Raw genomic sequence first — 57671 nt, 5'->3', positions numbered from 1 at the left:
AAAAGCTAAAAAGCTTATTGAGCAAAATAAAGTAATGGAAGCATTGCCGATACTCCAACACTTAGAACAAACACAACCGAATTATCTTGTTGAGATTAGTTTAGGTGATATCCATGCACAATTAGGTAATTCCGCTCAAGCCCTCAGCTATTTCGAGAGGGCCTTTCAAAATGCAAAAAACAATAATGAGACTATAGAGAGAGTCGCCTTATTCAAAATTGCGCGCACCCAAATCAATCTAAACAATTATCAGGAGGCAATAGATAGTTACCGCATTTTATTAACCATGAATTTATCCGATGAAGATAAAAAAATAGCGACGGTTGGCTTAGAAGAAGCCCAAAATAAACAGGCGCAGCTAATGGACAATTCAAGCCTGGAAATTTCGACAGGTGATGCAGCAGCCTTAAAAAACAATCCTGCCGAAGCATTAAATCACTACCAGGTGGCATATAACAAGGCCGTTGCAGCTAATAACCTCGTTAATCGTCGCGTGGCTTTATTTAAAATGGCTCGTACTCAGGCATGGCTCGAAAAATACCAGGATGTAATAAATACCTACCGGCTCTTATTAACCATGAATTTATCGGATGAAGATAAAAATATAGCGTTGTCCGGCTTAAAAAATGCAGAAGACAAGCAAAAGCAAGTACTGAATGACCCCGCATTGGAGGTGGCTAAAGGTGACGAGGCTGCATCAAAAAATGACCCTGCCAAGGCATTGGCTCATTACACAACCTCTTACATGAGGGCTGCAGACCAGGGTAACACTTTTATTCAAAGGGTCGCTTTATTTAAGATAGCTCGCACTCAAATATGGCTTGAAAAATATCAAGACGCTCAAGATTCCTATAAAAAATTACTGGCCATGGATTTGTCCTTCGAGGACAGGGCAAGGGCAGAAGTAGGATTAAAAGCAGCACAAGGACAAATCAAAGCGATGGATGCTGGCATTTCTTCAAAAGAAATTGCATTAGGCGATAAAGCTGCAAGTGAAGAAAAACCAGTAGAGGCTTTGGGGTATTACGAATTAGCTTATAAAAGGGCCCTGAGTAATCAAGATCCAGTAATGAGACGAATCTCTCTTTTTAAAATTGCCCGCATGCAATTATGGCTAAAGCAATATCAGAAAGCTTCCAACACCTACAAAAAATTAAACTCTATGGACCTATCTTCGGAAGATAAAAAGATTGTAAAAGAAGGTTTGAACAAGGCATTTGAACTTCAGTTGGGCGAGGACATAAACCAAGCTATTGTTTTTATTAATCAAAATAATGGACAAGCCGCTTTCAAGGTAATCAAATCTTATCTGGGAAAAGTAAAAAGCTTTAAGTTGTATCTGGTTGCAGCACAAAGTATGGCTATTAAAGAGAACCCACAAGAGTCTCTTAAATATTTTAACGAAGCATATCAGCTCAGTAGCAATAATAAAGAAAAACTACTTTCCCTTTTTGGTGTAATCAAAATGCAGCTATGGTTAAGGGAACCAAATTCTGCTGCAAAAACCTTATCCCTTCTCAAACAATACCATTTAGGTAAGCAAGAAAAACTGCAATTGCATGAACATGAACATCAATTAGCGCAATTAATTGCAAAGCTTCGGTTTGAGAGTACTGTTGCTCGCGCCCAACAATTCCTTAATATGAATGCCGGCAGACAAGCTTTTGAAGTTATTCGGGTTTACCTTGAGTCTGGAAAATTCGAAATTTACATGATTGCAAGTGAAAGTATGGCCATTTTGGGCAACCCAGAAAGAGCTTTGCATTTCTATAAATTAGCTTTCAAAGCAAGCACTAACCCTTCCCAGAAAAAGGCTGCCCTATTTGGTATTGCCAAAATGCAATTTTGGATGGCTTGGTATGTCAGAGCAAAGCAAACCTACCGATTATTATTGCAACACTACAAGTTATCTCCGAATGAGTATCAATTGGCCCTGGCCGGTCTGGTGAAGAGTTTCGCATACTATGATCGACCCCAATTAGCTTACAAAATGATTCCGGGTGGATTGATTTTAGAAAAACCAGAACTGGTAATCGCTGCGGCTCAAGCGTCGCTCTGGGCGGATTGGGCAGATATCACCAAAAATATTTTAGATACCTACCAGCCAATCACTTCTACAATTGAGCCAAACTCAGGGCTTGGGCGGGATTTAAGAGACTTGGAGTGGCAAACTAGATTAGCCACTTGGCCGAATGTTGTAACCCCTAGTCATTTTTTTTCCAGGGACTCAGAGACCTTCACAAAAAAAAGGGAGCTGTTAAATTACAAACGCTATTGGAATCAGCAAGCTGAGACCTTTGTGGAATTAGACTATCGCAAGTATTCCCAATATCAAACCTTTGGACTCAACGCCACAGGATTTAATGTAGGACAGATCCTACGCCCTACGCGCCATATTACTTTAAGGGGACAGATAGAACCGATAGAGTTTAATGATACCACCGCATTTCAACGCAATCACTGGACACCGCTTCTTTGGAGTGCAGACAGCAATTACAAACCCAATGATTTTGTATCTCTACAATTGCTTACACAAAAAGATGTTCTGGAAACATTCCCTGCATTCGCTAATGAAATCACCACCACTCAATACGCCACGTCATTATTGGTAAATCCTTTGCCTTATGTGAAACTGAATGGTTCATTATATAAATTAAATATGAGTGACACCAACTCCAGAAATGGCTACTTTACTTCTGCTTCGCTGTTAATTTTACCTGACTTAGGCTTAACCGCTACGGGCGTTTTAAGAGAGTATTCCAATAAATTCAGGTCGCCTAATTACTTCAGCCCACATCGCTATAAAGAACAAAAAGTCCTTTTGAAATTGGGTAGGCGTTTGGGAGCAACCTGGCATTATTACCTTGATGGAGGCTTGGGAAGACAATATATTACTCCTGAGCCCAATGATCAGACCGTATCAAGCCCAACCATTCAGTGGGGAATGGGAATTAATGGCCCTATCAGCAAATGCTTATTTTTTACAGCTTATTACGCCCACCTGCGACAAGCATCGGCATTTATAAACTCGCCTGATTACACTTATCAATATGGCGGTATCAGTTTGAATTTATTGATATAGGATATTTTCAATAAACAATATGAGCAATGCATGCAAAATAATGATGAATCTTATTGCAAAGAACAATATCAGCCTTGTATTCAGGGATGCAGCAATACTCGGGATAATTTCTTATCCCAGTTACAATGACCGGCTTTTAGGGGGATGAAATGATGAAAACATCACATGCTGTGGTTTTATTTTTCCTCAGTATCGGATTTAATCTGCAGGCCTTTGCAGCAATAAAAAATTCCATGAACTCTGTAACGCCCTCCCAATTGCAAGTCCTTGCAAATAATTGTCCTAAGGATTGCACATCGTGCTGGGACCAATGTACTAAAGATGATGATTGTGGCAGTGGTCATAAATGCATTTCTACAGCATGTGGCAATCGATGCGTTAAAGAAACTGCCGATTAGTTCACAGTATAATCTGGAAATTAAACTCCAGCCTTATAATACCAACGATAACAAATATTCCAGAAAGACCTTTGTTACTTTTGTATTCGCCAGTTATTACTATGAAGCCAATTGAAATCCACCCGCCGGTTAGTGTCGTCAACTGAAAAGCCTTAAGGCTAATCAAGTGCACGTAAATGATGGATAGGCAGGACAATCCAGGTGAGAACGACTTAGATCTTCATGGACTCCCATGCCAGAGCAATGAATTGCCTGCCTCTATCAGAGCATTTATGACGAATATTTTAAACCCATTCCTCTTTCTGAAGTAGGGCTATCACTGTCTTCACACGTATATGGCGAGGATTTCAAAGTAGGACTATTACCGTCTTCACCTGTATCAAAAAATCTTAGCCCCGCTCGTTTGGAGTGATAGGGTTTGAACGATTCTTCTGATGCTGGCAATGGCGAATTTTGCAATCCATCGCGAGTATGGCTTTGATTGCTTTTTTCTATCAACGGCTTTGCCATCTCTGAAGAATCTTCAGTCGATTTTTTTCTGTGAAAAACAGAAGGCCAGGTAAAAGCTATCGATACAAATACTAATATGACTGGGGACAAGATTGCCATGGTAATGGTCAATGCAAGTTTTGCCCCTATTGCCTCCCCCAGCGTCCCACCAACATGAATTCCGCTTCGGATCCCGCCAGCAACCGAATAAGCAAGAGAATCACCTATCAAAGCACATAATTTAAGGATATTGATGGCCCCATACTTTATCTTTTGTGCTCTTGTTTGGCAGTCTTTTGGAGGTTGATGTATGGATGCAAATTTTTCTTTTAAATCGACGTAAGTTTTCGGGTTAAAGACTTTATATACTTGTGAAAAAGTATTAACAACCATGGTTGTCGTAGTACATATCATAGAAATAACATGTGCCAAAAAGGTATCAGAATTCGCACCTAAAGCATTGAACAGCTTATTAACCCCTGATACAGAGGTGAACCAGGTTAGCGTCGCATAAACAGCTAAAAAGACAGTGCTTACTACTCCTAATAAGACACATCGCAAAAGACCATAGGGTTTTTTATAATCTTCAATGAAAAGACTTTTGAATTTTGCGTAATTTTCTCGTATCCCTACCGCTTGAAACGAATAAAAAGAAATGGCTGTAATCACAGATAACCCTATCGTGACTATCAACACCAGAGGGTTAGAGGCGAGCATACCAATTCCTAAGAAGGTGAGAAGCCCTACGAGACCCGAATATCCAGAAATGCCCGCAGAAATGCATGCCAACAAGGTCACAATACCAAAAAATAGTTTCTCCCCCCTATCAAGCACCGTTTTTGGTTGTATGTTTTCTTCAAGGGTTTTAAACGTTTTCTGTTTTTTGGGTTGAAAGCCAGCACTATCCAGCATGGCTTTCCCACGGCTTAATAAACAAACGATCCCGTTACACAAGGACAGTATGATCGCTAAGGCGAGACAAAATGCAAAAGGCGCTCCTAAAGTACTTAGTAAACCAAGGCAAAATACCATGCAAAGCGCCATGGAGGTGACGACTTTGCCAATGACTAAGGGCACGCCTTTTATCAGCCTATTTCTATTTTGGATGGGGGTTCTTGAAAATTCCTGACCATTACTGGAGCAGGTAGCGATTTGTAAAACCTCTTGCTTGGATAATCTTTTTCCTCCGGAGATGATCTCTCCCCACTTAAAGGTAAGGAAACTCCATACATAATGGGAAAACGGACGTTTTAGAAGATCGGTTATTCGAAGATCCCCATTTAGAATCGCCTGTTGGACTATTTGCGATTCAAATTCAGTAAATTGGTATTGGTTGAAAGAAGCAATAATCCAGTTTTTTTGGGTACGAAATTTTCTTCTTAAAACCATTAAGACATCACGGCGTTTATGAATATCAGTATCGATTTGATCTTGTTCTAACAAACTAACAATTTCTTTCATTACAACAAATCCCTTTTTAATACAAATTGTGTAGCTTATTTATAATTACAAAAGATTTCCATTTAAATTTTTAATAAATTTTCAATAGGCGTGATTCCGTTAAATTTTGAATAGAAAGATTTGACATACTCTGCGCGTTACATTCTAATCTTGTTTTTTTATCATGATGATGATGGACAATCATGGCATTTTTGAATTTTCTAAAACCTGCCCCCTATCTTAATGAAATTCAGGATAAAACCATTGTTAAGCGGCAATATCGTTATTGGCGTATCCGCACCTTTTATGCAATGTACATTGGGTATGCTTTGTTTTATTTCACGCGAAAAAGTTTTACCTTCGTGATGCCTGCACTGCAAAGCACCTTAGGGATGACTAAAACAGAACTGGGGATGATCGCCAGCATTTTGAGCTTAAGTTATGGCATTAGCAAATTTCTGAGTGGAATTCTTGGCGATAAGTCCAATCCCCGATATTTAATGGCCATTGGGCTTATTTTGACAGGTGTGGCTAATATTTTGTTTGGATTGTCTTCCACCTGGTGGCTATTTGCTATTTTTTGGGGCTTAAATGGCTGGTTTCAAGGCTGGGGATGGCCTGGGTGTACTAAATTATTAACGCATTGGTATTCTCAATCCGAACGGGGCCGCTGGTGGAGTATTTGGAATACATCCCATAACGTTGGTGGTGCATTAATTCCATTGATCGTTGCCATGTGCGCGCAGTATTTCGGCTGGCGTTCAGCCATGTTCGTACCTGGGATCATCTGCATTTTAGGCGGTATTTTTTTAATCAACCGCTTAAGAGATACACCACAGTCGCTTGGTTTACCTGCGATAGAGCAATATCGGGAAGATTTTTCCGGTGCAGCACATCACCACCAGGAAAAAACAGAGCTCTCAATCAAAGAAATTCTTTGGAATTATGTTTTAAGTAATCAATATATTTGGATCCTGTCTGTTTCTTATTTATTTATTTATATTGTCCGCACAGCCATTAATGATTGGAGCATGCTGTATCTAACCGAAGCGAAGGAATATTCCTTAATTACAGCAGGCAGTTGCGTCATATGGTTTGAAGTGGGTGGTTTTTTTGGGAATCTGGTTGCCGGCTGGTCTTCTGATAAAATATTTCAAGGTAAACGCAATCCCATCAACATTCTCTTTACTGCAGGTGTATTGGCCACTTTGTTACTGTTTACCTTGACTAAGGGATACACACCATTCCTCGATTCTTTATTTCTCTTTTTCTTTGGCTTTTTCATCTTTGGGCCACAAATGATGATTGGTATGGCGTGTGCGGAGTTAACACATAAAAAAGCAGCGGCAACCGCAACTGGCTTTGCTGGATTTTTTGCTTATTGCTTAGGTGCTGTTCTGGCTGGGGCTCCTTTAGGCGCAATAATCAAAAATTACGGCTGGGATAATTTCTTTCTCACCTTGTTCATTTGCTGTTTAATTCCACTGATTATGATGCTGCCACTCTGGCATGTGAAAGTCCATCCGAAGTATCGTAAATCAGAATTTTCAGGCAATTCTGAATTAGTTAGTGAAACTTAATATCTTAAGGTGGATGTAAATGGGCGATTTCTTAACAGCAGACATTGAAGAAATTGTTTTAAACCATTATTGCCTTAAGGTATCCGTCACAAAGCTACCTGGAGGTCATGATGTTAATTTCCATTTAACAGGTGATGATAAGAGACAGTTTCTCTTTAAAATCTCTCATCCAGACGAACCCAAATTAACTCTTGAGATGCAAAATACCGCACTCCTGCAGCTGAATTCTAATAGATACTTTAAAGTGCCAGAACCCCAGAAAACCACATCCGGTGATTTTATTCTTTTATTGAATTCGGATAACGCAGAATACCGTTACGCTAGATTGTTCACTTATATAGAAGATCAATTATTGGCTGAGGAACTCGGAGAATCTCTTGATTTGCTTTCCGACTTTGGAGAAAAGCTGGGCCAGCTAAGCTTAGCTCTCGATAAATTCCAGCATGCCTCAGCCAAACGTACATTTTCATGGGATTTATTACAAGCAAACCTAATCGGTGGGCACCTATCTAAGATTGGAAATGAAACGGATAAAACGCTTATAGAAAATGTATATAATCACTTTATAGATGCAGTGCAACCCAAATTAGCAAAGTTACGCTCAAGCATTATTCATAATGATGCAAACCCCTGGAATGTTCTGGTTTCACGCTCCTCAGGTCTGCCGCGAATTTCAGGATTTATCGATTTTGGGGATATGATTGAGAGTGCCACCATTTGCGAACTAGCCATTGCGGTCACCCACGCTGTCATGGGAAAAAAGGATCCCTTGCAGGCGGCTGCTGCTATTATTGAACATTATCATGCTATTTACCCGTTGCAAGAAGATGAAGTTGAAGTGTTATTTGATTTGATGCTTATTCGCTTATGTGTCACCGTGGTGCACTCGCTGGTTCGTAACCATGATGGTCACGACACTAATGATACGCTGTCAATGGTTGAAGAGCCTTCCTGGAAATTATTAAGAAAATTAAGTCAGATTGATGCATCAGATGCAACAAGAATGTTCAAAGAAGCATGCCAAATGGAAGAATATAGAAACCATTTTTCCTTTTAGTTAGCGACAATCGGTTTTATTGTTAACGAGAAACTCCTAGGCCTTACTGCAACCTCGTTTATCGAGGAAAATAAAGTACTATTCACCCTCTTATTATTTTTTCAATTTATTTGAACGAAGTTCTGCTTCTACGTCTGATAGTTTTGTTCTCGCCTGGTTTCAGCAAAAAATAAAGTATTATTAAGGGCCCAATGTATCTTGACAATAACAGTTATAACCACTTGCACCTGTCAGTGCAATGGAAATATTCGCTACAATTGGCTCTTCCATCTCGGTGTTTTTGCATTAATTGGGCTATTGAGGATTCCTGCGGAATAATTTTTACCAGTAAGTGTTAATGAAGGCATAACATCTAATAATACCTTAATCTATTTAGTCTATTATTATATTTTATTGGGATTTAGTGGTGAAACTATGCCTTTACCTTTTTTAAAACAAGGGCAGATAAAAATTGCTCCTTTTAAATATACAGATATTGAACCCTACGGTGCTTTTGCAAACACTACAGGCCCTGGTCATAAGCCTATCAGGCAAACGCTTATGGTGGATGGTGCCCAGCGAGTTTTTCAGTGGCCTTCGTCTGAACATGCTTTTCATGCGCAAAAAATTCTTTATTTAAAAAATAAACTGCACTCTTCCCATGCTGCGCAACCCTTGCTAACCGAGATGTTAAATCAAATTGAAGCACATCAAGGGGTCTATAAGCCCCGCGAACATTACGATGCAATGGTGAATACATTTCTTACACCTCTAAGTGATGCCGGGCTTCGTCAGCCGAACGGAGATAAACTCAACCATAAACATCAATTCGATGCGCTTTGCGATGCTGATTTTCATGTAATACATAACCCTACAGGTAAAAAAGCCACTATCAATTTTATGCGTACGGTGGTTGCACTTAAATTACGGCAACATGAGGATTTAAGAAGAACTGCCATGACTTGTGCTGAAGAAGGGATTTTTCCAGTAGAAATTAGCCAATGGGATGATAATTGGGGTGCAGGCGTCAATGGAACTGGCGAAAATATGTTGGGAATTATTATTTTGGAAGAGGCAAATCGCCTGTTACGTCTCCAAGGAAAAACCGTAGCTTTTGAAGATCCCTGGGAAGCTTATAAGAACTTAAGAGGGGCTGTAAACTTATCGCATGCTACGATGGAGCCTAAATTGAAACCCGGTAACGGTTGGGAGTTTCCCCATGGCTCAACTACGACGAATAACAGCTCGCTTCCTTCTCATCCACAGCGCCCCAATTTGATTGATAAAGGCATCAATCCGCGAACCAGAGATCATTACTATTTAGACAGCAATACAGGGGTGACCTTGGTAGTAAGACCCGATGGCGGCCATCATTTTAGTCAAAATAGGCGAACAATAAACGTTTCACCTGATTATGCAGACGCAATGACAAGGGAATTCAATACAATATACAAGGGAAACGGAACCTATCCCGTACAACGTCCTAATTTAATGGATAATGGAGTCAATTCTCGTAATCGTGATCATTACTATTTAGACAAAAATACCGGGGTGACCTTGGTTGTGAGGCCAGATGGCGGCCATCATTTTAGTCAAAATAGGCAAACAATAACTGTTCCACATGATTATGCAGAGGCAATGACCAGGGAATATAAAGCCACATTCAAGGCGGTCAATGTTTCAAGCCATCAAGCTACATCCGCAGTAAAAATCAACTATAAAGGGACCAATGGTACAGACCACTATTTTTTAGATGAAGTTACAGGGATTACTCTTGTCCAAAGACCGAATGGCATCCACTTTTCTCAAAACAAACAAAAGGTTGATGTTAATTCCTCTTACCAAAATCTAATGATTAAAAAAGTTACCGAATTAAAAAACGAGCTAAAAAATCTTTACCGACATAGTTCTTTAGATGGTAATAGCCGCAAACATGCTTCCCCTGTATCGCTTGATAATTTGGAGGTTAAAGGAGATTTCCATAAGGTTCATGACTTAAAAGCAAAATACAAAGGTGTCATGGGGGATGCCTTAAAGACAAGTATCCTGTTAGATTTTAAAACCCAATTAGAAAACTGCAATACTAGAGAGGATTTGGAAAAGAAAATCACTGAGATTGAGGCCAGTCCTGCTTATCATGTATTAAAAAAAGGGCAAGGCATTACAACACAACTTTTACGTCTAAAAACAAGCTCGATTGACGCTCTTGAAAAACTCATTAAAACTCGTCGTGACGAACTGCCCGATACAGGAACCAACTGCACTCCATAAGGATGAGTTTATATTAGGAGTTAACTGGAAGCATCCTTGACCTTCTTAAACATGCGAACTGAACCATAGTTCGCATGAAGTAATCTGTGAATAATTACCTAAATGCCCCATAATAGCCGACCAAATTGGCAATAATAATTGTATTAGCATAATTACTACAGGTACTGTCTTTAGTCATGTTCCAGTTAAAAAGCCCAGCAAAGCCAATATAAGGTGGGAAATCCGGATCACAGTTACTCTCTTGCACATCAATTCCATGAGCGATTTGCGTTTTAGGATACCCAATAGCTAAAAGCTGATTAGCAAAGGCAATACCCCAATCGCCACCATTAAAATAAGTTTGTACATTGATTAAATCAAAATTTTTGGCATTCACTGCATCTATTTGTGTATCTCCGATACCGCCTGGCTCATCATTATTTCCTGCAGGAGTAATGGTTAAATAATAAGGTCTACCATCTTGCAGTGAAGCATAGTTTAAGGCATTTCTTAAATTGGCAATCACACCATCAAAGTTGGCTTGGGGAATAGAACCACTGGTCCCACCTACGCTTTCATCATCTATATCAAAGCCGTCGAGATTATTGGCACGAATAAATTGAATCACACTGGGAACAAAAATGTTCGCGTGATTTACGTAATCCTTATTAATAGCCGTCCAATCATCCTGGTTCCAACCTAAAGAGATCAAAATTTTTATGTTGGGGTTTGCCGCGCGGGCTGTTTTTACTAATAAAGATTGGCGTGCTGGTTCCTCAGGTTGTCCTCGTTCATAAGTCAATATCGCTCCATTTTGCTGCGCATAGGCATGGGCAAAAGCTATAAAAATAGCGCTAACACGATTAAAGGGAGGAATCGGGGGCTGATTGGGCGGCAGCCATTGGCCTGGCCCTGAATTGTAGATTGGGTAAAACGTACCCGCGTAAGGAAGCGGGAATTTACTGCTTGGCAGCGTTCTGCTTGCAACAACCAGAACGCGATTGCCCAATACAGGTACAGAGCAGGTTGCACCTTTAAACGCACAAATTCGTGGCGTTAGCATTGATTGTGAGTTTTGCCCTGTCCCTTGTAAGGACACTATAAATGAGCAACTTGCACCCGCAGCTAAAATGGAACAGGTATTGCTGATTAATGAGGCTTGCAGTGCATTGCCTGTAATTCCATAACCAGGTTCTATAGTAATTCCATTTAACACTTTTGAAGTGTTATTTCTCGCATTATACGTTAGATAAGTAGACCCTGTAGCCGAGATGGCAATGGGGCTAGAACTGCTTGGAGTAATCTCAATAATGGATGCCGCTTGCATTGTTGTCGTCAACGAGAGTAGGCAACAGTAGACTGGCAATAAAATATATCTTTTCATGAATGGATTCATCCTTATTGGCCAAAGGAAACAGCTAGAGTAAATATAACTGCCTGTGTATAGAGATTTTTTACCTTGAGGCGAGCTGATGATGTTTGTGCCGCTGATGGACCTAAGGTCGCTGTATCTAAATTGAAATATTGATACCCCGCAGAGGCATGATATTGAACCTGTCGCTGTTGATCATCCCAGAGCAAGTATTGAAGTCCTGCGCCTAATTCATAGGAAACAGTTTGTTTGGTGCGATCAGTAAAGGGCATTGCTGGAGATGCACTCAAAGAAGAATCGTTTGGTTCCTCATGATAATCATAAAATTTATTCCAGCTTGGGCCAACCCCAATCAGGGCATAAGGTTTTAATGCAAAAGCAGAGTAAATTGCTTTGGCTTCGACCATCAATGAATTGCTTCTTGCATGAAATCCATAACGAAGGGTATCGAAGAGGCCTTCATTAACAAATGGGTATTCTGTTCCCTTAACATCACCCAATCGAAAAAAATAACCGGCTACACCCAGGGATAATTTAAAAGAAGAAAAGACAGTATTTTCAAAAGTATGACTTGCTCCTACAGCCCCAAAAAACTCCGTGTTGGTTTGGTTTTGGCTGTAATAGGCATTGGTAAGCACCTCATCGATTGCAACCAATCGGTTATTTTTGAGATTTGAAAAATTAGGACCGCCAGAAGCAAAAAAACTGATTTGGTTGGCAAATCCAAAATTCGAGAGAGTCAAAACAATGAATGCGGAAACCAGAAATTTTTTAAAACTAACATCCATATTAATTTGTTATCCTTTTTTAATTATGAAGAGGATTCACATCATCACTCAGAGAATCACGACTAAGGACTGTCTGAGGTGGCATGATGCTATCCCTAGTCTTGCCTCCTTCAGCAAGCAAAACGGATGGACGCAAAGCAACAACCGGGTTCAAATTCTATGTGGACAAGCCTATTAAAGCAACTAAGATTTAGTGCTTAAATACTACTTAATATTACAGAGATAGGTCTTGGCTGTTTATAAGGAGTGATATAATTTAAGTAACATGTCACACCAGTAGGCTATAGGAATTGGCGATGAGTAAGGCTTTTACCAAAGAAGATGATGACTATATTGAACCAGAGCGCCCTGAATTAGAGTTGCCAAGTATAAAAAATTATATGACTCCTACTGGTTTTGCAATGCTGCAGACGGAATTACGCAATTTAGTTAATACTGAAAGACCTGAGGTTGTAAAAGTAGTCAGCTGGGCAGCAAGTAATGGTGATCGCTCTGAAAATGGGGATTACATTTATGGAAAAAAACGTCTACGTGAAATTGATAGACGCATTCGCTATTTGATAAAACGATTGGAAACTGCTGAAGTAGTCGACCCTAAACTTCAAATTGGCCTGACTCAAGTATTTTTTGGGGCCACAGTCCAATACATCAATGAAAATGGCGAATGTCATTCCGTCAAAATTGTCGGCCTGGATGAAGCAGACATTAAAGCCGGGAAAATAAGTTGGGTCTCCCCTTTGGCAAAAAAATTATTGAAAGCTCGAGTTGGTGACTGCATATCCTTAAAAATCAGCAACATAGAAAGTCTTTTAACGATAACCAATATTTCCTATGAATAATTCTTTAATTCAATTCCAGACAACAAGGTCATTTATAAAAAAACCGGTTTGCATCAAACATTCTCTCCTACCACGATGCAATCAAATCCTAAACTCTATCAGCTGCAAGGAGGAGGAGATACTTTAAGAGCCTTTCATCACACATTTTGAAAATAAGTGGGTCTTGCGAGAAATAAATCTTAAGCCTATACGTAACAGCAAGCAACACCGTACTTGTCGCAAACTCTTGCTGGCTTTTGATTAAAGCAATCCAGCCTTCTAGATTTTCCGAGGATTGATATCAGGCGGAGTCTCTGTGATAACGGGTGGTTTTAATGGATCACTAAGACGGCCCCCAGAAATATGTTTTAAATCCTCTTTATTTACAGCATTTTTCCATTTTTTATTATTTGCGGGGAAGTTAACAGACTTTTTCATGATTTATCCTTTACCAAGGAAGTACTATAAGCATAGCTCAATGGACTAAAGATTTTCTCATGTGCAGACGCCTTAGACCATACTGACTGAAAAATCTGGTCTTGTACAATAGTATCCCAGGATAGGCATTCAGGTGCCTAGGTATTATCACTCTTAATGGTTTAACGACGCTCATCAAGTATACGGCGAATCTCATCCGGCTCAGCTGGGCTCTCGGGAAAACGAACCCTGCCTCCGGAAATATTCTTTAGATCCTCATTTTTAATGGATTTCTTATTTTTATTTTTAGAAAGTCCCTTGGGTGACTTGTTCATGGTTTTATCCTATAAAAAAGCTTCAATTTAAGAATAGTCCAATTTAGGCATTGATTTTATTTGGAATTATTCTTGACCCGAGCTCATTTGTGGTACATCTTATCCTCACGTTGTCCTCTCGGCTCAAAAGATGATCATTGGCGACCTATTTAACTGGTTTCATGAAGATGAACAATCATTTAATTTTACTAATCAGCGCTTATCGAAAGACCTTCTCGAAGCAGAACACGCGCAAGCAAAAACAATAAACCGTATCCTTTTAAGTGAAGTCCGGCTAGCCAAATTTAATGGCCTTGAAGTACGCGATGCTCAAAATCAGCTGGAAAAACATATTGAATTTATAGATTATCTTGATTTTTGCGGCAAACAATTCCTTGAGGATCCTGAAAGCTCATTATTTTTAGTCACATTAAAATACATGTTGGCCAACACGCAAAAAGGATTGGTCCATCTCAATGTTAAATTAAATGATTTATTTACTGCTTTGTTAAAAGAAGACAGGGGAAGTGCACTTTCTTTTTATCATGAAAATGAGAGCTTATTTCAAAATCATCCTGAAATTCAAATTCGTGTAAAGCTTGAGGTATGCGAGCAAAGTCGTGATGAAGCCGTTAGGCGAGTTGAAAAGCATTTGGCTCACTTAAGCAAACAGTTAAGCAATCAACAAAATCCCCTAGGGATCATTGCCTTATGCCGAGAGTGGCTTAGCGACACAGAACAGATTGCTGCGTTGATACTCTGGCTATTACAGCGTCAAGTCAGTACAAAACAAATTCTTCAAACCTACTTACTTCATGATTTTCTTAAATACCACTTATTTACCCTGCACTCAGAAGACAGTGAAGTGTTTCATTTATATGCTCTGCTTAACCGTTTCCCAGAAGCCAAAGAACTTATAGAAGCAGCCCAGCAAACAGGTAGTGATGAACGAGGATTCCAGCACTATGCACTGAATGGCTTTTTGAGCGAGAATGAACTTGATAGTGTTCCGGCTAAACGGTGTCCTTTAGAGTTTTCATTGACCACAGCGAATTTTTTGGCCTTGCATGAACTGTTTGGCCTGCCTTTCTTATCTTCAGCTGTAATCACTTCAGTAGAACACAAAAATTTAACCTGGATAGAAACCTTAAAGCACACATTAAATCAACCGGAAATTGTAACTCAGGAAATTCCTGCTCTTATCAATACAATCGCCCATATATCCTCTCCCCAGATCCTAGAGAGTTTAGCGGCGTTGATCGATGAAGCTACGGCACAACAACTGCTGTCTAAGAATGAAGGTGCGGTATTTTATCTATTACCTTACAAACCCAAACTTTCTGAATACATCAATGAAAAAAACATTACCGGATTTATACATCAAATCACTGAAAAGTATACTTCTGAGTCAGAAATTCTTTTTCAACTAATGGCATTATTCTCAATTCTCCCGAAGAAAAACAATCCTCTCGCACAACTCGTATTCCAAGCAATCATTGATAATCTCGTGCACCATCCACTTCTGCTGGAAGATGACAGATTAGTGCGTCATTTAAGAAAATTCCCAGCTTGCAAGAGGATGCTTTTCGAGCAAAGTGAGAAAATAAAAAAGCAAGTACATGAATGTATAATTGAACAAGCCTACAAAACGCCGTTCAACAGCCACAACTATCATATTATTGAAGACCTGTGGGTAGATGCAACGCGAAAACTGGCCGTACTTGATCTCATTTCACCTCAAGAGAAATTCAATCTCAATCACAAATATGCCTTGCAGGCAAGGATTGCTGAAATGAATCTTTCTTATTGTGGAGAAAATTTTGATTTGGATGCCTTTATCGAATCGTTATCCTTTCCTCCTGTAGTGACAGAACATGGAGTCAGTGAATACGAACGTTTTCTTATTGAACTTCTTGCGGTTATCGACAATGACCCGATAAGAAAACAAATCATTAGAAAGCTGGAAAATTACCCAGTCCTCCGGCTTAATTGGGCAGAAAAAGAATATGAAGGCAAAACACTTTTTCTTAAAGCCGCAAAACATGGAAACCTAGGTTTGCTTGATTTTTTGAACGATCAGGTTGCACCAGAAACTGTGGTGGAAGCAATGAGTAAAGCCGCAGAATATAACCAATGGAAATTTGTGGATAGGATCATCTGCCAGACTAAAGTTCAATTGAGTGAAGTAGACATTGAAGCACTTATATTGAAAGCAACGGAACATGGCCAGGTCAATATCATAAAAAGCCTTTCGGATACCTATGGTTATGAACCAACCACTGGTGAAGTGGTCAAAATTCTTAAACAAGCAATTAAAAATAACAAGCTTAATGTGGTTGAATATTTCTATAATTTTTCCGGCAAAATTCCAAGTCAATCGGTTATAAATAAATTGTTTGATTCGGCAGTCAAGCTGGAATTTTGGGATATTGCCCTATTTCTTGCGGATTCGGAAAACCATTCTCCCTCACGCGTCACTATTGAAAAAGCTTTTAGCCGTGCAGCCGAGACCATGCAAGTGGTCGCAACAAAACGATTTTGCACTTTATCAACACATATCCCTGTCTCCAGTGCGTTCCATCGGGCTTTTGTAAAGGCATGTAAGTCAGGCCATTTACCAATGGTTGAATGCCTCCACGATGCAGCTGAACAATTGCCTCGGCCAATTATTGAAAAAGCCGTGGTGCAGGCAATTAGTAATGGGCATCAGGAAATTATTAGCTATTTATACTCATCCATTTATCCGCCTGATCAATCCTTAGTGAATCAAGGTTTTATGACTGCTGTAAAAACAGGACAGCTAACCCTAGTTGAGTTTTTTTCTGCCATAGCCAATAAAAATACTCCTTCTCAGCATGTGATTAGACAAGCCATGTATCTGACTGCCAAGAACGGGCAAGTAGAACTCTTTAATACCCTCTGTCGTTTTGAACAAAATCCACCAGCCAAATCGGTTATAAAGCAAGCTTATCTTCTCAGTGTAAAAAGTGGAAAATTAGGGATTGTTGATTACTTATGCATTAATAAAATGCATGTATTCAATCAAAGAGACATTGAGCAAGGGCTTATCCTGGCAGTGAAATTTAAAAAACCCCTAATTGCACAATATTTATGTGGGCTTCCTGCAAATGGCCACCATAAAAAAATCCTAAGGATTGCCTATAATAAAGCAGTTTCGACTGGTCAAAATGAACTGGCTGACTTTTTAAGGGAACAATTACACTGTAAAAAAAGGCAACAGAAAACAAGCAATTCCGAAATCGCTAATCGTTCAGCGAGGAAGAATGAGCTTGAAGTGGAGGATAAGAGTAACCCAGGAAGTGAGCCTATGCCCACGAAACAGCCTGCTAATGTTGGAATATCATTAACAAGCCAAGGATTTTTTAAAGCAAAATTGCAACGCAACAGTCCTACTTCAGAGAATTTAGTTGGATCCATGCTTGTTGATTATAAAACACGAGATTTTTAATGTTTCTTTTTGATAGAAGAATAGAGCACTTAGACTACTCAATAGGCGCCTTCCTATGAGCTTAGGAAGACGCCTTCAGAAAGACACCCCTACTTGCGCAAAGTACGAAAACCCACCCTTTTCAAACCCAATTTAAGAAACAAAGTAGATTCATTCCAAGATTAATCAGGCATTCAGTGCTCTTTTAGCTTCTTCATCCATTCCATTCGCAATTAACTGCTGGGTGGAATGCCTAAACAAGGCAAGATGGACGCAGGACTTCAGCAACGAGTACAGCCTCCATTGAACTAACATTCTCAAGCGAATGGGATGGGTAGTGAAGCTTATTCCTGCTGCATGACCAAGTAATTATCGAGGCCCAATCCGATCAATTTCCATTGCAACTATTGCTTCGTCATCTTGGCTTTGTTGCGCATCAAATTTCTCAAGTCCTTCCCGTACATAGTCTTCAACAAGTTTTTTTCTTGTCTTATCAAAAAACCCAGGTGCGGCAGGGGCGAAAATTCCATTAGTTTCCCGTCTTAATCTTTGTTCTTCTAATGTTCTCGGCGATGAAGGAGGAGTAGTATATTCAAATTTTTCTTGCATTTTTTTTCTCCGAGGTGAAGGTAAAAACCACAACTATAAACAAAGAACCGGTCTAAATCAAACAGAGTCAGCACCAAGGCTCATGAAACAAGATCCTATACTTCTTATGAGCTGTATAGAGGTTTTACATTCAGAAGTTGTAATCTATTGTTAGATGTATCGTTTTATATTTTCCATTGACCAGGCACCAGTTAAAAAGTCCTTCAGAGTGTCTGGTGATATTCGATGGCCTTGTTGCCCCGGCCTCATCGAATTAATTGGTGTTGAAATCAACGTTAGTAAATGAGCTAAATGCTCTGTATGAGTATCCCCGCTAACAACAATCAATGTGGTATTGCCAGGCTTTTCATGTTGGAGGATTTGCCATACATCCATCACTAATGTCGCATCAAAATGATAAATTTCATACAAGTAATAAATTTCCAGCCATTTGACTATTATTTCAAATGATCTCGCCTGCCCCATTTTTTCAATGCAAATATCTAGTATTGAACCCGATGGTTTATGTTCTCCATCAGTGATAGGCATACAGCATTCCTTTTCCAAATCCTTCGCGAGAGCCAGTGCTTTAACGAGATTGTTAATACATGATTGTATGTAAGAACCTAAGTGTAAATGACTTGGGTCAATTTCTTTCCCTAACTGACTTAATCTGCCTATTTCTGAATTTAATAAATTAAATAAATCTGGGAAAGTAAACGTTCTATTATAATCTTCAGCTATATCCAGGAGAAAATCTGTGAACTTGGGGTTGTCAAAATAGGAAGAATTAGAAGGCGGTAACTCCGATAGGGTTCTAAGAAAAAGAAACACATCAGTAAACGCCTCATTATATTGACGCTTATCTGCGGGTATCACGGTTAGATTGGGAGAATTAAGGAATAAAATACTATCTATAAAGCTTAAATGGTCTGAATTATTCTTTTCCTCGCCCTCTATGCTTTCCAGGAAAATTTTAACGTTTGGGGAATTGTTTATGTATTCATTTAAAAGTTGGATATATTCCTCAGCCAATTCTTTACTCATGGTGTCATGAATTTCACCGAACAACAAAATTCTAATGTCCTGGTACATAAATTGATAAAAACTGCATAAACCACCTAAAGTAAAACTCTTTACAATGGCCTCTTCAGCAAAAAATTTTATAGTGTTCATTGAGATGAATATTTCCGCGATCTACTTGGTAGACAATTATACTATTTATTTAAATTGAAAACAAAATGTCATGCAATCTGAAAGATGTATCAAGGAAAAATATTTAAAAGGCAGGCAATCTGGACAAGGGGAGATAGCAATCAGGCTTTCAGTACTTCCTTTAATTTCAGCAATAGCAGGCGTTAAACCCGAGTGTCCACAAAATCTGTTATGCATTCAGTACTGGCCTTACAGATAAAAAAGGAACAATGTTCATGCAAATGAATCTCTATGAATTGATTTATCACTCGCACGCCATTAATAATCATTTGAACCCAAGGCATTTCTGCGTTATGTTTTATGGTTCTGTTGACAAATTAATATGGAAATAGTTTCAACAATACTTGTTATTAATCCGATTATCTTTTAGAAAATATTTATCCTGCACTAATTCAAGAATAGATTTATTCGTTAAATCTCTTCTACTGCGTCGGTTCACTCGATGGTTTTTTAGTCTTCACATTTTTAAAATAACAAGGAAAGGAGTTCTAATGAAAAAATACTTGCTTCTTAGTGCCTGTTCTATTTTGGCATGGGTATCAATGGATACCTCTGCTGCACCCGCCGTAGCTCAACCTACAACATGTATAGCTAGTCAATTTTCTGCTACAGGAAATGAACATTGGAAAGACATAAGCCTAAAATTAACCAATAATTGTGGCCAGGCCGTCGATTTTCAAAATGCTACCATTACCTTTGATAATACAAGCAATATAAATACTTCATTTTGGGGTAATTTTGATCCGCTTCCTTATCCTGATAATGCATTAGCAATCAGTTCACAACCCTCTGGGAGCAATTTTTTAGCCACCCTGAATTTACACTTTCCCAGTTGGGACGGATCCACAACGATGCTTCCCTCAGGAAAATCCATTACCCTTATGTATGGTGCTCCTGCCGATGATCACGTCGACGGCAGTACGAAAGTTTATTTAGGTTCAACCCCTAGTACAGGCATTCTTAACTTAAAAAACAACAGTTCAAAACCAGCAAATGTAACTCAAAATTATGCACTCATCCATCTTGCAATGAATGGACAACCCATTCAGGATGTGCAATTAGGCTGGGGGGCGACTTTAAATGTTAATGGGCTTGCAACAGGCACGTACACCATTTCTCCAGAAAGTATCACTGATACTGTAGGAACGACATTTCAAGGTTCTGCTGTCCCACAAACAGTGCAAATATTGGAAAATCAAACGGCGAACTCGGTTATTGTTTATACCGCGATTCCCAATACCGGAAAAATCAATATTCAAACGCAAGCATTACCAAATGAGCTTGCAGGATACACTGGCAATCCAACAGTAGTGTTGACTCAAAGCGGCACAGGCTCGAGTACGTCTAAAGCCGTTACCTGGGATAGTACGACGACCGTTTCTAATTTAAAAGACGGTAGTACTTATGGTCTGACAACAGCAGTCATCAATCATAATAACGTTAAATGTAATCCCACCTTGATACCCGCTAACGTGGTTGCGAGTGCCACAAACACACCTGTAGTTAATTTAACCTACAGTTGTCAGCAAGTCGCACAAACAGCCGCAACGTTTAATTTACAAGGTGCACCTGCGACGTTGGCTTCATTAACGGTCACTCTAACACCGAATGATAATACTGCACCTGTGGTACAAACCATTAATTTAAGTAATGGTTCTGGTTCAGCGGTTATCAATTTAACTGAAGGCGTCATTTATACGATTTCAGCTGAAAATGTTCCAGGTTATAGCGTTGGTTTCTCACCTCAACCATTAACTGCTACAGCAAATGCGGTGGAAACAATCACCTTAACTCAAATTGCAGAAGCCAAAGGACGAATCATTACGTATGTTCCAGGATGGAAAACACCTCCTTCTGCACAATCTTTAGCGAATGCAGGATACACTCATGTGATGGTTGCTTTTGCTGTGTTCAGCACCACCACACCGGGTGTATTAGTTTCTGCATTTGACACAGTGACCAAAGAATACATTCAATCCCTACACAATGCCGGTATCAAAGTCATACTGTCATTAGGCGGCGCCTTAACCAGTATTCCTGAGACTACTGTGGATTTTCATCAAGTCTTAAGTGCTGCCAGTTCTCCAGCAGCCTTCCAGCAAACCTTCATTAATTCACTCAATGGATTGATCGCTCAGTATGGTTTTGATGGATTTGACATTGATATTGAGCATGGAATCAATGGCGGTGGTACCTTCTCTCAGCCTCAAGGTGATATTGCTGTTTTAGCAAATATCATCAATAGCATGCATCAACAAAATCCTAATTTATTAATTACCCTCACCCCTCAAGTAGCCAATATTGCTGCCACCTCTGGATTTGATCAAACTTGGGGGAATTATGCGTCATTAATTCTGCAAACCCATGACTCTTTAGCTTGGGTGGGAATCCAGTTATACAATACCGGATGTGCGTTTGGCATTGATTTGCTGTGTCATGCTGATACAAGCAACACGCCGAATTTCAGTGTAGCCATGGCGACTGATTTATTAGAAAACTGGCCTGCAACGGTTAATGGTCAAGCAACCGGTTTTCAACCCTACATCAGCCATTTGCAACCAAGCCAAGTCGTATTAGGGTACCCAGCTCCCAACGCGAACGGCAACAGCGATGGATTACCTGTAAAACCAACTGCCATCATTAAACGAGCAATTCAATGTTTAAGAACTGCTACAAAAAGCAGCACAAGCTGTGATACCTATGTTCCCCCACGTGCTTATGGGGCAATTGGTGGTGTGTTTAACTGGGAAGTAACTTATGATCAAAACAATAACTTTAAGTTTGCTACTGATCTTAAAAATTGTGTGTTAAATGGAATCTGTAACTAACCTTCAATGCGCCATTTAATGGCGCATTCTTCCTCTAATTGAAATCAACAAGGAATTCTTCTATTTTATCATTCACAGGATCGTATTGATGTCGCCTCGTGTAATTTAAATTTTTCCCATATACATGCAGAGAAATTGCGACTGAATTAGAAACATTGATGACACTATGAATATCATCCTCTGCCAAAGTAATGATGTCTCCAGGACGACACCGAAGCGGAGCACCTCCCCGTTTGATCTTTGCATAGCCTGGTTTTGTACCATCATCCAAACGAGTCCAAAAATAATTCTCTTCAATCCCTCTGACGCAACCAACAACTCCCCACGTTTTGTGATCATGTGGTGTGATTTCTCGACTGGGCTGCCAAGCGAGTAAATTCACGGCTAAGGAATGGTCTGCTTCTTCATGCAGTAACCATGAAGTATAGCCTTTGTCCAAATCCACGCTCAGATACTGTTCCTCTAACCATTCATCTGTGCTCACCCAAGGCTTCAAAATCTTTGAAACTTGCGCAACATTAGAGGCGCTATCCTGTTCAAAAATTTTTAATGCTCTCAGTTCGGTAATTAAAGGAACTAATTGCTTAGGAATTGCTGGGTTCATTTCAGGCCTTGTTGATGAGAAATAGTATTTACTATGTTATAAATTTAGCAGATGAATTGCTGATAAACCCTTCGACGGTGAATGGTCGACCTATAGTCATGAGGACTTTTTTGTACTTTTATAAATACAATGAAGAGCGCAAATAGAGGCTTAATTTCTATCATTAAACTGTAAATTAACAAAGCTCGGATTATCAAAGTAATTAAGGGATCCTTGCAAATCCAGTGGGGCACTTCCTCATCCACATCATATGTTCATTAGTTATCCAAACTAACTATACTTAAAGAAAGTTGCAGACCCTGCCCCAGGGATAAAACAGCACTGAAAATAGGCGCACGGGTGTGTCAACTATAAGAACGGTGAGCTTTGTTAGAATCTGGAGGTAGGAACGATGAGCAAGCAAGACAAGAAAGAAAAGCAACCTAGAACCCCAAATAAAGAGGATAAGGTTAATCCTAAAGACCTGGAAAAGGTAAGCGGCGGTCGTTTGGGAGGCCCAATCCCCGGTTGGATTGATGGCAGGCCCAGAAAACCAAGACCCGGATAAAAGGCGGCAAGTCTCCTTGCAATTTGAATTAGGCAAATTAAGCGCCTTCAGCTTCTTTTAAATTAATGGGATTTGGCTGGCTGGAAATCTTGATCTTTTCATGAAGAACTCCTCGGTCCAACTGGCATGATAAAACTTAGGTAAAAATACCCTAATCAGAGTGGATTATAAGAAACTCTCAGCTAAATTTAATTAATATTTTGTTAATGGTTTTTCTTTATAATCATATTTCATCAAAACCTTCATATTTCTTTAAATTATGCCAAATAAATCCAAAGAAAAAGTATGGGTCTATGCAGAAACTGGAGTTTCCTTTAAGCATTTTTTTGATCCAAAAGAATTAATTAATCCTAAATTTAAAAACGGGGCAATTTATAAAGGTGAGTTACTATTAGATAATAATGAAATTGTTCCCTTAAATTAATCAGCAAAAGCGCAAAGAAATTGCGAAAGAAAAAAGTTTGGGTTTATGCAGGTACTGGAGTTGCTTACGACCAACCTATTGAACTCAATAAATTAGTTAATCCATTAAGCAAGAATGGCTTTATTTTTAAAGGTGACTTGCCGCTAAATAATGGTCAGATGGTTTCATTAGAATTAATCAACATTTCAGCACAAGTAAAACGTAAAAACTTGGTTTGGGTATACGCTAACACGGGGATTATTTTTGAAAACCCGGTCGATGCATTAAGCTTAATAAATCCCAAAAGAAACCCTAAAAATGGTTTAATTTGTGAAGGCCAATTACAACTTGATGATAATCAATTTGTTGATTTAGAGCTAATCAGCCTGCAAGCGCAAAAGCTGCGCGAAAGCCAAGTTTGGGTCTATGCTGGAACCGGTATTATTTTTGAACATCCAGTAGATCCATTTAACTTAATAAATCCCAAGAAAAGCACCAAGAATGGCTTCATTTGCGAAGGTCAACTACAACTCGATGACAATCGTATTATAGATTTGGAGTTAATTAGCAGCAAAGCACAGAAAGAACGGCAAAAACAGGTTTGGGTTTATGCCGCTACAGGAGTGATTTATGAAGGTCCTGTAGAATACTCCAAATTAATTGCCCCCCAAAGAGTTCAAACAAAAAATGGATTTATTATTAAAGCCTCTTTAGGGATAGAAGGCAATCGAACAATCAATCTAGAGTTAATTAGCTCACTTGCACAAAAAGAACGTACAAAGCAGGTTTGGGTATATGCTAAAACGGGAATTGCATATGAAAATGCAGTAGACGCATCTAGTTTGCTAAATCCTAAAGTTTGTCCCGATAACGGCTTCATTTCCCAAGGGGATTTGCAACTTGAAAATGGTACGATAGTAGCCTTGGAACTAATCACAGTCTCAGCGCAAAAAAAGCGTGTAAATCAAGTATGGGTATATGCTGGGACAGGAATTGCTTATGCACATCCAGTAGATGTATTTAGCTTAATCAACCCCAAGAAAAACCCCGAAAATGGCTTCATTTGTGGAGGCCAATTACAACTTGATGATAATCAAGTTATTGATTTAGAGTTAATCAGCCTGCAAGCGAAAAAGCGCCGAGAAAAGCAAGTTTGGGTCTATGAAGGAACCGGTACACTATATGAAAACTCCGTCGATCCTACTTGCTTGATTAAGCCTGAATATCATCCAAAATATAATTATCTTTATAAAGGACAATTGGTGGATTCTCAAAATCAGTCTATTTCTCTTGAATTGGTTGCCTCGCAAACGCAAAAAAGACGATTTGAGCAACAACAACTAAACCAACAAGGCCTCCCAAGAGTCACTGCACCCAATAGGCATAAAAGAAAAGTATCATCAATTGAAGGGAAAGACCTCTCCGATCCACAAGCAAAACAAAGCAGGGAAAACCAAAATTCAGGTAATTTTTTTGTATTCTTTAATCCAAACAGATCTCAATCAGTATCAACAGAAACAGGTAAATCACGTATTTTATACAAACTTTGAACGCTGTTGCGAGCTTTAAAATCAATGTGAAACTTGCTTAAATAACGAGCCCTCGAACTAGGATTCGAGATGCACTGGCGTCTCACTACGCGATCACCTTGGCTTGACACTCATTTAAAAGTTAGAGTGCATCATTAGGGATAGAAATTACTCAGCCAGCGCAAATAACGTATGCGTTATGGCTGTCATCCTACTTACAAAGAAAGGATCTCAAGGCATAAATTTTCATTGCGAGAAATCAGGTTTAAATACTTGGAATTCAAATATTTAAATTTTTTCGGAAAATTCTTCCGTACTTTGGATAACGATACGAAGGAATACCCCTGCCAAGCAGCGAAACTATAATAAATGTCGTCAGACTTTAATCAATATGCTATGTTTCCAAGCCTCATTCGATTTTTGAGAATTAACATGAGATTAGGCATAAAAATTATACAATATTTTGTCATTACAGGATTATTATTTAGCTTAACCGCCTGTATGAAAACAAAGTCTGCAGAACATGAATTAGCTTCTTATAAAGTTAAGGGTAAGGTATATACTCCTCTTAGATCTTCAAGAGGGTATAAAGCACGAGGATTAGCTTCGATTTATCATAAACGCCTCCATCATCATAAGACTTCTAATGGAGAGCGCTACAATATGTATTCTATGACAGCTGCACATCCTACGCTTCCATTTAATACCAGGGTACGAGTTAAAAATGTAAAAAATGGACGAACAGTCGTCGTTCGCATTAATGATCGAGGGCCTTTTTTTAGTACGCGAATAATCGATCTTTCTTATGCGGCTGCAAGACGCCTGGGAATCACCGGCTCTTCTATGGTAGAAATACAGGCTATTAATTAGAAATAAAATTGAAATTCAAATATTGTATGCCACATCGGTCAAACTTACTAATACATTATGGCTCCATCAAAAGTAAGTTATTGATTTACAATAAAATGACATTGAGTCAGACAAAAGGCAGATAGATAAACATAGTATTTAAAATAATTTAATCTGATTAATCAGATTTAGTAAAGTCCTCTATTACTTAATCAATTATCTCTGTTGCTCGGAATTTAGATTTTGACTTTCATTGAAATTTCAAACCCGAAAGCATGAGTATATTTTGCAATGTTTTCCTACCTGGGTTTACTGCATCTAATCTAGAGATGTTACTCTTCTGAGCTACCATTTTGTGAGCGATTTCATCCTGAGACAAACCTGACCTTTTTCACATACTCAGTAATGTATCAATTAATGCAAATTCTTCATTAAGACTCTCATATTCAGCTTTCACTTCAGGCTAAACTAAAGGTTTCAGGCTGTTTGTTAGTCGATAATGAAATTGGTTGATTTGTATCAGTTTAATTTTTCTCCATTAGGAGTCACTGCTCATCAGCAATGACTCTATTATTCCAACTACTATCTTATAATTTTGATTTTTTTGACGGATGGCTGGATGTGTCTTCTAATAAAAAATCCTCAATATCCTCTGGCGCCAATCCCCCTATAGCGGGTGGTAACTCATTGAAGTAGGACAAAATAGGATCCACGCTGACTAACTTTTCAAAGGGATTCTGGTCTGAATTAACTTCTATTGAAGCCACCACAGGATTGGGATTTGTTGTAACTGAATTAGTAAAAGGTGCAAAAAAGGCGTACCTTGAGGATGCATTATTAACAAATCCCCCTGAATTATGGCCGACGCTTATTGAATTGGTTGTCTCTTCTAATAATTCCAGATGCTCATTCACTCCTGATCTTTGTTCAAGGGGTTCTGAAACCATAGGTTCAATGGGGAACTGTTCACCATTGGATGCAAGCTTTGATCTTTTAGTGGCGGTTCGCTTCCTCTGGTATAATGCGTTTGCTTTAAACACCTGAATTACTTCATTATTAGCCATCGTAACATACCAATTCTGACCCTTTTTAAAATAAGGTAGATTATCTGGTACAGGGTCACCATTTTTAAACTTCAGACGATTTCCTGGCAATTGCGACGCCGTATAAATCTGTTCCTTTGTATCTCCATTTAGGATATAAAATTTCTTACCCTCTGTTTTGATTTCGGCTTCCACGGGAACAGCATGACCATTGGCATATCTTAACCCGCTAGAAGGTTGTGTATTAGCACTAACTGGGGGAATTTTTTGAGGATCTTCCCTTAAAGAATCTGTAAGACCTTCGAGTTCTGTGAAATCCAAGAAAGGGAAAGGCGCATCAAGAGTTTCCATGAAGGATATGTCTGAAGACTCATAGGATGAATCAGTTAGTCTATTTAACTCTTGCCCTAAGGTAAGTGTGGCTAAGTTGCCTTCGCTTTCGTGGTTTGAGTGGGTAGAAATAACGGCCAAACTAGACTTTGACTGTTTTTGCTTTTTTGTTATTCCTTTAGCGTAACGCTGATTTGATAAAGTATTTGACCTGAATACCTGAACTCTTTCTCCAGTTGGCATCAGGACATACCTTTTCTTTCCCTCTTTTATGTGGGGCAAATTTTCAGGTACTAAGTCACCATTTTGAAACTTTAGACGGCTGCCTGATATTTGTACACTGGTATATACTCTCACCTTTTCGTCACCATGTAAGGCAAAAAAATGCTTTTTCTCTTTTATTATTGCGATATCACCCGGAACTAAGGTCCCGTCACTATATTTTAATCCGCTAATCCCTTGGGGCTTAACTGGCTTCTCAGGGATTTTCAATTTGTTTTTTTTACGTTGGTTAGCCTGGTTCAAAGCATGAGCAGTAAATACAGGTACATCTGATCCATCGGCGGTGGTAACAGACCTTTTCTTCCCCTCAGTCGAAAGAGGCAAATTATCTGGAACCGGTGTTCCGTCTTTAAATTTAGGATTCAACCAGTAAGAAGTGAATACTTCTTCTTTAATGCCATCATTAAGTAGAACAAATTTCTTATCTCCTTCCTCTATAATTTCAGTATCATCAGGAACCCCCTCGCCGTTCTTAAATTTTAACTGTGATTTGCTTCTTTGTTCCACAGTGATAACTTCTTTTTCAGTACCATCGGGCATAACACAAAATTTTGTTTCATTTCTTTCCCATAACAAAGCAGTTGGAGGCACTCTTTCGCCTTGTTTGGTACGTAATTGGTGGGTTGGTAGCTGATTAGGAGTAAAAACTTGAATATGGTTACCATTATCATCTACGTGGTAATTTTTTCTCTTTATTTTGACTATTTTTTTTCCATTCGGTACTTGGGTACCATCTAAATAAAAATAGATTGGGCCTTTGGTCGCTAACATATGAATCTCTAAAGTAAAATGAACACTTATCCATTTAAATGTATTATTTTTGGTCTAAATTTAACATTTTTTTATTAGGGTAAGATTAAGGAGGAAAAAATTTCTGCGTTAATGAGTATCAGGCTGGTATTTTTTTCTTGTTCAAAGCGCGTTAATTCTTAGATAACGTTCTATTTTATAATTTCAAAAATTTCTAAGGTTTTAAACTGTTTAATCTGCTTTATTTTACATTTACTGTACCATCAACGTTGTCCAAAGCATTTTTGGAGTAGTTGTTTACCCTATAATAGGATCGTTAAGGCAAAGCAAAATATAAACCCAGTAGTTCGAAGAGCTCATAAGGATTTAAGATCGCATACCTGTAATAGATGTAAAAAATCTATTAAGTTTATTATCGGTAGAGCATTGACATTTGTCTAAGTTTTGGATTTTTTTAATATCATGTCATAGTAGTTTCATAGAAAAGCATAAAAATGGAGTTACAATGCGAAAGAAACTGATAATTACTTTTTTGCTCTTAGGCTGGAGTACTTCCCAAAGCTGTACGACAGTATTTTGGAATAATAATCCTCAAGCCAAAGTAGTTGCCCGCTCAGTAGATCTATTTACACCCGATCTACCAAAAATAAAAGTGTTCCCCAGAGGAGTTGAACGGCATGGCGAGGCAGGCAAAAATTCGCTTGGATGGAAATCTAAATATGGAAGTGTGGTGGTCACAGAATTTAATTCTTCTGCCGTTTCTGATGGTATCAATGAGCATGGTTTAGCAGCGCACCTTTTATATTTAACTGGTTCAACATATGAAAAAAGAAATGTATCTGTTCCTGCTTTATCCAATACTCTATGGGCTCAATACATACTTGATAACTTTAAAACGGTTAATGAAGCCGTTTCTGCCATTGATCAGTTTCAAATTGTTGAGACTGTAGTTTTTAATCAAAAATGGCCACTCCATTTGAATATACAAGATCCTACGGGTGACGCTGCGGTCATAGAATTTATCGATGGAAAAAAGAAAATTTATCATGGACCTCAGTACACCATAATGACTAATGAGCCTGCTTACGCTATTCAATTAGAAAATTTGAAACGTTATAAGGCATTTGGTGGAGCACTATCGTTACCTGGCGACAGCGATCCTTTAAGTCGCTTTGTTCGAGTTGCAACTTATTTAAAAACCTTACCAACACCTAAAAATATAAAAGATACAGTAGCCGGCGTTTTGTCTGTTATAAGAACAGCTATGGTGCCATTTGGGGCTATTGATACTTCGGGGAATAAGACGGAAGATGCATGGCCTACACGTTGGGTGTCAGTCGCTGATTTGACTAAAAAAACTTATTATTTCAGCTCAACTACAACACCAAGTGTTATTTGGCTGGATTTGAAATCATTGGATTTCGAAGGGAAAACTATTTTATCGCTCGATCCAAATGATACTCGTCTCGTAGGTGATGTAAAACAGCAGCTTCATGTTGATAAGGCATAAAGAACCGCAGAAAATACGAATGGGTATCTAAATCAGATGGATTTGTGGAGTCCAAATGATTCATCCCAATGTAGGATAATGGTTGACAAGAATGATACTCATCAATAAAAAGATGGTAAGGTTTATAAAGTTATAGAAGGCTCAGTGCCTATAGTCCATAAAAATCATACGCCAAAGATAATTAAACAATTGTGCAATTTGAAAAGCATGTGCCAGTTTCTTCTTTATTCTCCTCATTCCTAGAAACACTAGGGATGCAATCCAATTTTTCTTGTAAATCTATCGGAAGTATTTCTCTCGGTAGCTCATATTTTTTAACTGCAAATAGGGATAAATTTAATAAAGAAGAAGAATCTATGCTATTAAAACTGTGAAACTGATCATGATTCCATTGAGCAAAGGTGTTGCCAGTAGGAATCTGTGGAGGGATAAAATTACAATCTAATTTTTGTAGATAGCTAAAATATAAGTTTAAAGTATGAGGGACACAAGGGGTGAGATATAAGCAGCTTTGAGATGCTCGTTTAATAACTGGAATTGCAATGTCCAAGGCATCTTTTTCTGACAGTGGGCCTATTGCCTTTAAAGCTTCATTATAACCAACGAACCAATGTCTCCTTTCCTGGTTATATTTTTCATAAACTGTTTCCCCAACGCTTTCAGCTGAAATATTTCCATATTTAGAAATTTGCAAACTTATTGCCATGTTCATGGTTCCTTTCATGAGCTGCCCTAAAGAAAGCCCAGGATATCTTTTTTCCTCGTTCAATAGCGATATAACGGGCCTTAATACTTGAAAGCTGATCGCTTCGCCATGCTTACTTGAACGCATGTCCTCACGAAGGGCATTAATTAGTTTTGGAATAAACGTATTTTCTAATTGATATAAATCACTTAATGTCATAGTTATCGAAGAAACTGAATTTATTTAAAGCAATCATATATTATGAGGATTATTTGTCAATAATTAAATCAATTTGAATTATTGGAATTCATTTTCTTGATCTCACATGTTCTTGTAATATTTTTAAGTGTATCTAAAATTAACATCCGAAAAAGCTAAGCAGAATCAGTTCTGATGGTCTTATGTAAAGTTCGTAAAACCCTACTGCCAAGTGCGGTTTTGCAACATCAACGCTTTTTTATAAAGCTCATTTTTATTTCCCTTTGTCAATAAAACTGCCAGTTTAACTGGCTTGTTTTAATGGCAATTCGTTTAGCAAAATATTCAAAGTTTTTCTTGCAATGAGGTGGTTTCTTGTAATTTGGGTGGTAGTAAGAGAACGAACTCTCCTTTGCAGTGTGCTACCTCTTCTTGCAAACAAGCCCCGAGAGGAACTACTTCCCCTTATTATTTCGAATTACTTAAATATATAGGACTTAACTAGCAAGAAGATCATTCATGTTCAATATGTAATCATTTAGAGGAATAAAAATAAGTTTGAGTTTACGATTAATCAGACTTAATTTTATATTTCATTTGCTGTTGAAAATAAGGTACTCTTCAAAATTACGAATCTTCATTGAATAAAAATTTCTTGTTATTCTAAATAATGATGTCGAGAAAACTATGAGTCTCAAAAATCCATATATTAGAACTTGCAGACAATTTACAGATGGTAGTTATTCCCATAACGGAAAGGCTCGGTATATTGCACTCTCATCCTTTGCTCAAGATGCTTCATATTACGTGAGAGCCTTTATTTTAATCCAAAAAGACTTACTGAATTTATTTGATTACATAGAACCATCCGATGTAAATCTAAATACGTATTCTTATAGAGTGCACGAGCTTTTATTAAGAACCTGTGTCGAGGTGGAAGCTAATTTCAAGGCGATTTTGAGAGAAAATAAATATAGTAAGAAAGGAAATTGGAACATTACCGATTATAAAAAAATAGATGCCAGTCATTTTCTTTCTGATTATGAAGTATTTATTCCGAATTGGGATGGATCACAAAACAGAACCAAACCATTTGAAGCTTTTAAAATTGGTAATACATGCTACTAAACATGATAGACATGAAGAGTTTAAAGAGGCGAACTTTGAAAATCTTATTAAAGCGGTGACCGGTTTATTAGTTCTTCTTTCATCTCAGTTTTATACTTATGATTTTTCCTCTGGTCCTACTTTTTTAGCCTTAGAAAATGACCCAAATGACGATACGGAATCCGGAATAGGTGGTTATTTTAGAGTAAAATTTCCTAAACTACTTTCTAATGAGTGTTATGATTTTGAGTATACAGATATTCAAAACTCTAGCTCTTTTTTCGTACACTACCCCTATCCTACATAGGTTTAATAACTTAAATTATCGAGTGGGCCCCTAGAAATCTATTAATGTAGGGTTACATTGGTGTATTTCTTAAAAAACCTATGTTGCCTTAATTTATAATTAATTCTATAATACATTTAACACGGCCTGCTCCTCTACATTGAAAAATGCACGAGCGGGTTTTCTTTTTTTTAAACCACAATGTCTCTTTATAATAAACCCTATCTCACATTTGATCAGCAGCTAAATCTGTTAAAATCCAGAGGTATGGAAGTAACAAACGAAAAAATTGCATTAGAATACTTACGTAGACTTGGCTATTACCGCCTTAGTGGGTATTGGTATCCTTGTCGTCAATTATGTAAACCCTCCAATATTCAACATAAACAATCTCGACTAATGAGATTGGATAATTTCATGACAGGTACTAAATTCGAAGACATAGTGAATTTATATGTTTTTGACAAAAAATTACGCTTAATAGTTTTAGATGCGATTGAACGAATAGAAGTGGCCGTAAGAGTAGAAATAGCTTACTTATTAGGTAAAACAGACCCTTTTGCTTATAATAATCAAACACTTCTCCATGGTAATTTCACAAAAAAATTTAATAAATTATCTGGGAAGTCTAAGCATCAAGAGTGGCTTTCAAAACACGATGAATTAATTAACCGTTCTAAAGAAGATTTCGCAATTCATTATAAAAGCCAGTATGGTTTGCCTTTACCTATTTGGGTAGCTATTGAACTTTGGGACTTCGGTCTCCTTTCTACATTTTATCAAGGAATGAGGGTCCATGATAAAGATTTTATTTCTAAAAAATATGGTATTAATAATTGGCAAATAATGGAGAGCTGGTTGCGTACTTTGAATTACGTTAGGAATGTTGTAGCTCATCACAGTAGATTATGGAATAGAAATTTAATTGATCAACCCAAATTACCTAAATTAGGGGACATGGGCGCCTTTGATCACTTAATAGGTAATACTCATATGACTTCGAGAGTATATGTTGTTTTATGCATTTTATCTTATCTTTTGAAAAGTATTTGTCCTAAATCTTCTTGGTATATACGTGTATCTTCGCTTGTTGATTCTTTTCCAAATACACCACATTTTAGGATTAAAGACATGGGATTTCCTATTGATTGGAAAAATGAAGAGCTATGGAGGGCCGTTAAATAATTAGCTAAAATTAATTCAGCTTTTAGGGTTTTTTATATGTTATACATAGGGAGATCACTGATATGACTAGCGCAATAAATGCTATCACATTAGCCCACATGGAATGTTTTTTTTGATTTCTTGGATATTATATTTGCTTCTCTAGCACATTCTAAAATTTCTTGATTATATTCTTCTTGATTGGATTTCTCGCGATCTATAATTTCAGCCGTTAAAATTTGTTGTTTATCTTTGCTATATGCTTCCAGATTTTCTTTTTTTTTATACAACTCTTCTAGAGTAAGACTTTTTAATTCCTTTCTAAACTTGAGTTGTCCATCGAGAGTAGTCATTATGTATTCCATTTGTTTGGAACATCATAAAAACATACCATTAAGAAATTATTAAAGCAAAGATAAGAATTTTATAATTATTGATACTAACTTGAATCAAACTTCAAAAAGTTGTTCTATTGTGGATTGCATTTCTTCAGGGCTCGGTTTCGCATAACGAAAAATTTCCTTAATTGAAACATTGCCACTCAATTCCTGGGCAAAATGCACGCCATGTTTATCGGTGACTTTTTTTAAAAAAGTATGCCTCAGTTTATGTGGAGTAAATTCAAATTTCTCATTCTCAGGCAAAAACGCCAAAGCCTGTTTTAAAACTCGCTGACATATTCTATAAACATCTAAGGTTTGCAAGCGTGTTCCATAGCGTGTAATAAACAGAGGTTCATCTTCTTGTGCCTCTCTTTTTTCTAAATATTGGTCCAAATAGGCCCTACTCTCTTGAGGTAAAGGAATTTTTTGACTAATACGTTTTGATTTATGACGTAAAACATCACACAATCCTTTTTGTCGATACTGTCTCACATTCAAAGAAACCACTTCGGACTCACGAAGACCAGTTCCAAGTAACAAATAAAAGAGAGCTGTTTCCATTAATGGGTTTTGATTTTTGCGAGTACAGCTTTTGATCCGTTGCTCACAAGCAGACTTTAATCTCATTAATTGACGCGAAGTTAATCCATTCCAATCCGGTGCATCAGTTTGCAAATCTTTGACTTGCGCTAAAGGATCGCCTGCTAATAAAGGACGTTGTTGATGAAGCCATCGTCCCACATGACGGATGGTTGCCATAGTTCGGTTTATCGAAGTTGGTTTATAGGGTTTTCCTGTTTTCTCGGAAATCGTTTTACATAAATGTTTTTGAAAATGTTTACTAACAGCCGGTGTCCAACTATCCACCAAGTCATGCCCTACTTCCATTTGAAAGAAATTAATAAATTTCGCCAAATCTTTCATCTTGGCTTGTTCAGTTTTCTGAGGCGCCCCTCTGACATGCACTGAGTAATAATAAGTCAACCAAGCTGAAAGTGAATTGGTGTCAAAATGAACATCTAAGGAGTGAAAAATCTTATCTATCACAAACTTTCGATTTTTTGAATTTTGCTCGTCCAGGAAATTCATAGCGTCTCATTTTTATTTTTCCCCCATTATACCCTCTTTGTGATGGATAAGGTACGTTATCCATCACAATAATACCAATAGAAGCATGGATTGGTAATTATTCAGGCGGGCTTAGTCAGGAAAACAACCTACAAATCCACACTGCATTTCAGCTAAGTGAGACAATTGATAAATGAAATCCGTCCAATTCAAAGGTTGTAGGAAATTATTTATCACAATTTGCTAAAGCCTTCGGTTTTCCTTAAGCAGGTTAAACATCACGTCCATTAATCCTGTTTGACTAAATCGAACGTTCTTGCTGCTCCCAGCTTGCTTTGGCTCGAAATAGAGCTGCCAAATCGGCCTTTGACTTCGAAGCAGGCTCATCGAAACTGAGCACTTCACGTTCATTTTGGTAATAAACGCCGAGAGGGACAGGGAAGTCAGGAAAGGTTAACCGTGATAAGCGCATGGCTGAGAGAAAATTGCCAGAATCGTGCTGATATAGAGCATCCCCCGCTTGATATGAAATTCGTTGCAGCGCGTCTCCCTTTAAATCAAGCGCCCATTGCTTCTCGGAACCAAACAACAATGGTTTGCCCTGCTCCAGAATAATGGTTTGCTCAGCGCGATTGGCTTTTACCGCAAAGGCATCAAACGCTCCATTATTAAAAATATTGCAGTCCTGATAAATTTCTACAAAAGAACAGCCTTCATGTTCATAAGCTTTCTTAATCACTGAAGCAAGGTGATTGGGATCCTTATCCACAGCTCGAGCAACAAAACTTGCTCCGGAGGCCAAAGCCAAAGCCAAGGGATTCACTGGCTCATTGTTTACACCTTGCGGAGAGGTCTTGGTTACTTGCCCTTTTTGTGAAGTAGGTGAAAATTGCCCTTTGGTTAAACCATAAACCTGATTGTTAAATAATAAAATATTAATGTTTACATTGCGTCTTAAACAATGAATTAAATGGTTTGCTCCAATGCTTAAGGCATCACCATCACCGGTAATCACCCATACCGTTAAATCCTTGCGCATGGCTTTAAGCCCTGTGGCTACAGCCGTAGCCCGTCCATGAATCGTATGAAAGCCATAAGTATTCATATAATAAGGCAAGCGGCCCGCACAACCGATTCCTGAGATGAAAACGTGCTTTTCAGGAGCTAAACCTAATTCCGGCAAAACCTTCTGCAGAGCAGCTAAAATAGCGTAATCACCGCAGCCAGGACACCAACGCACCTCATTAGCGTTGCTGAAATCTTCACGTTTATAAATTTGGTTCATGATTGATTTCCAATTTAATGGCTTTAACCAAATGGCTCACCGCAAAGGGTTGGCCATTACACTGAGTAATGGATTTGGCATTAACCAAATAAGTAGCACGTAACAGTTGACACAAATGGCCTGAATTTAATTCGGCAACAAGAACCGTTTCAAATTTGGCTATCAAATCCGCCAAGTCGGAAGGCAATGGATTTAAATGACGCAAATGGATTAAGGCAATTTCTATGCCTTCCTCCCTGCATTGATTAATGGCGGATCTTAAGCTGCCGTAGGTACTTCCCCAACCAATGAGAAGGATTTTGGCATTTTCATCCCCCTCAATTTCAACCGGTCGATACTCACGAGCAATCCCGGTAATTTTATTGGCACGCAACATGACCATTTTTTGGTGATTTTCAGCATCATAGCTCACCCGACCTTCCTCTCCCTGCTTTTCGAGGCCACCTATTTGCTGAATAAAGCCTGCCGTTCCTGGAATATTCCAACTGCGTGATAAAAATTCATCTCGCTGATAAGGTTTCGGGAAGCGATTAAATTTAAGCTTTGGCACCTCTATGGACTCCACTTCCGGCAGTTTCCATGGCTCCGCTGCATTCGCTAGGTAAGCATCTAATAAAACAATCACAGGCGTCATGTATTTCACAGCAATACGGAATGCTTCAACTACTGTATTAAAGCAATCAGCAGGCGATTGGGCAGCCAATACGGGCAGGGGGGCTTCCCCATGTCGCCCGTAAAGCGCTTGATGCAAGTCACTCTGCCCGGTCTTAGTCGGCAAACCCGTGGAGGCACCAGCGCGTTGAACGTCTAGTAAAACCAAAGGGAGCTCAGCCATCACCGCAAGTCCTAAGCTTTCTGCCTTTAAATCAAAACCTGGGCCTGAGGTGCAAGTTAAAGCCAACTGCCCTCCAAAGGAAGCGCCAATACAGGCGCATATTGCTGCAATTTCATCTTCGGCTTGCAGTAAGTGCACACCAAAATCTTTTAATCGAACGCATTCTTGTAAGATGGCTGAGGCAGGAGTGATGGGATAGCCAGACACCAATACAGATGTTTCTGTGAGGGTTGCCAGGCTTGCTATGGCCAAACCAATCGCTTCTACTCCTGTAATTTGACGATACTCACCTTGGTGGCGGCCAACCTGACCCAACATGAATTCCCGGCGGCTTAATTCCAAAGTCATTGCGTAATTATAACCCGCTAATAAAGTGAGCTCGTTCGCCTTGGCTATCTCCACATTGGCTTTGAATTTTTTACGGATGAATTGGAGGCAATTCTCAACCGGCAAATCAAATAACCAAAGAACCAGGCCGAGGACATAAAAATTTTTGGCTTTTTTAGCCTGCGCATGATTAATATCCAATCCATTAACGGCCTGCAGGGTTTGTGTGATGAGTGGAAGGGAAAGTATCTGATAATATTCAGCTGCATTATTCAAAATTTCTTGGTCTAAATTGGCTTTTTGCCAATCCTTTGCTTGAAAGCTGTCTTCGTTAATAATGAGCAAACCACCAGGGTTTAAGTGTTGGAGTGAGTTTTTTAGCGCCGCGGGGTTTAAAGCGACCAAGACATCAAGGCTTTCCCCAGCCGTAAAAATAGCCTGTTCTGACATCGCTAGCTGAAAGCCGGATATACCAGCAACGGTGCCTGCAGGAGCTCTAATCTCCGCAGGAAAATCAGGAAGGGTTCTAACATCCCTTCCCGTTAAGGCAGCTGCAATGGTTAATTGCTCGCCAACCAATTGCACACCGTCACCAGAATCTCCCGTCAAACGGATAACGATTGAGTCAGTATTAGGCATAATTTCTCGCTTCTAACATGAGTTGTCGCATCTCTTTTACGGCCTGCTTCATGCCTGAAAAGATAGCGCGGGCAATGATGGCATGGCCAATATTCAATTCTCTCAATTGTCTGATAGCAGCAATAGCTTTTACATTGTGATAATGCAAACCGTGGCCAGCATTAACAATTAGGTTAAGATTGGCCGCGTATTCAGCTGCCTCAACAATTCGCTTAAGTTCCAACGCTTGTTCTGCAGGATCAGTGGCATCGGCATAACAACCCGTATGAATTTCAATCACGGGAGCGCCTACCTCTGCCGCTGCCTCAATTTGTTTTAAGTCTGGATCAATGAAAAGGGAAACCTCACTGCCAAGGGCTTGCAAACGTTGTACAGCTTTTTGCACTGCAGAACGATGGCCTATAATATCCAGACCTCCTTCAGTAGTAATCTCTTCCCGTTTTTCAGGAACAAGGCAGGCATGTTCCGGTCTAATTTCTTCAGCAAAAGCGAGCATCCCGTCAGTGACGGCCAGCTCAAGATTCATTGGCACTTGTAAAATCGATTTGATTAGACGAACATCACGCGCCTGAATGTGCCTTAAATCTTCTCTCATATGTAAAGTAATGCCATCGGCACCTGCATCCTGGGCTTCCATAGCCGCTTGCACTGGATCAGGATATCGCGTGCCCCGGGCCTCGCGAACAGTAGCCACATGATCAATGTTTACACCCAGCAAAATTTCATGAGTCATAGCTTCACCCCTTCTAAACTTGGTGTCAAATTATGACCTGAAACTGCATTTCCATCTATATTCAGAAAGATTATTTTATAATTCAATCTTTTTTAGTAAACCTTACTCCTTAAGGCAAATTTACTCTCTTCGAATCAGCATGCGAGTGATTTTTTAAAAAACAAAGCGATTTGCATGCCAACATTATTAAAATTTTTGCGATAAAAATTAACGGGATCTTTTCATTAAATAAGTCATAGTTAATTTTCTGTTCATATATGGCTCTTATACTGTAATTGTTGAACACAAACATTAAAGTTTAATCATGTCGAATGAAGCAGCAGTAAGTTTTTTCTTTCTTGGCACTTCTCATCATCGAAGCAAAAGAAGGGACGTTTTAACAACTTTCTATGAAGCCATCAAACAACTCGGTGGTAAAGCCCATTTATTCGATGGCGTAGGTTCAAGCCCGAGTTCTTCAGCAAATCTTGAACATCCTACGCCTGGGAGATACATCTACAATCCAGTGAATGATCAGAAAAGTATTGCGCTGGATGAGACCATGAAGGAAGTTCGAAATATAACTCAACAGCTTACTGGCATGGCTGCCGGCGAAGGTATGGATGAATTATTATTTGAAGGAATCCAATACCTCGAATACCTCATTCAACAAAATGAGGGCAAATTACCCTCTAAAATCAATCTACATGGTTATAGCCGTGGAGCTGATGCTTGCGTGCGATTGGCCAATTTATTAGACAGTCTGTACCCTGATGTTGAGGTTAATCTGTTTTTAATTGATCAAGTTCCAGGTCCTGGTAGAGCTAACGACCCGGCATCTTACACGATCCCTGCAAACGTCAAGCGATTCGAAAGCGCTGTCATGCTCCATGAAAACACACCCGGTTTCACCCCACAGGACCGAGTGCGTTATGTGTTTGCAGCACCTGAAAAAACACTTGCTTCATTTCGAGTTTATCCCGGCTCTCATGGAACAGCCACTCGCTTAACTACTCAAGAAAAAACAAATGATGTCCCAATCCTTATGCATGATGAGATGTACCGTTTTTGTCTAGAGACTGAAAGCTTGCCTCCCGAGGCTCCCATCCCCAATATGGTGGTGTTTACGGGTAAAGATTTATACGAAGAAAGGACTGCCCATAAGCTTACAGATGCCGAGCGCTTCCACCATTACAACAGGGCGCAAACCAACTTGCGCTATTATGCTGGTGCAGCTTCCATGAGCTACCACGCCAAAATGATTTTGCCCAAGCGGGCTGTATTGAAAGAACATTTTACTTATAGTGAAAATCATCATCTGTTTCTCAATCAAGAACATGCCGAGTTATTTCAAAAACTCTATCCAGCACTTTATGATTGGTTCATGCTCAACCATATTGATGCACGCATTACCTCTTCTGATGTGCAAACACAGCTGAACCATTTAGCAGAGGACGAACCGGAGTTTCATCATAATTTACAACGAATTTGCCATATTGATGAACAATTATCACCTCGCGCCATGAGAACCCGCTCTCTCCCACCGCGACGCAAAAGCCTTATCTACAATGAATTGTCCTATCTGACTCACTCCTTGTCTACAGCTGTGAATTTTGCTTACCATCACATGGAAGGAGCGCCTTCTACTGTTTCAATTTGCATGCTTCATATTAATGAAGCCTTAGCTACAGCATCCAGCCAGGAAGAAGAGCAGGCCATTGCTACTTTACGCGAAGTAACCAAAACAGCGGTTGTGTTTCTCGAGCTGTGCAATATGGAAAATAGCTACCTTCATCACCAGTTACTTAAGTTAAGCTATGAGGCCAGGCATTTTATTCAGGAGACAACCAATCTATTGGAACTTCATATTCAGAACAATCATGGATTAGGGGAATCTCAGAAAAATAACATCAGGCAAGTGATTGCTGCAATGAATCACCTTAAAGAATCGAACATAGACAATTTTGATAAATTTAAACAAGCAAAGGCCATTATTAAAGGTCTGATTTATGAATTGAAAAACCCCGAAGGCGAGCAAGATTTGTGGCAAAATCTACAGGATAATGCCCTGCATCACTTCGATAAGAAGTATTCCTGGACTGTGGAGAAGTTAATTAATCATTTGAATGAACTGTGTGAGCCAGGGTTTTATAAAGAATCTTTGGCCACCCTAATGGCCAAGCAGTTAGACAGTTACTGCAAGAGGAATTTCATTTGGAATGCATTACACCAATTTTTATCCGCCCTCTTTCGTACAACCTTGCCTTTTTTCGTCTCCCCTCAAAAAACAGAGGTTGCAACGGCGTTAAAGAACCAACTTTTGCAACTTAATGAGTCCGGTCAGGGTAATGACTTGGACGCGATTGATAAAATAATTAAGCAAGGTCATCAAACGCTTCATGCCATTTACCAATCCACACCAAGGACTCGTCCGGGCTTAATGAAGGGTGAGCTTGATGCCACGCTTGAACGCTGCAAAGGAATGATCAGTGCAGAAATTAATTTTGCCTTAAAATGCACAGAAATAAATGCCGAAGCATGGAGTCCAAATATTTCTGAGAAACGAATTCACTTGCAATAAGTTTGGCAATACTGTAATTACTGATCGGAAAATCTTTTAATTGATGCTTATGTCTATTCTGTCAAGGCTAATCGGCAGGATTAACTTGTACTCCCTTGTCATTTTAAGTCTTTTTATTATTTTTTTACTTAATATGCAACCTGTTAAACAGGTTCTGCAAAACAATTATTTCATCTATGAACAAGATGCTTACATGCATCTTGAGATTGCATCCAACCTGTTAGAAAATCCAACATGGTTCAATCATTACAACCCCCGCTTAAACGCTCCATGGGGAACCTCTAGCCATGCCTGGACTATGCCGATAACTGCTCTTTTGGTTAGCGGAGCCTGGTTATTCAGTTCATTTTTGCCTTCCGCCTCAGCTCTTTATCTGTGGGCTTTTTTCTTACCTGTGCTTTTTTATGCGCTGGCGGCATGGGCGATGCTTTGGTCCATTGAGGAGCTACAACCTTCCTTTCGACAAAAATGCTTTGTGTTGCTCGCCTTTCTCTTAAATCCTTTCATGAACTCCTTCTTTTTAGCCTTGCGAGTGGATTATGATTTTTTTCTGATTTTCCTAAGCATTGTTTATTGGGGTTATTTATTAAGACTTATCCGGAATGACAACAATTTTCTGGCAGTAAAAGCGGCGGTAATTGCCAGTTTAGCGATGTGGACCAGCCTTAGTTTTAGCCTCCCCTTATTCATCGGATTGGCTTTTTTATTATGGGCGAGCTTAGTTCAAAAAAATCTTAATGGAAAAACGGTTTTGATTTTTTTGTTCGCGATTTCTCTTTGTTTATTAATCATTATTCCGCTTGAGCAACAGCCTGTTTTTAACATCACTCACGATATCGTTTCCATTGTCCATCTGCTTTTTTTTCTTTTATTAACTTTAGCCTTAGCCGCATATTTACTTTTCTTCCAAAATAAAACATTTGGCTTACAACTTTTATTTTTCACAATTACCATCTGTTTTATCTTTGCCACAGAAAATGCTTTATTCCCTGGTTTTTTTCTAGGTCCCTATAATCAGATTGATGGCTATTTACTCCAGCATTTTTTTCCCAATCTTTCTGAGTTCTATTCCCCATTTAACATTTCCCCCTCACTTGCCTTGTCCATTCTCTGCCAGTTTATTCTGGGAGCGGGATATTGTTATTACTCATATCTAAACCATGAACTGAATCGCTATACACTGTTTATCTTTTGGAGCGCCCTGGGAACGACCCTTCTCACTTGCTACATGTACCGGTGGATAGAATTTGCTGTTCCTGTTAATATTTTGTTGCTGTCCTTTCTCATCAAGGATTTAAACAACGTTCCTACCCTTCTAAAAAACACTTTGGTTATTTTCATTGCCCTTTTACCAGCCTTTATTCTGGCTATAGCCCCCAATTTTGTCTCCGTTGACAAACAAATTTGTGAGAAGCAGTTTTATCGAATGCTGCAACAGGGTTTTCTAAATCAAGCTCAGTTTAACCAGAATAAAATCCTGTTCGCACACAGCAATTTTGGTCCATTGCTGCTCTACTATACAAAATACTCGATTGTGGGTACTAATGATCATCAAAACCCTCAAGGTCTAAAAGACAGCATTCGTTTCTATCACAGCGATGCAGACACAGCCAGAGACATCCTGCTTAAACGCAATGTTGACATGGTATTACTCTGTCCCTCAGGTTATCCAACCCATTTTAATCCAGACCAAACAACATGGCTTAAATCAATGGCCCTACCCCATGAATACAGTGCATGGCGATTATATGAACTAAAAACCACCCCTCATTTTTCAGCTAGTCCCTAAATTCCGGCTCATTTCGCCTTCGTTTCATCTGATGATAGCGACTAAATAACGCCCGCGATTTAAGTGGTTTGTTGTCCAAAAGATTATCAATCGCTTGACGCATAATCAGTTTTGCACTTCGAAGAGCACGAGCATTGTCCAAACAACCTTTGGAAAAAGCCAAAATATCCTGGCCTGGTAGACCGGTTTCGCTAATCACAAAACCTTCCCCATTTACCAGCCGATAATATTTTTCAGCCTCAATTGAACGGCCGGAATGGGCTTCTTCGCTAAGAGAAACCGCTTGGCCACAAGCCCTAAGCAAACACCATTCAAAACGCCTTAACAAGAGTTCTATGTGTTCGAGGTGTTTAGCACTCACCAAAGCTTGCAATGTTTCCAAATACACATCAAAGAGCTGAGGTTGCGCATCCAAGGGATTTAAACTGTAGTACAGCAGCTCATTAACATACAGGCCAGCAAATAAGGAGTATCCTTGTAGATCAAGGGGTAAGGACAGGCTTTCAATCTGACGACTATAATGCCAGTCTTTGCGAGCGTCAACGACCAGCCATAACGGGGAAAAGGCTTGCAAGAGGGCTTGTTTTTTAGGGGCCCGACCACCTTTGCACAGGCATTTGACAATCCCCCGCTCACGCGTAAAAAAGGTTACTTGAATGCTGGTATCACCTGACGGTCGCTTATGAAGCACCCAGGCTTCAAGTTCGTCAGCTGTCATAACCTAATTGTTTTAGGAGGCGCTCATCATCAGCCCACCCGGATTTTACTTTGCACCAACATTGTAAAAATACTTTTTTCCCCAGGAGTTTTTCCATATCCATACGTGCAGTGGTCGCCATTTCCTTTAATTTCTGTCCTTTCTCACCAATAATAATGCGCTTATGGTTGTCCTTTTCCACCAGAATAAGTGCATGAATTCTTAGCAAATTGCCTTCGTCTTTAAATGACTCAATTTCAACGGTTGTGGCATAAGGCAGTTCCTGTCCGCATAGGCGAAAAATTTTTTCCCGCAGCAACTCCGCACAGAGAAAACGGATAGGCCTGTCCGTAAATTGATCATCTGCAAATAGATGAGGCCCCTCCGGCAAATATTTTTTTAACTCCTCTTCCAGATGATCAACTTGTGCACCAGTCTTAGCGGAAATAGGAATAACGGCAGCAAATTGGTGCATTTGGCTTATTTTTTCAATCCAGGGCAGCAATTGGGATTTATCTGAAATTTTATCTACTTTATTAATTAAGAGCAGACAAGGGATGTGGGCTTGTTTGATTAAACGCAACACGTAATCGTCTTCATCCGTCCAATGAGTACCATCCACAATAAAGGCAATGACATCCACATCACGCAATACCGATTTGGCCGTTTTGTTCATCATACGGTTCATGACTTTTTTAGAGCCTTGATGGATTCCTGGCGTATCAACATAGACATATTGGTAATCACCTAAGGTTTGTATGCCTAAAATACTGTGTCGGGTAGTTTGAGGTTTTGTTGAGGTGATGCTTAATTTCTGATGTAAAATACGATTCAATAGGGTTGACTTGCCAACATTTGGCCGCCCAACCAAAGCAATATATCCGCAATAACTTGTCATTAATTCATTTATCCTGTTTATTTCTAGTTCATTTTAACAGGCCGGCCAGGCGTTTGCCAGCAAACTGATTGCTTTCCTGCTGTCTGCGTGCCGATGAGCTTTTGATTTCAGCAGAGTACTGGATTCATCCAGGTATTTTGCTCGTTAATTTTCTCTCTGTCCACTTGCCAGAACGCTGCAAAACCTTGTAGTGTTGCAGGAAAGAATGACAGAAAAGCTGGATATGATCCTGAGTAAATTCAAAGGGAAACGAGATCAAATCATCATTCCATTGCAAGTTAAGCCATATGCACACCAAGGAATACCCAGCATTACCGGCTCAGCCATCAGCCACCAAGCAGGGACTGTGCTTTATGGTTATTACAATATGGATTATAAACTTCCAAATGGCGATTATTTACGAATTATTGCCAACCATGATCGCAAATCAATCCAAATTCTGCTACTGACCCGCGATGCCAAAAAGCTTGAAATGCTGCCTGGCAAGCGGCAAGCTTCCCTGATTGCGAACTGCATAGATAAAATCAATCATTATCGAATACGCTCAAACCATTATGCACAACCAAGAAGCATAATACAGAAAGCCAAGTACCAGCTCGCAACATCCTGCATCACCCAGCTTCAGATCCTGTTAGATGAAGAAAGGCGAATTCAAGCCGAAGACTGGGCAGCTCAAGAAGCGTTAAGAGTAAAAGTCATTAGCATTCTTGAAAATTATCGAGGTCAAAACTTGCTTTTATCTACTCAACCCCTGGTTTCAGAGGGTGCTTTGGATAGCATTCTCTATGAAACTAAACAGATGGCACAACATTATCAATTTAATCGCTTATACCCCGTCTGCAGGATTGATCAGCTGGATTTTAGTGAACACACTAACCCAGGGACAATTTTCGTTTGGGATAGTGACTTGCATATTGGTCAAGACGAGCAAGAGCTAAATGATGCCATTCGTGTAATTTGTCAGCACTATCAGTTATCAGCATCTCCCTCTTTGAGTCACATTGCAGCCAACCGCTTCGAAAGGTTGAAATTATTTTTACTGAAATTATGGCTTGATGGCCGAGATTGGATAGATCATCTAAAAAGTCCGCACAAAGGCAGCCAAATTACGGAAACAGAAACTCGAGCAGACGGACTTTGCATTACCAGGATTAAACCTTATTACTCACTGGCTGGCGCTCCACAAAACGGTTACGCTTCGGTAGAGGAACTGGTTTCAGCATATAGCCAATCAAAGAGTCAGTATTCTACTGGGGCAAACTCTTTCGAAGAAGCGCTGCCCTGGTTAAGCAGGCATCCCAATGGCAGTTGGGTGAAATTAGGCAATCAGGAGGTGCTATTGCGCCTCAATAATGAAATCCTCTCCATTAGGTATTTTATAGAACAAGAATTATGTTATCCGCTTCCCTGTGGTGAGGATTTGTATCAACTAAGCCAATTGGCTAAACATCATCTTTATTTGCCAGAACGTGCCAGCCTGCAGTTAAGAGCATTCTTCTCGCGTCTGCCAATTTTCTTTAAATATCTCTTTAAACGCATTCATCAATTTTCAATCGATTTGTACCAAGAATTTTTAACCTATATTCATGAAAACCATAAGACCGTGGAAAAATCGGAGCAAACAAAAGCTTCACAGCATTTAAGTTACTTGCAAAAAGCTCTATATGAGGATGGGCTTTTAAATACTGGACAAACTTTGGAAGAGTTCGTTCAATTTCAGTTAAGAAAAAATCATTATATGATTGTGCGAGAAACTCATCCCCCCTGTGCTCCTCCTTATGAAAATCCGCTTCACCGCATTTTGGAAGTACTACGTCATGTTGCCGGTTTTTTTGTCGATACCAGCGAAAAAAATCCAATCCTTGGCACCTTGGCCATGGCTGCCTACGCGTATGGGGCTGGGGCTGTGATTGCTCCAGAGACGCTAACTGCCATTTTAAGCAAGCTACACATGAACGGCTTAATATACGGTATTAAGCCTACCCAGGCTTTGGCCAAATGGATGAGTCATGGCAAAAATTCTGAAGCCATTTCTGCCGCCATGACGTATTGGCAAGCCATTGTGGTGGGCGGTGATCTCGACCAATTTTTTATTAAAGCGATAGCGGTATTAAAAGAGGAACCTGCAGAAGTAGCCATTATTGTCGCTCTTGCAATTGCATTAGGCTATGGAATATGCAAATCCCTTCCTTCTTTACAAGAGGAGATGGGAGAGTTTCCCTATATTAATTACGCTGCCCTAGGTGCCAAAGGAGGAGCAGCCATTTTTGATACGGTAATGCATCCTGGGAACGATTGGTTATTGGGTACCATCAAATGGTTCCTCCAAGTGGTTTTAACTCTTGTAAAATTGACCGTAGGTCCATTTGCTGAGTTCTATTATTATGGCTATAACAATGGTTTTGTTCCGGGTCTTAGGAAGAGTTGGAATCTGTGGGTTAATTCAATAAAAGGAGCCACCGCTGCCGCTGCTGACTTGCTGTTGAGTCTGACAACTATCCCATTGCTTGAACTCAGCTCCCTTCTTATCCATGTTCCTTTCCGGGGCTTAACCAAACTTCTAAGTAAAACATTCGTTGTACTGGGTAACTGGCAAGTGGTTGGCAGCATGCTAATTCAGTTTGCCACTCGTCCGAATGGTTGGGGGAGGCTACCTCACTTCCGCTTATCACCTCTTTATGGCTTTAGTAGCCCTTTTTATCCCTATGCCGAACAGCCCCTATTAAACTTAGGGCTAAATCTCATAATGCTTTTCATTTGGCCTCCCTTTCTCCTACTTAAAAATTTTACTTTATTACCCGCCCTGGACCTGCTGTCCTTTGGGCTTCGATTGACTATTATGTTGCTTGATCCACTAACTCGCGGATTAGCTTACGCATGCGGAGTCGCCTTAAATGGACTCGGTGCAGTATGGGATAACAGCTTAGGCCATTTTTTCCAACGCAGCGCTTACGGCATTATCTACTTAAGCAATAAAATCGATAATTTTACAGGACTTCTTAAACAACGCATTCTTGCTTCAATACAAATTCATCGTCGTAAACTGTATCACTGGGCTTTTTCTGCAGGTGAAAATGCCAGGTTGCCAAAATGCAACACTGATGTTGATTATTGTCTGGAAAATCCCATGAGAATCGAACGTCTTCCCCATAGCTCCACCAATTGCGTGTTGCAAAGCCTTCTTAGTCCTCCAAACTCTTCCTCAGTGTCCCTGGCTGAGAATCCAAGGCATTCCAGGTTATTCCATGCCGGAACCATCCCCAATACCCTACAAATGCCATCCCAACCCTCTCCCTTAACCATTCAATGAAGGACATGAAGCAAGCACAAAGATTAAGCACAGGTTTTTCATTGTTTGAATTATTAATTGCTTGTTTAATTCTGATCATTTTAATGGCTCTTGCTTACCCAAACTATCAAAAGAACATTATTAAAGTTCGGCGGTTGGATGCCCAGAATGCTCTCTTTAACTTGGCAAACCGTCTCGAGCACTATTACGCCAACGTACACAGCTATGAGAATGCAAGTCTTGGGACCGGAGATGCTCCAGATGTAATATCGAGCAACTTGTCCTCACAGAAATGGTATCGTCTGGAAATTACCTCGCAAACTGCCGATGAATTCAGTTTAAGTGCCGTGCCAATTAACTCACAAGCTAATGATCAGGAGTGCCAGACATTTACCCTAAACCATGAAGGAAACAAGGGGATTGCTGCAGGTCCCTGTGGACAACCAAGAGCCAATGCCAGGGAATGTTGGTGAATTATTTAGCTCTATTGCCAATCATTTTGACTATTGTCTAAGCAGATTAATCGTGTATACTTATTAGATAATTAATTTAGGGATACATTAATGGCTAATACCAGTAAACCTCGAGAAGTTGATTTTCCTGGCACAAAGATTCAGCAAAATATTCCTCAAACAACTCAAGATAATTCTTACCTGAAACTTAGCACAAAAGATAAGAAACAAGTCAATTTAAGCTCTTCTCAACTTGAAGCCTGGTTTGCCAGCTTAAAAACCAAGGAATTAGATCCTGGGGCAACCAAAACTGTCGATAAAGCGGAGGCTCCTTCTCTCACTACGCAATATCTTGGGCGTTACGGTTTAAAAACCGCTCAGGATGTTATCGATTTTTTAAAATCGCCTGCAGGGCGGACTGTCCAGGCACTCATTGGCGATCGGTTAATTGAAATTGCTTTATTGGAGAAAAATTTACAGCAAATTCGCCAAGACAGTGAAATTAGAAGACATCGTGCACTGGCTGCTTTGCTTTTGGGCCTGCTGTATAAAAAACAAGCTCGGGCAAAGGAAAGAAGAGCTGAAAATGATAAAGAAACCAAGCGCCTACTGGATCAACAAAGGGAAATCACCCATTCAGCAAACGCTGCTGACGCGGCTCATAGCTACGCAGCCTATGCCCAATCCCTCGCTGTTTTGCAAGAAACCCTGGAACATAAAATAAAAGAGTCAGAAGAACTTGAAGAAGAACTTGAAAGGCTTGAAAAGGAAGAGCATAAGATTGAGCAACGTTATCATAATTTCCAAAATAGTCTCGACAGCCTGGATTTTTTACAAGAATTTTTGGAAGCTCATGGCACCGAAAGACAATATAATGTATTAGAAAAGTTAAGCCAGGAAATTAATAGTCTCCATGCCCATTTGGACAATGAGCAAGAATTTGATAAAGAAACCATACAACTCTTTCAGGAGCGCAAAAATTTTCTGCAAAATCAGCAGCAATTTCTTCTCAATTTTCGTGCAATGTCCCCAGCAATGATGCTTGAGCAAAGAATTGATTCCTTGAATCACACCCTCGAGGAGCAAGCGGAGGAAATTGCAAGATTGCTCTCTGTGAGAGGAGATAGGCAAACGGTAGAGCAGGCCGAAACCGAAGCGATGAATCTCTTACAAAAACATAATGGCTTACACGTTCAGGTTGCCGGTTTGCAGGACATGTTAAGTGTCATAAAGGGAGAGAAACTTCTATTTGACAACGATGGACGAATTGTAACTTCTTTTGCCCAAGCCGCTTTTGTAATGTCACAAAAGCAAGCGAAGGAATACAAAATCCTTTATAAGGATGGTAAGCATTATTTACTAACGCCTAATCAGGATCCAGACCAATTCGATAATCTAAAACGGGAAGAAAAAGAGCAAGCCGAAAAATCTTATAATCGCTTGCGCCCAGATATCTGCAATTTGAAACATTTAATCCATCATAATAAGGCTTTGGAGTTTCATGATCACCAAAAGAAAAAAGATTCGTTGAGCCAGCGCAGTGAACAAATGCAAAGTGAAATTTTGCTAATCAGCACTCAAATGAATCAACTTCAAGATGCACAACAAGCTTTGTCTTTAGTCCTGAAACGTGGCCATACCCCAGGCTCACAACCTGATATTACGCCAAAATCGGCCCCTACGCCCAAGCCTAACTTGCGCAAAATCGTTTCACCTTCTCAAGTGGGTGACTCAATGACGCAAAGTTATAGGCATATTTTGCTCTTAATGAAAATGAACCCAACCCCACAATCTTTGGACAGGTTGCAGAATATGTTTCGCGGTCCCGATGGTCAGGTTCCAACTTCAGTTCAAAATATTTTGGCCAGCATTCGCATAGGGAAGCCCATCCCGCAGCAGACCATGGACAACTTATTGAAAAATATGGACCGATTGGCAGCCAGAAAACCAATTGGGCCAGTGTCATCCAAAGCTTTGCAGGCGCCAGAAGAACATACTGCTCCTAATCCCTTTTCCATTAAACCCAAGATGACTCCCTTTCAATAATACTTGCTAAGCAGCCGCAACTCTTCTAACATGGACAGATATTGCGGCTGGCAGCGAATGATATTATGACCGACAAATTGTTTGACAATCAATCAATCATTATTAGTTTGGATGTTGATGCTTTTTTATTTGACCGACTGAAGCAAATCGCTAAAGCTGGTTTTGCGGCTGTTGAAATTAATAGCAGCGAACAAATGATTTTGAAAAAAGTTTTAAATGACTTTCCTGCCCTGAGAGTAGGCGCAGGCAACATCATCAGCACCCAGCAGCTCGAAGATTGCTATCAGGCTGGAGTCCATTTTGCCTCAAGCCCTGGTTTTCTTCCTGCCATAGCGCAAACTGCTGCCATTTATTCTGTTAATTATTTGCCCGGGATTGCGACGATATCTGAAGCCATGCAAGTTATGGCTCTTGGTTATCACCAAGCACGTCCCTACCCTGCCAATTTAAGTTTCTGCGCTTCATTAAACAAATGTCTTCCCATGCTGAGATTGTTTCCCGCCGAAGTGGAGTGGGAAGAAGCCGAGCATTATTTAAGCTTACCGGCAGTTGCGGCGGTCAGTATACTCAACCCTGAAGGCAAACATTTAGAAGCTTTACCGGGTGGGGTTTTTGCATAAATCAATTAGTAAAAAGAATGCACCCACACAAATGGCACTATCGGCCAGATTAAATACTGGCCAGTGATAATTTTTATAATAGAGATCAATAAAGTCAATCACATGCCCCAAAGCGGCGCGATCGTATAAATTACCAATGGCTCCCCCCAAAATTAAACTGATGGCTAAAGACTGAAGTTTAGCCGATTTAGGTAGTCGAACTAGCCAGAGTGTAAGAACAATACTCATGATAAGGCTAAAACCCGCAAAGACCCAGCGATGCCAGCCACCCGTCCCACTTAAAAAACTAAATGCCGCACCACTGTTGTAAGCCAAAGTAAAATTTAACATGGGCATTAAGGCCTCAGGCTGGTAAGGAATCAAAGTCATAGCCGCCCAATATTTGGTGCATTGATCCAGTACAATAATCAGTACTGCTAATAAAAACCAAGGCCATTTTTTCATGCGTATTGCCTCACCTCGTCGCATCCACTAATGTTAGACACGCAGCGCTGACATAGACCCGGGTGCTCAGGGTTAGTCCCAACGTCTTCACGCCGGTGCCAGCAACGCTCACATTTTTCGTCAGTACTGGCCTGTACTTCTACAGCAATGCCTAACTCCTTATTTGTTATAAGGTTCTCAGGGCTGGCATCCAGAGGTTTGACTGAGGCTTCAGAAGTTATGAGGATGAATCTTAGCTCCTCTCCTAATCTAACCAATAATGGATAGCTCTTGTCATCCGCATAAATAACAACCCTGGCTGCTAAGCCAGAACCAATCAGGCCAGTTTTTCGTTGATTTTCTAAAGCTTTGTTGACTTCATCTCGAATGACTTGTAATTGTTGCCAGAAAATCATATTGACATCATTGATTCTTGGCCATTCAGAATACCAGCGCTCCAAAAAGATCGACTCACCAGTTGTTCCAGGGGTAAATTGCCAAATTTCTTCAGCTGTAAAGGATAAAATTGGCGCTAGCCATCGTGTTAAGGCATGAACAATATGGAACATAGCCGTTTGACAGGAACGTCGCGCCAAACTGTTTTTTGCAGTTGTATATTGACGATCTTTGATGACATCCAGGTAAAAACTACCCATATCAACCGCACAGAAGTTGTGAATTTTTTGATAAATAACATGAAAATTGTAGTTTTTGTACGCTTCAATAATTTCATGTTGCAATTGTTGGGCTCTTTTTATTGCCCAGCAATCCAATTCCACCATTTGATCCACTTCAACACAATGTTCCTCAGGAACAAAATCAAAAAGGTTAGCCAATAAAAAGCGCGCTGTATTTCGTATGCGTCGATAAGCATCCGCATTTCGTTTGATGATTTCTTCCGAAATGCTAACCTCATGGCGGTAATCGGTTGAAGATACCCAAAGGCGTAAAATATCAGCACCATGTTGATTAATAAGTTTATCCAAAGCCACATAATTCCCTTTTGACTTAGATAACTTTTTACCTTCTGCATCCACTGTATAACCATGGGTTAAAACAGTTTTATAAGGAGCAGAGCCGTAAATAGCTACGGCAGTCGTCAAAGAAGAGTTAAACCATCCGCGATGCTGATCTGAACCTTCAAAATAAACATCAGCTGGTAGTCCCAGTTCAGGATCTTGTTTCAGTACGCAATAATGGGAAACACCGGAATCAAACCAGACATCCAAGGTGTCTGTGATTTTTTCATATTGCTCAGCATCCTTAGCTAAAAATTCTTCAATGTCCAAATCAAACCAGGCTTCAATGCCTTTCTCTTCCATTTTTACGGCGATTTTTTCAATCAATTCAACTGTATCTGGATGCAGTTCTCTTGTGGTTTTATGAACAAATAAGGTCATGGGTGTTCCCCAGGCTCTCTGTCTTGATATACACCAATCTGGGCGGGTTTCAACCATGGCGGCAATACGTGCTTTACCCCAATCCGGGATCCAGTCCACTTGATTAATCACTTCTTTTATTGTTTCCCGCAAGCCATTTTTGTCCATGGCGATGAACCATTGGGGAGTGGCTAAGAAAACCATAGGTGTTTTGTGGCGCCAACAGTGGGGGTAGCTGTGTTGAATGTTTTCGAAATGCAACAAAGCTGATCTTTCTTTAAGCGCTTCAATAACCGTATCATTGACCTTAAGGACTGATAGACCTGCAAACAGAGGAACGTCTTCCTGATAACAGCCATTTGGAAGTACAGGATTAATGAGGGGAAGATTATAAGCAATACCAATTTGATAGTCGTCAGGACCGTGTGCAGGAGCAGTATGGACGCAGCCGGTACCTGCATCGGTAGTCACATGCTCCCCCAGCACTATTGGAACTTGGCGTTCATACAAGGGATGTTGCAATAGCATTTGCTCAAACTGAAGCCCCTTGGTACGACCGACAATTTCATAATTGGAGATTCCATAACGGCTGGCAACTGCCTCTAGAAGTTCTGCAACGATCAAATAATAGCGTTTGCCATCATCGATGAGCACATACTCCAAATTCGGGTGAAGGCAAACTGCTTCGTTTCCGGGCAATGACCAGGGGGTTGTTGTCCAAATCGGAACCACGACCGGCTTGACTTCTAAATTGCGATTGATCACGGCTAATAATGCTGCAGGATCAACAGCCATAAAAGAAACATCAATCGCCGGTGAAATTTTATCTTCATAATCTACTTCTGCCTCGGCTAAAGCTGAGCCGCACTCAATGCACCAATGGACAGGTTTGAAGCCTTGTTGCAGATGGCCATTTTCTATTACTTTGCCTAGTGCACGAATGATATTTGCTTCATAGGAATAATCCATGGTGACATAGGGGTGCTCCCAATCACCAAACACTCCCAGTCGCTTGAATTCTTCTCGTTGTATATCAATTTGGCTGGCTGCATATTCCCGGCATTTCGCACGAAATTCGCGGGCACTCACCTTATGGCCAGCTTTGCCGATTTTTTTTTCAACATTAAGCTCAATGGGCAAACCATGGCAGTCCCAGCCAGGTACAAAAGGCGCATCGAAGCCGCTTAAGCATTTCGATTTGTTAATAATGTCTTTCAAAATTTTATTTAGAGCATGTCCGCAGTGTAAGTGACCATTGGCGTAAGGAGGGCCATCGTGAAGGACAAAATGCTCACAACCTTGCCGAGCCTGCCTCATCTTATGATAGATACCTTCGGCTTCCCAATGTGCAAGCATCTGGGGTTCTCTTTGTGCCAGATTGGCTTTCATGGGAAAAGTCGTTTCAGGTAAATTTAAGGTATCTTTATACTCTGCCATCGTTTTACTCTACTAAAAGCATTAAATTAAAATAGGCCAGACTGATTATGGAAATATGCCTTAGCCGCCTTAACGTCCTTATGGATTTGCTCTATTAAAGCATCAACTGAAGTAAATTTCAGCTCATCTCGCAGTTTACTGAGGAAAACAACCTCAAGCATCTCACCATATAAATTATCATCAAAATCAAACAAGTGAACTTCTAATACATTTTTACTGCCATCAACCGTAGGGCGAGTGCCAATATTGGCTACTCCCTTAAGCAATTGCCCGGATTTTTTTATTTCTACGCAAAACACTCCTTTAAGAGGAAGGGACAACCGATGCAAACTAAAATTGGCTGTGGGTATTCCCCATTGCCGGCCTCGTCCATCTCCCTTAATTACGCGTCCGCACAAGCTATAAGGCCTTCCTAACAAAATTGAAGCGCGAGCCAGGTTACCTTGAGCCAAGGATTCGCGAATTTTAGTTGAACTAATCCGCTCTCCTTCAAGGTCAATATTTGAAAATACTTCAACCTGGCAATCCGAGGGTGTCAGTATTTGCTGCAGTAAAGAAGCATCACCCTCTCTTTGCCTGCCAAAACGAAAGTCTTCACCAACCAGTAAATATCTTAGCCGCAATTGTTCAAAAAAATAATGCCTGGCAAAATCTTCTGCTGCCATTAAAGCCAAATCTTTATTGAATTTTAAGCAATAGACATAATCAATATGACAGCTTTTTAAAACTTGCAACTTTTCTCGAAGACTTCCAAGCCTTGCAGGGGCATCACTGCCACGAAAATACTCGCTCGGTTGCGGTTCAAAAAGTATCACCACTGAAGGAAGTTGCATTGAGTCAGCCTGAGCTCTCAGTTTAGCCAATAAGGCTTGATGGCCGAGGTGAACTCCATCAAAATTACCAATGGTTGCAACGCTTCCTCTCAAAAAATCAATATGGGCTCTGCGCAACAGCTTCATGCTTGTTTAGTAAATAAAAAGAAAGATTATACTCAGTTTAGGCTTGAATGCGAAATGAATCGCGAAAATATGCGAAAAGAGCCTTGTGCAGCCTTTACTGTTTGCTAATTATTTAAATTGCAACCATCCCGCTCCAGATGAAATTCAAATGCACATCTATCAATTCTCAGGCAAAAAAAAACTTTTTTAAATTTCTTTTTCGCGTTACTGTTATAGATTGGCATTGAAAATTATGGACTTTTTTGCAAACCAAACCAATAAGGGAGGAAACAATGATAAAAAAAAATCTCATTAGTAGCTTATCAGTATTACTGTTCTGTACAAGCAGTCATGCTTATTACAGCAAAGACAGCAGTATTTACGACAGCAATAATTCCCTGGTTAAAATTGATGGCATTTCATGGTCTGGATTTCAGGATTCCAGAATAGTACAGGGTTTATCTTCAAATCCATTTTATTCCGCAGAAGGGCTTCCAACGTCTTACAGCAGAAGCTACGGCATGCTGGATGCTTTAGTCCATCCATGGGATTATTCAGACAGTGGTGTCGACAGAAGCAATTCAGTATCGTTTAAAACCCTCCGGCTACCCATCCAGCCAGGTGTGCTTTATGATGAGGGAAATCAAGTAGATATGAACCGCTCCCTAGCCAATAAAGCTGATCCCCGTAAAGGAAATGGCGTATTTTGCAAAACTTGGGAAACCAACGGCTCAGCCTGCGCGTCCACCGTTAACCCCAAAGAAGCATTCTGGATCACTCTTCAAGAACTGAAAGCCAATAATGTGAAAGTACTCATCGATTTCCATCACAAATACGGTTACGGCGATGGTTATAGAGATGGTACAGTTTATGATTTAAACCAATATGAAGCCGATGTGAAGCTCTTGGCACAAGAGATAAAGAATCGCAATTTGACCAATGTAATTGGTATTGACGTATTTAATGAACCCCATCAATTATACTGGTTCAGAGATAATGGAAGTCAGCCGGCGTGGATAAAAGTGATTGCCTCAGCCGCCAAAATATTATCCACCTACAACCCGGATTTATTATTGTTTGTAGAGGGCTCTGGTCAAGGTTCTGGAGATCCTGATCAACCCATTATTTGTCCGAAGAGCTCTGACATTGTTCGTAATGATGAAGCTTATTCTGTATCCACTGATCCCGCAAACTGCGTTGGCGACACGCAGCGTGTTGAGTTTAAAGGGAATTGGGGAGAAGATTTCAAACCTTTGCTAACAAAAAATAGTGCCAAATCAGGGGAAGCCCTCTTTGACAAAGCTAATTTCAATCAAAAACTGAAAGATGCAGGTTTAACAGATGCAGCCGTTACCTGGCTGATGGGTGATACCAACGGTGCCAATGCTCACATCGTGTTTTCACCTCATGTGTATCCTCGTGAAGTAGGAACTTGGGAATCTGCTCCTGGAAAACCGAGTGAATTACGCTTTGATTGGACCTGGGGATTTTTGGCCAAAGCCGGATATCCAGTGGTTCTCGGCGAAAGTTCTTGGAAAAGCTCTGAAGGCTTGGCTTTCTTTGAAAATGCGGTAGTTCCCTATCTGCAAAAACATCAAATGCAAAACAATCTCTTCTTCTGGGCAGTAGGTTATCTTGGTGACACCATTAGTTTGATTGATCCAAATTCTGGTGCATTAAATCTCGAAGCAGAAAAAGTTTTACATGATTTGTACAATCAGAATGTTAATGTTGGCAAACTCAATGTCAGCTTCAGTGATCCCGGATTTAATCTTCAAGGAACAGCTAATTTAAAAATACAAGAAAATGGTCAAAGTTATTCTTGTAGCTATCAAGGTTGTTCTATTAATCTAGAAACCGGGTCTTATCATTTAACTGTGGATAATAGTTATCAATTAAATAATGATACGCATGTAAGCTATTTAATAAAAGCCAGCAATACACCCTTGGCATTCAGCGTTCAATCTGGACAAGCCACCGGCTTGAACATCCTTTTAGAAGGGGAACAAGCAGGAGTTCAACCGGCAGCTGCCGTGGATTACAGCTTGAATTTATTGGATGAACAGGGTAAGCCCGTACCCAATAGCGGCATCAGTTCAGCGATTCAATTCACCTCAGGTCTCAACGGGAAGGAAAGCAATTGTGTGGTAACCCAGGGACACTGTACTACTACCATTTATAACCAGAATCTAAACAGTAACACTGGTGAGTTTGCTAATGAAAATTACAGCATCGGTTTACCGTCTCAACTGGATGTAAATGGCAAGAGTTATTATCTGGTTGCCGACACTAGTGATAAAACGATGAGCGTAGGTTCCTCTTCAAGCCAGCTCAATTTGAATGCCTATTACCAAGCCAGCAGTATCCCTAAAGGCAGCTGTTCAGTTAAGTTAACCATGCAAAATCGCTGGGATACCGGGGCCGTGTTCCAAGGCAACATTCAAAACACCAGTGCTGTGCCAATTAAAGATTTTAACTTCAAAATAAGCTTTAATAACTCAGAAGTGATTAATCCTCAAATTG

The 57671-nt window shown here is 39.7% G+C and carries 42 protein-coding genes (2 of these 42 only partly in view); 22 read left to right on the top strand and 20 right to left on the bottom strand.

Annotation, left to right across the window (positions count from 1 at the left end):
- Positions 1 to 3082, top strand: partial view of a tetratricopeptide repeat protein gene (locus tag EL203_RS04950; protein WP_058470230.1) — the 3' portion only. It extends 107 nt beyond the left edge of the window; the window shows 3082 of its 3189 coding nt (coding positions 108–3189); its start codon lies off the left edge, out of view; the stop codon is at positions 3080 to 3082.
- Between the two features lie 321 nt (positions 3083 to 3403).
- Positions 3404 to 3595, top strand: a complete 192-nt coding sequence (locus EL203_RS14565; protein ID WP_058470231.1) for a hypothetical protein — start codon at positions 3404 to 3406, stop codon at positions 3593 to 3595.
- A 155-nt stretch (positions 3596 to 3750) separates the two neighbouring features.
- On the opposite strand, the gene EL203_RS04940 is transcribed toward EL203_RS14565, so the two are convergent.
- Complete coding sequence (locus tag EL203_RS04940) at positions 3751 to 5430, bottom strand: hypothetical protein (protein ID WP_058470232.1); 1680 nt, start codon at positions 5428 to 5430, stop codon at positions 3751 to 3753.
- Positions 5431 to 5612: 182 nt separating this feature from the next.
- Here EL203_RS04940 and pgtP point away from each other — a divergent pair, with 182 nt between their 5' ends.
- The 3 genes from pgtP (at position 5613) to EL203_RS04925 (ending at position 10296) form a co-directional block, all read left to right on the top strand.
- Complete coding sequence (gene pgtP / locus EL203_RS04935) at positions 5613 to 6989, top strand: phosphoglycerate transporter protein PgtP (protein ID WP_058470233.1); 1377 nt, start codon at positions 5613 to 5615, stop codon at positions 6987 to 6989.
- Between the two features lie 19 nt (positions 6990 to 7008).
- Positions 7009 to 8046 (top strand): phosphotransferase, encoded by a 1038-nt coding sequence (locus tag EL203_RS04930; protein WP_058470234.1) that lies wholly within the window; start codon positions 7009 to 7011, stop codon positions 8044 to 8046.
- 414 nt (positions 8047 to 8460) lie between these two features.
- Positions 8461 to 10296 carry a hypothetical protein gene (locus EL203_RS04925; protein WP_058470235.1) on the top strand — a complete coding sequence of 612 codons (1836 nt, stop codon included), beginning with the start codon at positions 8461 to 8463 and terminating at the stop codon, positions 10294 to 10296.
- Positions 10297 to 10390: 94 nt separating this feature from the next.
- Here EL203_RS04925 and EL203_RS04920 read toward each other — a convergent pair whose 3' ends face one another.
- Together EL203_RS04920 and EL203_RS04915 are read right to left on the bottom strand one after the other, a co-directional pair.
- Complete coding sequence (locus EL203_RS04920) at positions 10391 to 11659, bottom strand: glycoside hydrolase family 18 protein (protein WP_122224893.1); 1269 nt, start codon at positions 11657 to 11659, stop codon at positions 10391 to 10393.
- A gap of 14 nt (positions 11660 to 11673) precedes the next feature.
- A complete protein-coding gene (locus tag EL203_RS04915; protein ID WP_058470237.1) occupies positions 11674 to 12435 on the bottom strand; it encodes a hypothetical protein in 762 nt (253 codons plus the stop codon).
- A 296-nt stretch (positions 12436 to 12731) separates the two neighbouring features.
- Between EL203_RS04915 and greB the strand changes: the two genes are divergently transcribed.
- A complete protein-coding gene (gene greB / locus EL203_RS04910; protein ID WP_058470238.1) occupies positions 12732 to 13274 on the top strand; it encodes a transcription elongation factor GreB in 543 nt (180 codons plus the stop codon).
- Between the two features lie 258 nt (positions 13275 to 13532).
- On the opposite strand, the gene EL203_RS14325 is transcribed toward greB, so the two are convergent.
- Both EL203_RS14325 and EL203_RS14320 read right to left on the bottom strand, forming a co-directional pair.
- The gene (locus EL203_RS14325; protein WP_156413814.1) at positions 13533 to 13691 is read right to left on the bottom strand and encodes a hypothetical protein; all 159 of its coding nucleotides are present in this window, start codon (positions 13689 to 13691) and stop codon (positions 13533 to 13535) included.
- A 161-nt stretch (positions 13692 to 13852) separates the two neighbouring features.
- Positions 13853 to 14005, bottom strand: a complete 153-nt coding sequence (locus EL203_RS14320; RefSeq protein WP_156413815.1) for a hypothetical protein — start codon at positions 14003 to 14005, stop codon at positions 13853 to 13855.
- Between the two features lie 130 nt (positions 14006 to 14135).
- Between EL203_RS14320 and EL203_RS04905 the strand changes: the two genes are divergently transcribed.
- Positions 14136 to 17453, top strand: a complete 3318-nt coding sequence (locus EL203_RS04905) for a hypothetical protein (protein ID WP_058470239.1) — start codon at positions 14136 to 14138, stop codon at positions 17451 to 17453.
- A 348-nt stretch (positions 17454 to 17801) separates the two neighbouring features.
- Here EL203_RS04905 and EL203_RS04900 read toward each other — a convergent pair whose 3' ends face one another.
- Both EL203_RS04900 and EL203_RS04895 read right to left on the bottom strand, forming a co-directional pair.
- Positions 17802 to 18041, bottom strand: a complete 240-nt coding sequence (locus tag EL203_RS04900) for a hypothetical protein (RefSeq protein WP_058470240.1) — start codon at positions 18039 to 18041, stop codon at positions 17802 to 17804.
- A gap of 150 nt (positions 18042 to 18191) precedes the next feature.
- A complete protein-coding gene (locus EL203_RS04895; RefSeq protein WP_058470241.1) occupies positions 18192 to 19196 on the bottom strand; it encodes a hypothetical protein in 1005 nt (334 codons plus the stop codon).
- Between the two features lie 530 nt (positions 19197 to 19726).
- On the opposite strand from EL203_RS04895, the gene EL203_RS04890 reads away from it, so the two are divergent.
- Positions 19727 to 22063: a glycosyl hydrolase family 18 protein gene (locus tag EL203_RS04890; protein WP_058470242.1), complete on the top strand. Its 2337-nt coding sequence runs from the start codon at positions 19727 to 19729 to the stop codon at positions 22061 to 22063.
- A gap of 34 nt (positions 22064 to 22097) precedes the next feature.
- Here the strand turns inward: EL203_RS04890 and EL203_RS04885 are convergent, their stop codons facing one another.
- Positions 22098 to 22667: a cysteine dioxygenase family protein gene (locus EL203_RS04885; RefSeq protein ID WP_058470243.1), complete on the bottom strand. Its 570-nt coding sequence runs from the start codon at positions 22665 to 22667 to the stop codon at positions 22098 to 22100.
- Positions 22668 to 23058: 391 nt separating this feature from the next.
- On the opposite strand from EL203_RS04885, the gene EL203_RS14315 reads away from it, so the two are divergent.
- From EL203_RS14315 to EL203_RS04875, 4 genes are all read left to right on the top strand, one after another.
- Positions 23059 to 23214: a hypothetical protein gene (locus EL203_RS14315; protein ID WP_156413816.1), complete on the top strand. Its 156-nt coding sequence runs from the start codon at positions 23059 to 23061 to the stop codon at positions 23212 to 23214.
- A gap of 259 nt (positions 23215 to 23473) precedes the next feature.
- The gene (locus EL203_RS14310; RefSeq protein WP_156413817.1) at positions 23474 to 23638 is read left to right on the top strand and encodes a hypothetical protein; all 165 of its coding nucleotides are present in this window, start codon (positions 23474 to 23476) and stop codon (positions 23636 to 23638) included.
- 20 nt (positions 23639 to 23658) lie between these two features.
- Positions 23659 to 25167 (top strand): hypothetical protein, encoded by a 1509-nt coding sequence (locus EL203_RS04880; RefSeq protein ID WP_058470244.1) that lies wholly within the window; start codon positions 23659 to 23661, stop codon positions 25165 to 25167.
- 480 nt (positions 25168 to 25647) lie between these two features.
- Positions 25648 to 26016, top strand: a complete 369-nt coding sequence (locus tag EL203_RS04875) for a septal ring lytic transglycosylase RlpA family protein (RefSeq protein WP_232004025.1) — start codon at positions 25648 to 25650, stop codon at positions 26014 to 26016.
- A gap of 566 nt (positions 26017 to 26582) precedes the next feature.
- On the opposite strand, the gene EL203_RS04865 is transcribed toward EL203_RS04875, so the two are convergent.
- The gene (locus tag EL203_RS04865; protein WP_058470245.1) at positions 26583 to 28421 is read right to left on the bottom strand and encodes a hypothetical protein; all 1839 of its coding nucleotides are present in this window, start codon (positions 28419 to 28421) and stop codon (positions 26583 to 26585) included.
- 484 nt (positions 28422 to 28905) lie between these two features.
- Here EL203_RS04865 and EL203_RS04860 point away from each other — a divergent pair, with 484 nt between their 5' ends.
- Positions 28906 to 29910, top strand: coding sequence for a linear amide C-N hydrolase (locus EL203_RS04860; RefSeq protein ID WP_058470246.1), 1005 nt, complete (start codon positions 28906 to 28908; stop codon positions 29908 to 29910).
- Between the two features lie 181 nt (positions 29911 to 30091).
- On the opposite strand, the gene EL203_RS04855 is transcribed toward EL203_RS04860, so the two are convergent.
- On the bottom strand, positions 30092 to 30814 hold the full coding sequence (locus EL203_RS04855) for a hypothetical protein (RefSeq protein WP_058470247.1): 723 nt from the start codon (positions 30812 to 30814) through the stop codon (positions 30092 to 30094).
- Between the two features lie 1045 nt (positions 30815 to 31859).
- Between EL203_RS04855 and EL203_RS14520 the strand changes: the two genes are divergently transcribed.
- Positions 31860 to 32207: a hypothetical protein gene (locus EL203_RS14520; RefSeq protein WP_197723126.1), complete on the top strand. Its 348-nt coding sequence runs from the start codon at positions 31860 to 31862 to the stop codon at positions 32205 to 32207.
- Positions 32208 to 32387: 180 nt separating this feature from the next.
- Positions 32388 to 33371: an Abi family protein gene (locus EL203_RS04845; RefSeq protein WP_058470250.1), complete on the top strand. Its 984-nt coding sequence runs from the start codon at positions 32388 to 32390 to the stop codon at positions 33369 to 33371.
- A gap of 89 nt (positions 33372 to 33460) precedes the next feature.
- Here the strand turns inward: EL203_RS04845 and EL203_RS04840 are convergent, their stop codons facing one another.
- The 5 genes from EL203_RS04840 to pdxJ form a co-directional block, all read right to left on the bottom strand.
- On the bottom strand, positions 33461 to 33703 hold the full coding sequence (locus tag EL203_RS04840) for a hypothetical protein (protein ID WP_058470251.1): 243 nt from the start codon (positions 33701 to 33703) through the stop codon (positions 33461 to 33463).
- Positions 33704 to 33799: 96 nt separating this feature from the next.
- The gene (locus EL203_RS04835) at positions 33800 to 34822 is read right to left on the bottom strand and encodes a tyrosine-type recombinase/integrase (protein WP_058470252.1); all 1023 of its coding nucleotides are present in this window, start codon (positions 34820 to 34822) and stop codon (positions 33800 to 33802) included.
- A 280-nt stretch (positions 34823 to 35102) separates the two neighbouring features.
- On the bottom strand, positions 35103 to 36086 hold the full coding sequence (locus EL203_RS04830; RefSeq protein ID WP_058470253.1) for a 2-oxoacid:ferredoxin oxidoreductase subunit beta: 984 nt from the start codon (positions 36084 to 36086) through the stop codon (positions 35103 to 35105).
- Positions 36070 to 37887 carry a 2-oxoacid:acceptor oxidoreductase subunit alpha gene (locus EL203_RS04825; RefSeq protein WP_058470254.1) on the bottom strand — a complete coding sequence of 606 codons (1818 nt, stop codon included), beginning with the start codon at positions 37885 to 37887 and terminating at the stop codon, positions 36070 to 36072. Before EL203_RS04825 ends, EL203_RS04830 begins: the two co-directional genes overlap by 17 nt.
- Positions 37880 to 38620 carry a pyridoxine 5'-phosphate synthase gene (gene pdxJ / locus EL203_RS04820; RefSeq protein WP_058470255.1) on the bottom strand — a complete coding sequence of 247 codons (741 nt, stop codon included), beginning with the start codon at positions 38618 to 38620 and terminating at the stop codon, positions 37880 to 37882. The genes EL203_RS04825 and pdxJ overlap by 8 nt, the downstream gene beginning before the upstream one ends.
- Before the next feature lie 304 nt (positions 38621 to 38924).
- Here pdxJ and EL203_RS04815 point away from each other — a divergent pair, with 304 nt between their 5' ends.
- On the top strand, positions 38925 to 41180 hold the full coding sequence (locus EL203_RS04815) for a DUF5621 domain-containing protein (RefSeq protein WP_058470256.1): 2256 nt from the start codon (positions 38925 to 38927) through the stop codon (positions 41178 to 41180).
- Between the two features lie 49 nt (positions 41181 to 41229).
- Positions 41230 to 42969, top strand: a complete 1740-nt coding sequence (locus tag EL203_RS04810; RefSeq protein WP_126320093.1) for a hypothetical protein — start codon at positions 41230 to 41232, stop codon at positions 42967 to 42969.
- Here the strand turns inward: EL203_RS04810 and recO are convergent.
- Together recO and era are read right to left on the bottom strand one after the other, a co-directional pair.
- Positions 42959 to 43687 carry a DNA repair protein RecO gene (gene recO, locus EL203_RS04805; protein WP_058470258.1) on the bottom strand — a complete coding sequence of 243 codons (729 nt, stop codon included), beginning with the start codon at positions 43685 to 43687 and terminating at the stop codon, positions 42959 to 42961. The genes EL203_RS04810 and recO overlap by 11 nt on opposite strands.
- Positions 43677 to 44564, bottom strand: a complete 888-nt coding sequence (gene era / locus EL203_RS04800) for a GTPase Era (RefSeq protein ID WP_058470259.1) — start codon at positions 44562 to 44564, stop codon at positions 43677 to 43679. Before era ends, recO begins: the two co-directional genes overlap by 11 nt.
- Positions 44565 to 44769: 205 nt before the next feature.
- Here era and EL203_RS04795 point away from each other — a divergent pair, with 205 nt between their 5' ends.
- From EL203_RS04795 to EL203_RS04780, 4 genes are all read left to right on the top strand, one after another.
- Positions 44770 to 47874, top strand: coding sequence for a hypothetical protein (locus tag EL203_RS04795; protein WP_058470260.1), 3105 nt, complete (start codon positions 44770 to 44772; stop codon positions 47872 to 47874).
- Between the two features lie 5 nt (positions 47875 to 47879).
- A complete protein-coding gene (locus EL203_RS04790; protein WP_058470261.1) occupies positions 47880 to 48326 on the top strand; it encodes a type IV pilin protein in 447 nt (148 codons plus the stop codon).
- A gap of 90 nt (positions 48327 to 48416) precedes the next feature.
- Positions 48417 to 50351 carry a hypothetical protein gene (locus EL203_RS04785; RefSeq protein WP_058470262.1) on the top strand — a complete coding sequence of 645 codons (1935 nt, stop codon included), beginning with the start codon at positions 48417 to 48419 and terminating at the stop codon, positions 50349 to 50351.
- A gap of 62 nt (positions 50352 to 50413) precedes the next feature.
- Entirely contained in the window at positions 50414 to 50971 is a 558-nt protein-coding gene (locus tag EL203_RS04780) for a beta/alpha barrel domain-containing protein (protein WP_058472154.1), read from the top strand.
- Here the strand turns inward: EL203_RS04780 and lspA are convergent.
- Genes lspA through ribF form a run of 3 tightly spaced genes read right to left on the bottom strand, consistent with a single transcriptional unit; the run spans position 50948 to position 55169 of the window.
- Positions 50948 to 51415 (bottom strand): signal peptidase II, encoded by a 468-nt coding sequence (lspA, locus tag EL203_RS04775; protein ID WP_058470263.1) that lies wholly within the window; start codon positions 51413 to 51415, stop codon positions 50948 to 50950. The two genes, EL203_RS04780 and lspA, sit on opposite strands and share 24 nt — an antisense overlap.
- Positions 51412 to 54210: an isoleucine--tRNA ligase gene (gene ileS / locus EL203_RS04770; RefSeq protein WP_058470264.1), complete on the bottom strand. Its 2799-nt coding sequence runs from the start codon at positions 54208 to 54210 to the stop codon at positions 51412 to 51414. The genes lspA and ileS overlap by 4 nt, the downstream gene beginning before the upstream one ends.
- Positions 54211 to 54236: 26 nt before the next feature.
- Positions 54237 to 55169, bottom strand: a complete 933-nt coding sequence (ribF, locus tag EL203_RS04765) for a bifunctional riboflavin kinase/FAD synthetase (RefSeq protein ID WP_058470265.1) — start codon at positions 55167 to 55169, stop codon at positions 54237 to 54239.
- Between the two features lie 272 nt (positions 55170 to 55441).
- On the opposite strand from ribF, the gene EL203_RS04760 reads away from it, so the two are divergent.
- A protein-coding gene (locus EL203_RS04760) for a cellulose binding domain-containing protein (RefSeq protein ID WP_064108330.1) crosses the window boundary here: on the top strand, positions 55442 to 57671 show its 5' portion. The gene runs 185 nt beyond the window's last position; the window shows 2230 of its 2415 coding nt (coding positions 1–2230); the start codon lies at positions 55442 to 55444; its stop codon lies off the right edge, out of view.

Source organism: Legionella jordanis, assembly GCF_900637635.1.
Taxonomy (GTDB): domain Bacteria; phylum Pseudomonadota; class Gammaproteobacteria; order Legionellales; family Legionellaceae; genus Tatlockia; species Tatlockia jordanis.
This window is presented reverse-complemented; position numbering and strand designations above follow the sequence as displayed.

What these genes read in the sequence shown, in the direction of transcription:
- EL203_RS14565 (WP_058470231.1), top strand. Translation starts at nt 3,404, where the DNA reads ATGATGATTGTGGCAGTGGTCATAAATGCATTTCTACAGCATGTGGCA.
- EL203_RS04940 (WP_058470232.1), bottom strand. Translation starts at nt 5,430, where the DNA reads ATGAAAGAAATTGTTAGTTTGTTAGAACAAGATCAAATCGATACTGAT.
- pgtP (WP_058470233.1), top strand. Translation starts at nt 5,613, where the DNA reads ATGGCATTTTTGAATTTTCTAAAACCTGCCCCCTATCTTAATGAAATT.
- EL203_RS04930 (WP_058470234.1), top strand. Translation starts at nt 7,009, where the DNA reads ATGGGCGATTTCTTAACAGCAGACATTGAAGAAATTGTTTTAAACCAT.
- EL203_RS04925 (WP_058470235.1), top strand. Translation starts at nt 8,461, where the DNA reads ATGCCTTTACCTTTTTTAAAACAAGGGCAGATAAAAATTGCTCCTTTT.
- EL203_RS04920 (WP_122224893.1), bottom strand. Translation starts at nt 11,659, where the DNA reads ATGAAAAGATATATTTTATTGCCAGTCTACTGTTGCCTACTCTCGTTG.
- EL203_RS04915 (WP_058470237.1), bottom strand. Translation starts at nt 12,435, where the DNA reads ATGGATGTTAGTTTTAAAAAATTTCTGGTTTCCGCATTCATTGTTTTG.
- greB (WP_058470238.1), top strand. Translation starts at nt 12,732, where the DNA reads ATGAGTAAGGCTTTTACCAAAGAAGATGATGACTATATTGAACCAGAG.
- EL203_RS14325 (WP_156413814.1), bottom strand. Translation starts at nt 13,691, where the DNA reads ATGAAAAAGTCTGTTAACTTCCCCGCAAATAATAAAAAATGGAAAAAT.
- EL203_RS14320 (WP_156413815.1), bottom strand. Translation starts at nt 14,005, where the DNA reads ATGAACAAGTCACCCAAGGGACTTTCTAAAAATAAAAATAAGAAATCC.
- EL203_RS04905 (WP_058470239.1), top strand. Translation starts at nt 14,136, where the DNA reads ATGATCATTGGCGACCTATTTAACTGGTTTCATGAAGATGAACAATCA.
- EL203_RS04900 (WP_058470240.1), bottom strand. Translation starts at nt 18,041, where the DNA reads ATGCAAGAAAAATTTGAATATACTACTCCTCCTTCATCGCCGAGAACA.
- EL203_RS04895 (WP_058470241.1), bottom strand. Translation starts at nt 19,196, where the DNA reads ATGAACACTATAAAATTTTTTGCTGAAGAGGCCATTGTAAAGAGTTTT.
- EL203_RS04890 (WP_058470242.1), top strand. Translation starts at nt 19,727, where the DNA reads ATGAAAAAATACTTGCTTCTTAGTGCCTGTTCTATTTTGGCATGGGTA.
- EL203_RS04885 (WP_058470243.1), bottom strand. Translation starts at nt 22,667, where the DNA reads ATGAACCCAGCAATTCCTAAGCAATTAGTTCCTTTAATTACCGAACTG.
- EL203_RS14315 (WP_156413816.1), top strand. Translation starts at nt 23,059, where the DNA reads ATGAGCAAGCAAGACAAGAAAGAAAAGCAACCTAGAACCCCAAATAAA.
- EL203_RS14310 (WP_156413817.1), top strand. Translation starts at nt 23,474, where the DNA reads ATGCCAAATAAATCCAAAGAAAAAGTATGGGTCTATGCAGAAACTGGA.
- EL203_RS04875 (WP_232004025.1), top strand. Translation starts at nt 25,648, where the DNA reads ATGAAAACAAAGTCTGCAGAACATGAATTAGCTTCTTATAAAGTTAAG.
- EL203_RS04865 (WP_058470245.1), bottom strand. Translation starts at nt 28,421, where the DNA reads ATGTTAGCGACCAAAGGCCCAATCTATTTTTATTTAGATGGTACCCAA.
- EL203_RS04860 (WP_058470246.1), top strand. Translation starts at nt 28,906, where the DNA reads ATGCGAAAGAAACTGATAATTACTTTTTTGCTCTTAGGCTGGAGTACT.
- EL203_RS04855 (WP_058470247.1), bottom strand. Translation starts at nt 30,814, where the DNA reads ATGACATTAAGTGATTTATATCAATTAGAAAATACGTTTATTCCAAAA.
- EL203_RS14520 (WP_197723126.1), top strand. Translation starts at nt 31,860, where the DNA reads ATGGATCACAAAACAGAACCAAACCATTTGAAGCTTTTAAAATTGGTA.
- EL203_RS04845 (WP_058470250.1), top strand. Translation starts at nt 32,388, where the DNA reads ATGTCTCTTTATAATAAACCCTATCTCACATTTGATCAGCAGCTAAAT.
- EL203_RS04840 (WP_058470251.1), bottom strand. Translation starts at nt 33,703, where the DNA reads ATGACTACTCTCGATGGACAACTCAAGTTTAGAAAGGAATTAAAAAGT.
- EL203_RS04835 (WP_058470252.1), bottom strand. Translation starts at nt 34,822, where the DNA reads ATGAATTTCCTGGACGAGCAAAATTCAAAAAATCGAAAGTTTGTGATA.
- EL203_RS04830 (WP_058470253.1), bottom strand. Translation starts at nt 36,086, where the DNA reads ATGAACCAAATTTATAAACGTGAAGATTTCAGCAACGCTAATGAGGTG.
- EL203_RS04825 (WP_058470254.1), bottom strand. Translation starts at nt 37,887, where the DNA reads ATGCCTAATACTGACTCAATCGTTATCCGTTTGACGGGAGATTCTGGT.
- pdxJ (WP_058470255.1), bottom strand. Translation starts at nt 38,620, where the DNA reads ATGACTCATGAAATTTTGCTGGGTGTAAACATTGATCATGTGGCTACT.
- EL203_RS04815 (WP_058470256.1), top strand. Translation starts at nt 38,925, where the DNA reads ATGTCGAATGAAGCAGCAGTAAGTTTTTTCTTTCTTGGCACTTCTCAT.
- EL203_RS04810 (WP_126320093.1), top strand. Translation starts at nt 41,230, where the DNA reads ATGTCTATTCTGTCAAGGCTAATCGGCAGGATTAACTTGTACTCCCTT.
- recO (WP_058470258.1), bottom strand. Translation starts at nt 43,687, where the DNA reads ATGACAGCTGACGAACTTGAAGCCTGGGTGCTTCATAAGCGACCGTCA.
- era (WP_058470259.1), bottom strand. Translation starts at nt 44,564, where the DNA reads ATGACAAGTTATTGCGGATATATTGCTTTGGTTGGGCGGCCAAATGTT.
- EL203_RS04795 (WP_058470260.1), top strand. Translation starts at nt 44,770, where the DNA reads ATGACAGAAAAGCTGGATATGATCCTGAGTAAATTCAAAGGGAAACGA.
- EL203_RS04790 (WP_058470261.1), top strand. Translation starts at nt 47,880, where the DNA reads ATGAAGCAAGCACAAAGATTAAGCACAGGTTTTTCATTGTTTGAATTA.
- EL203_RS04785 (WP_058470262.1), top strand. Translation starts at nt 48,417, where the DNA reads ATGGCTAATACCAGTAAACCTCGAGAAGTTGATTTTCCTGGCACAAAG.
- lspA (WP_058470263.1), bottom strand. Translation starts at nt 51,415, where the DNA reads ATGAAAAAATGGCCTTGGTTTTTATTAGCAGTACTGATTATTGTACTG.
- ileS (WP_058470264.1), bottom strand. Translation starts at nt 54,210, where the DNA reads ATGGCAGAGTATAAAGATACCTTAAATTTACCTGAAACGACTTTTCCC.
- ribF (WP_058470265.1), bottom strand. Translation starts at nt 55,169, where the DNA reads ATGAAGCTGTTGCGCAGAGCCCATATTGATTTTTTGAGAGGAAGCGTT.